At 69.1% G+C, this 55,821-nt stretch carries 52 protein-coding genes, 1 tRNA gene and 1 pseudogene (2 of these 54 cut by a window edge); 33 read left to right on the plus strand and 21 right to left on the minus strand.

The window, feature by feature from the left end:
* The 12 genes from A8M77_RS17300 to A8M77_RS17355 all read right to left on the minus strand — a co-directional run.
* On the minus strand, positions 1 to 898 hold the 5' portion of the coding sequence (locus A8M77_RS17300; protein WP_086922752.1) for an NADH-quinone oxidoreductase subunit D. The gene continues 356 nt to the left of window position 1, outside the view; only the first 898 of its 1,254 coding nucleotides appear in the window; its start codon is at positions 896 to 898; the stop codon falls past the left edge of the window.
* A 1-nt stretch (position 899) separates the two neighbouring features.
* On the minus strand, positions 900 to 1,511 hold the full coding sequence (locus A8M77_RS17305) for an NADH-quinone oxidoreductase subunit C (protein WP_086922753.1): 612 nt from the start codon (positions 1,509 to 1,511) through the stop codon (positions 900 to 902).
* Positions 1,512 to 1,524: 13 nt separating this feature from the next.
* Positions 1,525 to 2,004 (minus strand): NuoB/complex I 20 kDa subunit family protein, encoded by a 480-nt coding sequence (locus A8M77_RS17310; RefSeq protein WP_021008163.1) that lies wholly within the window; start codon positions 2,002 to 2,004, stop codon positions 1,525 to 1,527.
* 15 nt (positions 2,005 to 2,019) lie between these two features.
* The gene (locus A8M77_RS17315) at positions 2,020 to 2,379 is read right to left on the minus strand and encodes an NADH-quinone oxidoreductase subunit A (protein WP_086922754.1); all 360 of its coding nucleotides are present in this window, start codon (positions 2,377 to 2,379) and stop codon (positions 2,020 to 2,022) included.
* Between the two features lie 57 nt (positions 2,380 to 2,436).
* Positions 2,437 to 2,521 (minus strand) — tRNA-Leu (locus tag A8M77_RS17320).
* 122 nt (positions 2,522 to 2,643) lie between these two features.
* Complete coding sequence (gene secG / locus A8M77_RS17325; protein ID WP_086922755.1) at positions 2,644 to 3,072, minus strand: preprotein translocase subunit SecG; 429 nt, start codon at positions 3,070 to 3,072, stop codon at positions 2,644 to 2,646.
* Between the two features lie 38 nt (positions 3,073 to 3,110).
* Positions 3,111 to 3,863 carry a triose-phosphate isomerase gene (gene tpiA, locus A8M77_RS17330; RefSeq protein WP_086922756.1) on the minus strand — a complete coding sequence of 251 codons (753 nt, stop codon included), beginning with the start codon at positions 3,861 to 3,863 and terminating at the stop codon, positions 3,111 to 3,113.
* Between the two features lie 11 nt (positions 3,864 to 3,874).
* A complete protein-coding gene (locus tag A8M77_RS17335; protein ID WP_086922757.1) occupies positions 3,875 to 4,873 on the minus strand; it encodes an NAD(P)H-quinone oxidoreductase in 999 nt (332 codons plus the stop codon).
* 79 nt (positions 4,874 to 4,952) lie between these two features.
* The gene (pnp, locus tag A8M77_RS17340) at positions 4,953 to 7,238 is read right to left on the minus strand and encodes a polyribonucleotide nucleotidyltransferase (RefSeq protein WP_086922758.1); all 2,286 of its coding nucleotides are present in this window, start codon (positions 7,236 to 7,238) and stop codon (positions 4,953 to 4,955) included.
* Positions 7,239 to 7,456: 218 nt separating this feature from the next.
* A complete protein-coding gene (rpsO, locus tag A8M77_RS17345) occupies positions 7,457 to 7,723 on the minus strand; it encodes a 30S ribosomal protein S15 (protein WP_086922759.1) in 267 nt (88 codons plus the stop codon).
* Between the two features lie 129 nt (positions 7,724 to 7,852).
* Complete coding sequence (locus A8M77_RS17350; protein ID WP_086922760.1) at positions 7,853 to 9,019, minus strand: pyridoxal phosphate-dependent aminotransferase; 1,167 nt, start codon at positions 9,017 to 9,019, stop codon at positions 7,853 to 7,855.
* Between the two features lie 22 nt (positions 9,020 to 9,041).
* Entirely contained in the window at positions 9,042 to 10,325 is a 1,284-nt protein-coding gene (locus A8M77_RS17355; protein WP_086922761.1) for a branched-chain amino acid ABC transporter substrate-binding protein, read from the minus strand.
* Positions 10,326 to 10,448: 123 nt separating this feature from the next.
* Between A8M77_RS17355 and A8M77_RS17360 the strand changes: the two genes are divergently transcribed.
* Both A8M77_RS17360 and A8M77_RS17365 read left to right on the plus strand, forming a co-directional pair.
* Positions 10,449 to 10,820, plus strand: coding sequence for an Hsp20/alpha crystallin family protein (locus A8M77_RS17360; protein WP_086922806.1), 372 nt, complete (start codon positions 10,449 to 10,451; stop codon positions 10,818 to 10,820).
* Positions 10,821 to 11,034: 214 nt separating this feature from the next.
* Positions 11,035 to 11,781 (plus strand): alpha/beta hydrolase, encoded by a 747-nt coding sequence (locus tag A8M77_RS17365; RefSeq protein WP_086922762.1) that lies wholly within the window; start codon positions 11,035 to 11,037, stop codon positions 11,779 to 11,781.
* Here the strand turns inward: A8M77_RS17365 and tsaD are convergent.
* Positions 11,726 to 12,778 carry a tRNA (adenosine(37)-N6)-threonylcarbamoyltransferase complex transferase subunit TsaD gene (gene tsaD, locus A8M77_RS17370; RefSeq protein WP_086922763.1) on the minus strand — a complete coding sequence of 351 codons (1,053 nt, stop codon included), beginning with the start codon at positions 12,776 to 12,778 and terminating at the stop codon, positions 11,726 to 11,728. The genes A8M77_RS17365 and tsaD overlap by 56 nt on opposite strands.
* Before the next feature lie 85 nt (positions 12,779 to 12,863).
* Here tsaD and A8M77_RS17375 point away from each other — a divergent pair, with 85 nt between their 5' ends.
* The 4 genes from A8M77_RS17375 to A8M77_RS17390 all read left to right on the plus strand — a co-directional run bounded on the left by A8M77_RS17375 (position 12,864) and on the right by A8M77_RS17390 (position 17,441).
* Positions 12,864 to 14,144, plus strand: coding sequence for a nitrate regulatory protein (locus A8M77_RS17375; RefSeq protein ID WP_086922764.1), 1,281 nt, complete (start codon positions 12,864 to 12,866; stop codon positions 14,142 to 14,144).
* Positions 14,145 to 14,432: 288 nt separating this feature from the next.
* On the plus strand, positions 14,433 to 15,677 hold the full coding sequence (locus A8M77_RS17380) for a CmpA/NrtA family ABC transporter substrate-binding protein (RefSeq protein WP_086922765.1): 1,245 nt from the start codon (positions 14,433 to 14,435) through the stop codon (positions 15,675 to 15,677).
* 10 nt (positions 15,678 to 15,687) lie between these two features.
* Positions 15,688 to 16,638, plus strand: coding sequence for a nitrate ABC transporter permease (ntrB, locus tag A8M77_RS17385; protein ID WP_086922766.1), 951 nt, complete (start codon positions 15,688 to 15,690; stop codon positions 16,636 to 16,638).
* On the plus strand, positions 16,635 to 17,441 hold the full coding sequence (locus A8M77_RS17390; RefSeq protein WP_086922767.1) for an ABC transporter ATP-binding protein: 807 nt from the start codon (positions 16,635 to 16,637) through the stop codon (positions 17,439 to 17,441). Before ntrB ends, A8M77_RS17390 begins: the two co-directional genes overlap by 4 nt.
* 55 nt (positions 17,442 to 17,496) lie before the next feature.
* On the opposite strand, the gene A8M77_RS17395 is transcribed toward A8M77_RS17390, so the two are convergent.
* Positions 17,497 to 18,771 (minus strand): type IV pili methyl-accepting chemotaxis transducer N-terminal domain-containing protein, encoded by a 1,275-nt coding sequence (locus tag A8M77_RS17395; RefSeq protein WP_086922807.1) that lies wholly within the window; start codon positions 18,769 to 18,771, stop codon positions 17,497 to 17,499.
* 244 nt (positions 18,772 to 19,015) lie between these two features.
* Here A8M77_RS17395 and A8M77_RS17400 point away from each other — a divergent pair, with 244 nt between their 5' ends.
* On the plus strand, positions 19,016 to 20,287 hold the full coding sequence (locus tag A8M77_RS17400) for an MFS transporter (protein ID WP_086922768.1): 1,272 nt from the start codon (positions 19,016 to 19,018) through the stop codon (positions 20,285 to 20,287).
* A gap of 35 nt (positions 20,288 to 20,322) precedes the next feature.
* On the opposite strand, the gene A8M77_RS17405 is transcribed toward A8M77_RS17400, so the two are convergent.
* The gene (locus tag A8M77_RS17405) at positions 20,323 to 22,092 is read right to left on the minus strand and encodes a bifunctional protein-serine/threonine kinase/phosphatase (RefSeq protein WP_086922769.1); all 1,770 of its coding nucleotides are present in this window, start codon (positions 22,090 to 22,092) and stop codon (positions 20,323 to 20,325) included.
* Between the two features lie 74 nt (positions 22,093 to 22,166).
* On the opposite strand from A8M77_RS17405, the gene nirB reads away from it, so the two are divergent.
* From nirB to A8M77_RS17465, 12 genes are all read left to right on the plus strand, one after another.
* Complete coding sequence (gene nirB / locus A8M77_RS17410) at positions 22,167 to 24,635, plus strand: nitrite reductase large subunit NirB (RefSeq protein WP_086922770.1); 2,469 nt, start codon at positions 22,167 to 22,169, stop codon at positions 24,633 to 24,635.
* 12 nt (positions 24,636 to 24,647) lie between these two features.
* On the plus strand, positions 24,648 to 25,052 hold the full coding sequence (nirD, locus tag A8M77_RS17415; RefSeq protein ID WP_086922771.1) for a nitrite reductase small subunit NirD: 405 nt from the start codon (positions 24,648 to 24,650) through the stop codon (positions 25,050 to 25,052).
* Between the two features lie 22 nt (positions 25,053 to 25,074).
* Positions 25,075 to 27,927: a nitrate reductase gene (locus tag A8M77_RS17420; RefSeq protein WP_086922772.1), complete on the plus strand. Its 2,853-nt coding sequence runs from the start codon at positions 25,075 to 25,077 to the stop codon at positions 27,925 to 27,927.
* A gap of 80 nt (positions 27,928 to 28,007) precedes the next feature.
* Positions 28,008 to 28,922, plus strand: a complete 915-nt coding sequence (gene ybiB / locus A8M77_RS17425) for a DNA-binding protein YbiB (protein WP_086922773.1) — start codon at positions 28,008 to 28,010, stop codon at positions 28,920 to 28,922.
* A complete protein-coding gene (gene cobA / locus A8M77_RS17430; protein WP_086922774.1) occupies positions 28,919 to 29,707 on the plus strand; it encodes a uroporphyrinogen-III C-methyltransferase in 789 nt (262 codons plus the stop codon). Before ybiB ends, cobA begins: the two co-directional genes overlap by 4 nt.
* Positions 29,708 to 29,765: 58 nt before the next feature.
* On the plus strand, positions 29,766 to 30,896 hold the full coding sequence (locus A8M77_RS17435; RefSeq protein ID WP_086922775.1) for a sterol desaturase family protein: 1,131 nt from the start codon (positions 29,766 to 29,768) through the stop codon (positions 30,894 to 30,896).
* Entirely contained in the window at positions 30,896 to 32,140 is a 1,245-nt protein-coding gene (locus A8M77_RS17440) for an NAD(P)/FAD-dependent oxidoreductase (protein ID WP_086922776.1), read from the plus strand. The genes A8M77_RS17435 and A8M77_RS17440 overlap by 1 nt, the downstream gene beginning before the upstream one ends.
* Before the next feature lie 99 nt (positions 32,141 to 32,239).
* Positions 32,240 to 32,452 carry a 30S ribosomal protein S21 gene (rpsU, locus tag A8M77_RS17445; protein WP_007833691.1) on the plus strand — a complete coding sequence of 71 codons (213 nt, stop codon included), beginning with the start codon at positions 32,240 to 32,242 and terminating at the stop codon, positions 32,450 to 32,452.
* Between the two features lie 114 nt (positions 32,453 to 32,566).
* The gene (locus tag A8M77_RS17450) at positions 32,567 to 33,016 is read left to right on the plus strand and encodes a GatB/YqeY domain-containing protein (protein ID WP_086922777.1); all 450 of its coding nucleotides are present in this window, start codon (positions 32,567 to 32,569) and stop codon (positions 33,014 to 33,016) included.
* Entirely contained in the window at positions 33,013 to 33,543 is a 531-nt protein-coding gene (locus tag A8M77_RS17455) for an NUDIX domain-containing protein (protein WP_086922778.1), read from the plus strand. The genes A8M77_RS17450 and A8M77_RS17455 overlap by 4 nt, the downstream gene beginning before the upstream one ends.
* A 48-nt stretch (positions 33,544 to 33,591) precedes the next feature.
* The gene (locus tag A8M77_RS17460) at positions 33,592 to 34,548 is read left to right on the plus strand and encodes a helix-turn-helix domain-containing protein (RefSeq protein ID WP_086922779.1); all 957 of its coding nucleotides are present in this window, start codon (positions 33,592 to 33,594) and stop codon (positions 34,546 to 34,548) included.
* Between the two features lie 91 nt (positions 34,549 to 34,639).
* On the plus strand, positions 34,640 to 35,368 hold the full coding sequence (locus A8M77_RS17465; RefSeq protein WP_086922780.1) for an alpha/beta hydrolase: 729 nt from the start codon (positions 34,640 to 34,642) through the stop codon (positions 35,366 to 35,368).
* An 11-nt stretch (positions 35,369 to 35,379) separates the two neighbouring features.
* Here A8M77_RS17465 and pmbA read toward each other — a convergent pair whose 3' ends face one another.
* The gene (pmbA, locus tag A8M77_RS17470) at positions 35,380 to 36,750 is read right to left on the minus strand and encodes a metalloprotease PmbA (protein WP_086922781.1); all 1,371 of its coding nucleotides are present in this window, start codon (positions 36,748 to 36,750) and stop codon (positions 35,380 to 35,382) included.
* Positions 36,751 to 36,806: 56 nt separating this feature from the next.
* Between pmbA and yjgA the strand changes: the two genes are divergently transcribed.
* Both yjgA and mog read left to right on the plus strand, forming a co-directional pair.
* Positions 36,807 to 37,463, plus strand: coding sequence for a ribosome biogenesis factor YjgA (gene yjgA, locus A8M77_RS17475; RefSeq protein ID WP_086922782.1), 657 nt, complete (start codon positions 36,807 to 36,809; stop codon positions 37,461 to 37,463).
* A complete protein-coding gene (gene mog / locus A8M77_RS17480) occupies positions 37,460 to 38,053 on the plus strand; it encodes a molybdopterin adenylyltransferase (RefSeq protein ID WP_086922783.1) in 594 nt (197 codons plus the stop codon). The genes yjgA and mog overlap by 4 nt, the downstream gene beginning before the upstream one ends.
* Positions 38,054 to 38,062: 9 nt before the next feature.
* Here the strand turns inward: mog and cysE are convergent, their stop codons facing one another.
* Together cysE and A8M77_RS17490 are read right to left on the minus strand one after the other, a co-directional pair.
* Positions 38,063 to 38,833 carry a serine O-acetyltransferase gene (cysE, locus tag A8M77_RS17485; RefSeq protein WP_086922784.1) on the minus strand — a complete coding sequence of 257 codons (771 nt, stop codon included), beginning with the start codon at positions 38,831 to 38,833 and terminating at the stop codon, positions 38,063 to 38,065.
* A gap of 35 nt (positions 38,834 to 38,868) precedes the next feature.
* Positions 38,869 to 39,633: an RNA methyltransferase gene (locus A8M77_RS17490; protein WP_086922785.1), complete on the minus strand. Its 765-nt coding sequence runs from the start codon at positions 39,631 to 39,633 to the stop codon at positions 38,869 to 38,871.
* Positions 39,634 to 39,755: 122 nt separating this feature from the next.
* Here A8M77_RS17490 and A8M77_RS17495 point away from each other — a divergent pair, with 122 nt between their 5' ends.
* The 3 genes from A8M77_RS17495 to A8M77_RS17505 are packed head-to-tail and all read left to right on the plus strand — an operon-like array spanning position 39,756 to position 44,106.
* The gene (locus A8M77_RS17495; RefSeq protein WP_086922786.1) at positions 39,756 to 40,775 is read left to right on the plus strand and encodes an inositol monophosphatase family protein; all 1,020 of its coding nucleotides are present in this window, start codon (positions 39,756 to 39,758) and stop codon (positions 40,773 to 40,775) included.
* Positions 40,775 to 43,021, plus strand: a complete 2,247-nt coding sequence (locus tag A8M77_RS17500) for an FUSC family protein (protein ID WP_086922787.1) — start codon at positions 40,775 to 40,777, stop codon at positions 43,019 to 43,021. Before A8M77_RS17495 ends, A8M77_RS17500 begins: the two co-directional genes overlap by 1 nt.
* Positions 43,021 to 44,106, plus strand: coding sequence for a mechanosensitive ion channel family protein (locus tag A8M77_RS17505; protein ID WP_086922788.1), 1,086 nt, complete (start codon positions 43,021 to 43,023; stop codon positions 44,104 to 44,106). Before A8M77_RS17500 ends, A8M77_RS17505 begins: the two co-directional genes overlap by 1 nt.
* A gap of 7 nt (positions 44,107 to 44,113) precedes the next feature.
* On the opposite strand, the gene pcaQ is transcribed toward A8M77_RS17505, so the two are convergent.
* Positions 44,114 to 45,034, minus strand: coding sequence for a pca operon transcription factor PcaQ (pcaQ, locus tag A8M77_RS17510; RefSeq protein ID WP_086922789.1), 921 nt, complete (start codon positions 45,032 to 45,034; stop codon positions 44,114 to 44,116).
* Between the two features lie 133 nt (positions 45,035 to 45,167).
* On the opposite strand from pcaQ, the gene A8M77_RS17515 reads away from it, so the two are divergent.
* Entirely contained in the window at positions 45,168 to 46,154 is a 987-nt protein-coding gene (locus A8M77_RS17515; protein WP_086922790.1) for a Bug family tripartite tricarboxylate transporter substrate binding protein, read from the plus strand.
* Between the two features lie 22 nt (positions 46,155 to 46,176).
* Here A8M77_RS17515 and A8M77_RS17520 read toward each other — a convergent pair whose 3' ends face one another.
* Positions 46,177 to 46,473, minus strand: coding sequence for a MarR family winged helix-turn-helix transcriptional regulator (locus A8M77_RS17520; RefSeq protein WP_192871629.1), 297 nt, complete (start codon positions 46,471 to 46,473; stop codon positions 46,177 to 46,179).
* 125 nt (positions 46,474 to 46,598) lie between these two features.
* Here A8M77_RS17520 and A8M77_RS17525 point away from each other — a divergent pair, with 125 nt between their 5' ends.
* Genes A8M77_RS17525 through A8M77_RS17535 form a run of 3 tightly spaced genes read left to right on the plus strand, consistent with a single transcriptional unit; the run spans position 46,599 to position 49,887 of the window.
* On the plus strand, positions 46,599 to 47,582 hold the full coding sequence (locus A8M77_RS17525) for a Bug family tripartite tricarboxylate transporter substrate binding protein (protein ID WP_086922791.1): 984 nt from the start codon (positions 46,599 to 46,601) through the stop codon (positions 47,580 to 47,582).
* A 17-nt stretch (positions 47,583 to 47,599) separates the two neighbouring features.
* Entirely contained in the window at positions 47,600 to 48,565 is a 966-nt protein-coding gene (locus A8M77_RS17530) for a Bug family tripartite tricarboxylate transporter substrate binding protein (protein WP_086922792.1), read from the plus strand.
* Between the two features lie 5 nt (positions 48,566 to 48,570).
* Positions 48,571 to 49,887 (plus strand): sulfatase family protein, encoded by a 1,317-nt coding sequence (locus tag A8M77_RS17535; protein ID WP_086922793.1) that lies wholly within the window; start codon positions 48,571 to 48,573, stop codon positions 49,885 to 49,887.
* 133 nt (positions 49,888 to 50,020) lie between these two features.
* Here A8M77_RS17535 and A8M77_RS17540 read toward each other — a convergent pair whose 3' ends face one another.
* Positions 50,021 to 50,980, minus strand: coding sequence for an AraC family transcriptional regulator (locus tag A8M77_RS17540; protein ID WP_086922794.1), 960 nt, complete (start codon positions 50,978 to 50,980; stop codon positions 50,021 to 50,023).
* A 98-nt stretch (positions 50,981 to 51,078) separates the two neighbouring features.
* On the opposite strand from A8M77_RS17540, the gene A8M77_RS17545 reads away from it, so the two are divergent.
* The 5 genes and pseudogenes from A8M77_RS17545 to mutS form a co-directional block, all read left to right on the plus strand.
* On the plus strand, positions 51,079 to 51,639 hold the full coding sequence (locus A8M77_RS17545) for a PadR family transcriptional regulator (protein WP_086922795.1): 561 nt from the start codon (positions 51,079 to 51,081) through the stop codon (positions 51,637 to 51,639).
* A 5-nt stretch (positions 51,640 to 51,644) separates the two neighbouring features.
* A complete protein-coding gene (locus A8M77_RS17550) occupies positions 51,645 to 52,472 on the plus strand; it encodes a siderophore-interacting protein (protein WP_086922796.1) in 828 nt (275 codons plus the stop codon).
* A 168-nt stretch (positions 52,473 to 52,640) separates the two neighbouring features.
* Entirely contained in the window at positions 52,641 to 53,102 is a 462-nt protein-coding gene (locus tag A8M77_RS17555; RefSeq protein ID WP_143694639.1) for a hypothetical protein, read from the plus strand.
* 47 nt (positions 53,103 to 53,149) lie between these two features.
* Positions 53,150 to 53,299: pseudogene (locus A8M77_RS17560) on the plus strand (XRE family transcriptional regulator); the annotation flags it as partial.
* Between the two features lie 73 nt (positions 53,300 to 53,372).
* Positions 53,373 to 55,821, plus strand: partial view of a DNA mismatch repair protein MutS gene (gene mutS / locus A8M77_RS17565; RefSeq protein WP_086922798.1) — the 5' portion only. 179 nt of this gene lie beyond the right edge of the window; only the first 2,449 of its 2,628 coding nucleotides appear in the window; its start codon is at positions 53,373 to 53,375; the stop codon falls past the right edge of the window.

Raw genomic sequence — 55,821 nt, forward strand, 5'->3', positions numbered from 1 at the left:
AGCATTGCTGGATGATTCGATTGGCCTGGCGCATCTCCTCGACACGGACCAGGTAGCGGTCGTAGCAGTCGCCCGTCCTGCCGATCGGCACATCGAAGTCCATGCGGTCGTAGACGTCGTAGGGCTGCTTCTTGCGCAGGTCCCACTCGACGCCGGAGCCGCGCAGCATCGGGCCAGTGAAGCCGAGGTTGAGCGCACGCTCGGGCGAGACCACGCCGATGCCGACGGTGCGCTGCTTCCAGATGCGGTTGTCGGTGAGCAGCGTCTCGTACTCGTCGACCATCTTGGGAAAGCGCTTGCAGAAGTCGTCGACGAAGTCCAGCAGCGAGCCCTGGCGGTTTTCGTTGAGCTTCTCGATCGCCTTGGCGTTCTTTATCTTGCTGACCTTGTACTGCGGCATCGCGTCCGGCAGGTCGCGGTAGACGCCGCCCGGACGAAAATAGGCCGCGTGCATGCGCGCACCCGAGACCGCCTCGTACATGTCGAACAGGTCCTCGCGCTCGCGGAAGCAGTAGATGAGCATGTTCATCGCACCGCAGTCCAGCCCGTGCGCGCCCAGCCACAGCAGGTGGTTCAAGAGGCGCGTGATCTCGGCAAACATCACGCGGATGTACTGCGCGCGCAGCGGCACTTCCAGGCCGAGCAAGCGCTCGATGGCCAGGCAGTAGGCGTGCTCGTTGCTCATCATCGAGACGTAGTCCAACCGGTCCATGTAGGGCAGCGACTGGATGTAGGTACGCGTCTCGGCCAATTTCTCGGTGGCGCGGTGCAGCAGGCCGATGTGCGGGTCCGCGCGCTGGATCACTTCGCCGTCGAGCTCGAGCACCAAGCGCAACACCCCGTGCGCTGCCGGATGCTGGGGGCCGAAGTTGAGCGTGTAGTTCTTGATTTCCGCCATGTCAGTGCAGGCCGCCGCCGTAGTTGTCTTCGCGAATCACGCGCGGCGTGATCTCGCGCGGCTCGATGGTCACCGGCTGGTAGATCACGCGCTTCTGCTCCGGATCGAAGCGCATCTCGACGTGGCCGGAGACGGGGAAGTCCTTGCGGAACGGGTGGCCGATGAAGCCGTAGTCGGTGAGGATGCGGCGCAGGTCGTCATGACCTTCGAACACGATCCCGTAGAGGTCGAAGGCCTCGCGCTCGAACCAGCCCGCGGAACTCCAGATACCGGTCAGCGAATCGACCACCGGCAGGTCCTCGCTGGGGGCGAAGACCTTGAGACGGACACGCTGATTGAGGCTCACCGACAGCAGATGCGAGACCACGCAGAAGCGCTCGCCTTCCCACTCGCCTTCACGGTAGTCGGAATAGTCCATGCCGCACAGGTCGATCAGCTGCTCGAAGCGGCAGCCGGGCGCATCGCGCAGCAGCCGCGCGCCTTCGAGGTAGTCGGCAGCGGCCACGACCACGGTCACCTCGCCGAGCGCGACGGTGACGCTCTTGGCCTTGGCGCCCAGCGTTTCCTGGATCTGTTTCTGCAGTGCCTCGGGAGAAATCGCAAAGTCGGTCATCGTCTCTCGCTTCTCAGGCACGCGCTATCGTGTTGGTGCGGCGGATCTTCTGCTGCAGCTGGATAATCCCGTACAACAGCGCCTCGGCGGTTGGCGGGCAGCCAGGCACGTAGACATCGACCGGCACGATGCGGTCGCAGCCGCGCACGACCGAATAGCTGTAGTGGTAGTAGCCGCCGCCATTGGCACAGGAGCCCATCGAGAGCACCCAGCGCGGCTCGGGCATCTGGTCGTAGACCTTGCGCAGGGCCGGCGCCATCTTGTTGCACAGCGTGCCGGCCACGATCATCAGATCGGACTGGCGCGGGCTCGGGCGGAACAGCATGCCGAAGCGGTCGATGTCGTAGCGCGCGGCACCCGCGTGCATCATTTCCACAGCACAGCAGGCGAGACCGAAGGTCATCGGCCAGAGCGATCCCGTCTTGGCCCAGTTCACCACCGAATCGTAGGTCGTGGTGACGAAGCCTTCCTTCATGACGCCTTCAATGGCCATTGTTCGGATTCCTTGTCATTCCCAGTCGAGCGCACCCTTTTTCCATTCGTAGACGAAGCCCACGACGAGGATGGCGAGAAAAATCATCATGGCCCAGAAGCCCACCGGACCGATCTGCTTGAGGGCGATCGCCCAAGGGAAGAGGAAGGCGATCTCGAGGTCGAAAAGAATGAAGAGAATCGCCACCAGGTAATAGCGCACGTCGAACTTCATGCGCGCGTCTTCGAAGGCCTCGAAGCCGCATTCGTAGGGCGAATTCTTCTGGGCGTCGGGCCGATTGGGGCCGAGGATGTAACCGAGAACCTGAGGTGCTACGCCAACACCCACTCCGACCAGGATGAACAACAGGACGGGGAGGTAGGTTTCGAGGTTCATCGGGGTCTTTTACCGCTTGTCGCCGACAGGAAGATGAAGCCTCCTGCCGGCGAGATTTGGTGCCGTCGGCGAGACTCGAACTCGCACAGCTTTCGCCACTACCCCCTCAAGATAGCGTGTCTACCAATTTCACCACGACGGCGGTTTTTCTATGTCCGGATGGCATGAGGAACCTGATGCGGTTTTGGCTTTCCGGACAGCTTTAGAGTTTACCCTGAAATGAAGTCGTTTTCGCTGGAGCAGGGTCGAAAACGACTGCTGCGTTCACTTGGTCGGGATCTGCGCAGCGCCCGAAGCAGGCGTCGCCGGTGCGGGCGCACCGCCAGCCGGCGCGGCGGGTGCATTGCCGGTCGGAATATGCGAGGCTGGGCCCGAAGCGGGTGGCGCAGGTGCCGGCGCGGGCGCCGAGGCCCCGATCGCGGCGCGCTCAATCAGGCTGCCGCCGCCCGTGGGGCGGCTGTGGCTGAAGTAGGCCAGCAGCAGCGTGCAGGCAAAGAAGACGGCGGCGAGGACGGCGGTGCTGCGCGAGAGGAAGTTCGCGCTGCCGCTGGCGCCGAACAGGCTGCCGGCGCTGCCGCTGCCGAAAGCCGCGCCCATGTCGGCGCCCTTGCCGTGCTGGATGAGGATCAGGCCGATCATCGCGAGCGCCGACAGCATCTGCACGCCCACGAGGATGTTGAAGACCACGTTCATTTCGTTCTTACTCCGGGATTCGTTGGGGCCGGGCCGCTTCAGCGGGCCGCGGCAATGATCTGCAGGAAGTCGGGGGCCTTGAGGGAGGCGCCGCCGATCAGGCCGCCGTCGATGTCGGGCTGGGCCAGCAGCTCGGCGGCGTTGGCGGCATTCATGCTGCCGCCATAGAGGATGCGGATGCCCGCCGCGTGCTCGTTCGCGGCATGGTGCAGCTGTGCGCGCAGCAGAGCGTGCACGGCCTGCGCCTGGCCAGGCGTCGCCGTCTTGCCGGTGCCGATCGCCCACACCGGCTCGTAGGCCACCACGATCTCGCTGATGCAATGGCCGTTGACATGGATCACGGCAGCGAGTTGGCGCTTGACCACCTCCTCGGTGTGTCCCGCCTCGCGCTCAGCCAGCGTCTCGCCGACACAGACGATCGGCGTGATGCCGTTGGCAAGTGCCGCGGCCGTTTTGGCGGCCACGGCCTCGTCGGTCTCGCCGTGGTACTGACGGCGCTCCGAATGGCCGACGATCGCGTAGCGCACGCCGAAGTCCTTCAGCATCGCGGCCGACTGCTCGCCGGTGAAGGCGCCCTGCGGCTGGGCCGACAGGTCCTGTGCACCCAGCGCGATCGGCGAGCCGGCCACCAGCGCCTGCACCTGCGCCAGGTATGGCGCCGGCACGCACACCGCGACCTCGCATCCCGGCGTGCCGACTCCCTGACACAGCGCGTTGACCAGTGCCTCGTTGGCGGCCAGGCTGCCGTTCATCTTCCAGTTGCCGGCGATGAGTTTCTTCTTCGTCGTCATGTCTTCGTCACTCACCAGGTCAGCACGATCTTGCCGATGTGCTGGTTCGATTCCATCAGGGTATGCGCCTGCGCCGCACCGCTCGGCACGCCACCCGCAGCAAAGACGCTGTGGATGACGGGCTTGACCGCACCGCTCTCGAGCAGCGGCCAGACCTTCTCGCGCAGCGACTTCGCGATTGCACCCTTGAACGCGACCGGCCGCGGCCGCAGCGTCGAGCCGGTGATGGTCAGGCGCCGGCGCAGCACGAGGCCCGCGTTGAAGTCGCTCTTGATCCCGCCCTGAACGGCGATGATGACCAAGCGGCCATCCTCGGCCAGGCACTGGATCTCGCGCGCCACGTAGTCACCGGCCACCATATCGAGGATCACGTCCACGCCCTTGCCGCCCGTCAGCCGCTTCGCCTCCTCGGCGAAGTCGGCCGTCTTGTAGTTGATCGCATGGTCGGCGCCGAGTTTGCGGCAGGCCTCGCACTTGTCATCGCTGCCCGCGGTCGCGATCACGGTCGCGCCGAAGGCCTTGCCCAGCTGGATCGCCGTCACGCCGATGCCGCTGGTGCCGCCCTGGATCAGCAGGGTCTCGCCTTTTTGCAGGCGACCGCGGTCGAACACGTTGCTCCAGACGGTGAAGAAGGTCTCGGGCAGCGAGGCCGCCTCGGCATCGCTCCAGCCCTTGGGCACCGGCAGACACTGAGCCACCGGCGCCACGCAGAACTCGGCATAGCCGCCGCCTGCGATCAGCGCGCACACGCGGTCGCCGACCGCGAAGCCGGCTTCCTTCATGGCCACGGCATCGCCCGAGACGATCTCGCCGGCGACCTCGAGTCCCGGCAGGTCCGAAGCACCGGGCGGCACCGGGTAGTTGCCGGTGCGCTGCAAAACGTCGGGCCGGTTCACGCCGCTGGCGGCCACGCGGATCAGCAGCTCACCCGCGCCGGCGACCGGCGCCGGCCGCTCGGCCTGGCGCAGCACTTCGGGCGCACCGAAGGAAGTGATTTCAATGGCTTTCATGCATCTCTCGGCTGAGACGCCCGTCCTTGCGAACGGGCGCGGGTTGCAATGACGGCGAAGGCGCCACCGCCCTCGCCTCTCAAGCCTGGCGATCGCCGCCGTTGGGCTCTTGCGGACGCGCGTCCTGCTCGACGGCCACGGCCTGTTCGCCAGACGCCTCGACGGGGTTGTCGGCGCGCGGCGCGCGCTCGCCACGGGGCGGGCGGTCGCCACGCTCGCGCCGCTCGCCACGCTCCTCGCGCGGCGGGCGATCGTTGAACTCCATGCCGGCCGGACGCTCGGCCAACGCCTTCATGGACAGCTTGACGCGGCCCTTGTCGTCGGTCTCGAGCACCTTGACCTTCACGATCTGGCCTTCACTCAGGTAGTCCGTGACCTTCTCGACGCGCTCGTGCGCGATCTGGCTGATGTGCAGCAGGCCGTCCTTGCCGGGCAGCAGGTTGATCAGCGCGCCGAAGTCCAGGATCTTGGTGACCGGCCCCTCGTACACCTTGCCGATCTCGACTTCCGCCGTGATCTGCTCGATGCGCTTCTTGGCCTCTTCGGCCTTGGCCGGATCGGTGGAAGCGATCGTGATGGTGCCGTCTTCCTCGATGTTGATCTGCGTGCCGGTCTCTTCCGTCAGCGCGCGGATCACCGAGCCGCCCTTGCCGATCACGTCGCGGATCTTCTCGGGGTTGATCTTCATTGTGAACAGACGCGGCGCGAAGCTGGACACTTCGGCCTTGGCCTCACCCATCGCTTCCTGCATCTTGCCCAGGATGTGCATGCGCGCTTCCTTGGCCTGGGCCAGGGCGACCTGCATGATCTCCTTGGTGATGCCCTGGATCTTGATGTCCATCTGCAGCGCGGTGATGCCGTTGGTCGTGCCGGCCACCTTGAAGTCCATGTCGCCCAGATGGTCCTCGTCGCCGAGGATGTCGGTCAGCACGGCGAAGCGGTTGTCTTCCTTGATCAGGCCCATGGCGATGCCGGCCACGTGGGCCTTCATCGGCACACCCGCGTCCATCATCGAGAGGCAGCCGCCGCAGACGGAGGCCATGGACGAGGAGCCGTTGGACTCGGTGATCTCCGACACCACGCGGATGGTGTAGGGGAACTCTTCCTTTGTCGGCAGGCAGGCCACGAGGGCGCGCTTGGCCAGGCGGCCATGGCCGACCTCACGGCGCTTCGTCGAGCCCATGCGGCCCACTTCGCCGGTCGCGAAGGGAGGCATGTTGTAGTGGAACAGGAAGCGGTCCTCGTACTCGCCCGCCAGCGCGTCGATGCGCTGCGCATCGCGCTCGGTGCCCAGCGTGGTCACGACCAGCGCCTGCGTCTCGCCGCGGGTGAAGAGCGCCGAGCCGTGGGTGCGCGGCAGCACGCTGTTGCGGATCTCGATCGGCCGCACGGTGCGGGTGTCGCGGCCGTCGATGCGTGGCTCGCCCGAGAGGATCTGGCCGCGGACGATCTTCGATTCGATGGCGAACAGCAGATCGCTGACCTTGCCTGCATCGAAGGCCTCGCCGCTTTCCTTGAGCGAGTCGATCACGCTCGCGTTGGCTTCACGCAGGGCCTGCGTGCGGGCCTGCTTGCTGCGGATCTGGTAGGCGGCGCGCAGCTTTTCCTCGGCCAGGCCCCTGACCTTGGCAACGAAGGCTTCGTCCTCGGCCGGCGGCTGCCAGTCCCACACCGGCTTGCCGGCGTCACGCACGAGTTCGTGGATCGCGTTGATCGCGACGCCGGCCTGCTCATGGCCGAACACCACGCCGCCGAGCATGATTTCCTCGCTCAGTTGCAGGGCCTCGGACTCGACCATCAGCACGGCCGCTTCGGTGCCGGCCACGACCAGGTCCATCTGCGATTCCTTGCGCGCGGTCTGGCCCGGGTTGAGCACGTACTGGCCATTGATGTAGCCCACGCGCGCGGCGCCGATCGGGCCGTTGAACGGAATGCCGGAGATCGACAGCGCGGCGCTCACGCCGATCATGGCGGCGATGTCGGCATCGACCTCGGGGTTCAGCGACACGGTGTGGATCACCACGTGCACCTCGTTCAGGAAACCCTCGGGGAACAGCGGACGGATCGGTCGGTCGATCAGGCGCGAGGTCAGGGTCTCGAGCTCGCTGGGCTTGGCTTCGCGCTTGAAGAAGCTGCCGGGGATCTTGCCCGCGGCGTAGGTCTTCTCGATGTAGTCGACCGTCAGAGGGAAGAAGTCCTGGCCGGGCTTGGCGGTCTTGGAAGCGACCACGGTGGCCAGCACCACGGTGCCTTCGATGTCGACAAGCACGGCGCCGCTGGCTTGGCGCGCGATCTCGCCGGTTTCCATGACGACGGTCTTGTCGCCCCATTGGAAGGTCTTGGTGACTTTGTTGAAAAGGCTCATGTCTTGCTCCTGTTTTTGTTGGCGGGTCGGCCTGCGGTCATCGCAGGCTCCGCGGGAGGAGAGCGCCTTCAGAACACGATGCCATTCCAGGGAAGCTCGGCTTCAAGCTTCATTGGAATGACACAGCTTCGCTCTGTACGGCACTCCTGGATTGATTCGCGAAGTAAAAAACGCCTGAGCTAGCGGACTAACCCAGGCGTTTCTTCATGCGAATCGGTTTACTTGCGCAGACCCAGCTTGGCGATCAGCGCCGAGTAACGGTCGATGTCCTTGGACTTGAGATAGTCCAGGAGCTTGCGACGGCGGCTCACCATGCGCAGCAGGCCGCGGCGACCGTGGTGGTCCTTGGCGTGCGTCTTGAAGTGCGGGGTGAGTTCGTTGATGCGGGCGGTCAGCAGTGCAACTTGCACTTCGGGGCTGCCGGTGTCGTTGGCGCCGCGGGCGTTGTCCTTGACAACTTCCGCCTTGATGGAGGCTGCGATCATTGAGTGATTTCCTTGTTCCGGGATGTTTGACTTGCGGTGGGCGCTGGAACTGCACCCGCCGTGCGCCTTGCGGCATGCAAAGCCTTGGGAGTATACATCGGCGGCCTCTTGGGCCCGGATCGGGGGCTTTCAGGCGCGCGATGGGGAAGCCAGCCAACCGCGCAGCCGCTCGACCCCCTGCGACAGGCGCTCGGGGTCCTTCGACGCGAAGCACCAGCGCAGCCAGCCCTGCGCCTCGGGCGCGAAGGCATTGCCCGGCGCCAGGCCCAGGCCGGCCTCGGCCACCAGGCGCTTGGCGAGCGCCAACGAATCGTCAAAGCCCTCCAGGCGGAAGAAAGCATACATGCCGCCGCGCGCCGGCGCGACCTGCACCCCGGGCACCTCGGCCAGCAAGGGCACCAAGCGGTCCCGGCAGGCCTTCAGGTGCGAGACCACCCGCGGCGTGACCTCCCCGCTCACCCCCAGCGCCGCGATGCCCGCGCGCTGGGTGAACACGCTGGTGCAGGAGGTGTTGAACTCGATCAGCTTGCCCATGCCCTCCACCAGCGTAGGCGGCAGCACCAGCCAGCCCAGGCGCCAGCCGGTCATCAGGAAGCTCTTGGAAAAGCTGTGGACCACGACCAGCCGGTCGTCCGGCACCGACACGTCCAGGAAGCTCGGCGCGCAGCCGTTTGGCGTCGGCTCGTAGTACAACCGCTCGTAGACCTCGTCGGCCAGGATCCAGGTGCTGGTGCGGCGGCAGTGATCGAGAATCGCCTGCTGCTCCTCGCGCGTGAGCGTCCAGCCGGTCGGGTTGTTGGGTGCGTTGATGACCAGCAGTTTGGTGGCCGGCGTCACCGCGGCGCGCAATGCGTCCAGGTCGAGCGTCCACTGCCCAGCCCTCGGCACCAACGGCACGCTGCGCACGCGCGCGCCCAGGATGGCCGGCTGCGCCGTCAGGTTGGGCCACACGGGCGTGACCGCCACGACCTCGTCGCCGGCGTCGACCAGCGCCTGCACCGCCAGCATCAGCGCATTCACGCCGCCGGAAGTGACGGCGATGCGCCCCGCGTCGATGGCGGGGTGCAATCCACTCATGTAGCGGGCGATCGCCTCGCGCAATTCGGGCAGCCCGAGGTTGTGGGCATAGAAGGTCTCGCCGCGCTGCAGGGATTCGATGGCCGCCCGACGGATCGGCTCCGGCGTCACTTCGTCGCCCTCGCCGAACCAGAAGGCCAGCACGTCGGCCCGGCCCATGCCGGCATTGGCAACCTCGCGGATCTTGGAGGCTTCGAGGTTCTGGATGGCTTCGCGCATCGCGTTTTCCTTCTCTGGCAAATCAGGGACGTTGCATCTTGCAGTTGGTGGGCATCTCGGCGCGCTCCGCAGGGATGGTCCGCACCACGCGGAAGCCATAACCGGAACCCTCGACGTCGAACTTCACGCCGGGGCTGCCCTGCCGGTCCATCACGCCGACCACCAGGGTCTGCTGGAACTGGTGATCGGCCGCGCGCATGCGGCCGCCCTGGCCCGCCAGGCTGACCTCGGCCTTCTCCAGCGCGCGCGCCACCGCCACCGTGTCGGCACTGCCGGCGCGCTCGATGGCCTGCGCCAGCGCCTCGACCAGGAGCTGCATCCGCATGTGCACATAGTCGTCCGCCGGCTTCGGGAAGCGCTCGCGGAAGGCGCGGTAGAAAGCCTCCGACTCGCGCGTCTGCACGTTCGGCAGCCAGTCGGCCACCGCGACCACGCGGCCGATGCCGGCGTCGCCGATCGCGGCCGGCGCACCGAGCGCATTGCCGTAGAAGGTGTAGAAGCTGCCGTTGAAACCGGCCTCGCGCGCCGCCTTCACCAGCAACGTGAGGTCGTTGCCCCAGTTGCCGGTGACCACGGCCTGCGCGCCGCTCGCCAGGATCTTGGTCGCGTAGGGCGCGAAATCCTTCACCCGCCCCATCGGGTGCAGCTCCTCGCCGACGATCTGCACGTCGGGCCGCAACTGGGCGAGCTGGCGCTTCGACTCGCGCAGCACCGCCTGGCCGAAGCTGTAGTCCTGCCCGATCAGGTAGGCGCGCTTGAGCGAGGCATCGCTCTTCATCACGTCCATCAGCGCCGTCACGCGCATGTCCGCATGTGCGTCGAAGCGGAAATGCCAGAAGCTGCAGCGCTCGTTGGTGAGGACCGGGTCGACAGCCGAGTAGTTGAGGAAGAGCACCCGCCGCGCGGCGTCGCGTTCGTTGTTCTTCTCGATGGCGTCCACCAGCGCAGCGGCGGTGGCCGATGAATTGCCCTGCAGCACGACGCGCGCGCCATCGTCGATCGCGGCACGCAGCGCGGACAGGGCCTCCTCGTTCTGGCCCTTGCTGTCGTAGCGGTCCAGTTGCAGGAAGCGGGCGCCCCCGGGCAGCTTGATGCCGCCACGCGCATTCACCCGTTCCACCGCCCACAACAGGTTGCGGAACACGGCCTCGCCGGTGTTGGCGAAGGGGCCGCTCATGCTCTCGATCAGCGCCAGCCGGATCGGCGCCACGGGCTGCGCGTGCAAGGCTGGCAGGGCCACCGCGCATAGCGTCGAGGCCGCGAATTTCAAGGCCCGGCGACGGCAAATAAAGCTGATTGAACGCATCTTGAAAGCCCTCCCGCCGCGCCTAGATGGGTGGCAAGCGGCACTCTGTTGAAAGGCCGCGCAGTGTAAGGGACGCACATCTCTCGTCCCCATTGTGTTCATTCAGGAGTACCCACCATGTCTTTGTTTTTTGCACCCGCCCTTCGCACTCGCACCTTCGCGCCGCGTACCTTCGACCGCAGCTTCGAGCGCTTCGTCAACGACGCGTTCTCGACCGCGCGCCGCTCGCTCAACGTCGAGCAGGACGACAAGAGCTGGACCGTGACCCTGGACGTCCCCGGCTTCGCCCGTGAAGACCTCAGCATCGGCATCGAAGGCGCCGTGGTCCGCATCGAGAGCAAGGCCGACGCCAAGCGCCAGTTCAAGGCTGCCTACGAGTTGCCGCAGGACATCGACGTCGCCGCCAGCGAGGCCAAGCTCGAGAACGGCGTTCTCACCCTGAAGCTGGGCAAGCTCGTTCCGGTCAGCAACGTGGCGCAGCTGCAGATCAACTGATACCGAGGCGAACGGCGTGTTTCAGAAATGCTGAACACGCAAGAACCGCGACCGGCCGGTAACTTTTTGTTGCCGGCCTTTTTTATTCCTTGTCTCACAATATGTGCCAATAACGTCACATTTAGTGGCGTTCTTCTTACCTTTTTCCAGTTGCTCGCCTGCCGAACCTTGCTGCGGTCTTCCGCATCGGGTCGTGGGCGACTGACGGAGCCACATGAAAACGCACCTGAAGCCTGCCTTCGACGATTCGCGCTCGGACACCTTGCTGGTCTTCCTGCCTGGGGCATTCCTGAAGCCTGAAGAATTCGAGCGCGAGGGCTTCATCAGCGCCGTGCGCGAGCGCGACCTGGCTGCCGATGCCCTGCTGGTCGATGCCGACGTCTCCTACTACTACGACCAGAGCTTCATCGAGCGGCTGCACGATGACGTGCTCCAGCCGCAGCGCGCGCTGGGCTACAAGACCGTCTGGCTGGTGGGCATCTCGATCGGCGGCTTCGGCGCGCTGATCCACGAACTGGCCAGGCCGGGTACCGTCGACGGCATCGTCACGCTGGCGCCCTACCTGGGCCGGCGCCCGCTCGGCGCGGAGATCCACAAGGCCGGCGGCCTGCGTGCCTGGAAGGCGCCGGAGGGTCCGCCGCCGGACGAGGAAGTCGACCGCAAGCTCTGGCCCTGGCTGCAGCAGTACGCCACCGACAAGCCGGCCAAGGAACTGCCACCCCTGTACCTGGGCTTCGGCCTGGCCGACCGTTTCGCGGCCAACCATCGCCTGCTGGCCGACGCCCTGCCGGCCGACCAGGTGTTCACCACCGAGGGCGGGCACGACTGGCCGCAGTGGTCCCAGCTGTGGCGCCGCATGCTGGACGTGCTGCCGCTGCCCTCGCTCGCCGGCAGGAAGAGCGCGGCTAGCCGAACTGCGGCTCCGACGTTCCAAGCGACGCCAGCGGCCATCGCGGCTTGACGTCGAAGGCATAGCGTTCGGTCGCTTCCTGCAGGCCACCCTGCAGGCGCATCGCGGCGGCCATGGCGATCATGGCGCCGTTGTCGGTGCACAGGTGCAGCTCGGGGTAGTGCACCCGCACGCCGCGCTTCGCGCAGGCCGCATCCAGCTGCGTCCGCAACTCGCGGTTGGCGCCGACGCCGCCCGCCACCACCAGCCGCTTCAGACCGCTTTCCTCGATCGCTCGCAGGGACTTCTTCAGCAGCACCTCGACGATTGCCGCCTGGGTGGAGGCCGCCAGGTCGGCCTTGCGCGCCTCCAACTCGACGCCCAGCTTTCGCGTCTGGGTCAGCACCGCCGTCTTGAGTCCGGCAAAGGAGAAGTCGAGGTCGCCGCTGTGCAGCAGCGGTCGCGGCAGCTTGAAGGCGGCCGGATCGCCCGCTTCCGCCAGCTTCGCCAGCCAGGGGCCGCCCGGGTAAGGCAGGCCCATCAGCTTGGCGCTCTTGTCGAAGGCCTCGCCGGCCGCGTCGTCGATGGTCTCGCCCAGCAACTCGTAACGCCCTACTCCGTCCACCCGCATCAGTTGCGTGTGGCCGCCGGACACCAGCAACGCAACGAAGGGAAATTCGGGCGGATCGGTACTCAGGAAGGGCGACAGCAGATGGCCTTCGAGGTGGTGCACGCCCAGCACCGGCTTGCCGAGCGCGGCGGCCAGCGCGCAGGCCACGCCCGCGCCCACCAGGAGCGCCCCCGCCAGGCCCGGGCCGCGCGTGTACGCGACCACGTCGACATCGGCCAGCGCGCGCCCCGCTTCCGCGAGCACCGACTGCGCCAGCGGCAGAACGCGCCGGATGTGGTCGCGACTCGCCAGTTCCGGCACCACGCCGCCATAGGCCTGGTGCATCGCGATCTGGCTGTGCAGCGCGTGCGCGGCCAGGCGCGGCAGGCCGCCCTGGCCCGCCTCGACGAGCGCTACCCCCGTCTCGTCGCAGGACGACTCGATTCCCAATACAAGCATGCGGCGAGTGTAGAAGGCCCGCCGGACCGGGGCACGAATGTTGCTGCATGCCCGTACGGCGGGCCGACGACCCGCTGCCACCACGATGAAATCCGGCCTGAGCTTCCTGATCGCCGCCCTGCGGCGCGAAATCGACGAACTCGACCAGCTCGCCCGTACCAGCGCGCTGGTCGCCACCATCGGGCGCCTGATCCACGCGCTGCAGCGTGAGCGCGGCCTCTCCAACGTGTTCCTCGCCTCGGCCGGCCAGCGCTTCGCGGACCAGCGCACCGAGCAGGCCACGGCCTGCCTGCACGCGGAAGAGGCGGTGCGCGCCTGCTTCGACCGGCTCGAGGCGGATGCGGGCAGCATTGGCAACGGCGCCCGGCTTTTCAGCCGCATCGCCTGGGTCCTGCCCGGCCTGGACGCCCTCCCCGCCCTGCGCCGCCGGATCGGCGCTGGCGAGTTGACGGCCGCGGAGGCGACGGCCGCCTTCGTCAAGCTCGTCAGCGGCCTGCTCGCAGTGGTCTTCGAGGCGGCTGACGGCGCCACCGATCCCGAGATCTCGCGCCTGCTGGTGGCGATGTTCAACTTCATGCAGGGCAAGGAATTCGCCGGCCAGGAGCGCGCCTGCGGCGCCGCCGCCTTCGCCTCGGGTCGCAACGACGCAGACCGCCAGCAGCAGTGGCTGCACCTGATCGAATCGCAGGAGCGCTGCTTTCAGGTCTTCGTCGAGTTCGCCGGCGACGGAATGGCCGGACTCTGGCAGGGCAGCCAGCCGGCCGCCCAGCGGGCCGAGCAGGAGCGGCTGCGGCGCATCGCCTGCGCCGCGCCCGCCGGCGTGGCCCTCGACCCCGAACTCAGCGCCGCCTGGTTCGACTGCTGCAGTCGCCGCATCGACGCCATGCAGTCCATCGAGGAACGCCTGGCGGCTGACCTGCGGTTGATCTGCGAGCGCAGGATCGCGCAGGCCCGAGCCGAGCTCGAGGCGCACGAAGCCTTGCTCTCGCGACTGCCTGCGGACGCAGGTACGCCCTCCGCGGCCTTCTTCGACGAGCCCCCGATGGAGGAGACACCCCCCCGGACGGCGGGCGCGGCCGCGCCTTTCGGCCGGCAACTGGAGCGCTCGATCCTCGAGATGGTCCAGGACCAATCGCATCGTCTGCAGGCCATGAGCGAGGAACTCGACACCGTGCGCGCAGCCCTCAACGAGCGCAAGCTGGTCGAGCGCGCCAAGGGCCTGCTGATGGCGCACCGCGGACTGAGCGAGGAAGAGGCGCACAAGATGCTGCGGCGCACGGCGATGAGCCAAGGGCGGCGGCTGGTCGAGGTCGCCGAATCGGTGCTGGCCATGGCGGAATACCTGCCAGGAGAGCCCAGGCGCTGAGCGCTTCGTTCCCGATTGGTGCGCCGCACGACAAGAGTGCCGGCCATCGAGCGAAAGCCGAATGGAGCGTAACCCTCGCCAAACGGCCATCAATCGCTATGAATTTCATAGCAATACGCACTGGCACGCTGTTTGCATAGACCAGGCAGGCGGCATTCAACGGCGGATGCAGCCTACCGAACCGGACAAAGGCGTCCCCATCCCGCAAGGGCTCGTTCTCGAGCAGCCCCTGCGCGGTGCGGACGCCTTTTTTGTTTTCTTCTTGTCTTTGAAACCGGAGCCCGCCCCATGAACGACCTGCTGAAACCGAAACTGAGCCGACGCCGAGTGCTGCAAGCCGCTGCCGTGGGCGCGATCGGCATCGACCCTGCGCTACGCGCCGCGGTCTGGGCCCAGGGCTCGGACAAGCCCGAGAAGGAGGAAGTCAAGATCGGCTTCATTCCCCTGACCGACTGCGCCAGCGTCGTGATGGCTTCGGTACTGGGCCTCGACAAGAAGTACGGCGTGAAGATCGTGCCCAGCAAGGAGGCGAGCTGGGCCGGCGTGCGCGACAAGCTGGTCAACGGCGAGCTTGACATGGCCCACGTGCTCTACGGCCTGATCTACGGCGTGCACATGGGCACAGCGGGGCCGAAGAAGGACATGGCGATCCTGATGACGCTCAACAACAACGGCCAGGCCATCACCCTGTCGAAGAAGCTGGCCGACAAGGGCGCGGTCGACGGCGCGTCGCTGGGCAAGCTGATGGCCACCGAGAAGGGCGACTACACCTTTGCCCACACCTTCCCCACCGGGACCCACGCGATGTGGCTGTACTACTGGATGGCGGCCAACGGCATCAATCCGCTGAAGGACGCCAAGGTCATCACGGTGCCGCCGCCCCAGATGGTCGCCAACATGCGCGTGGGCAACATGGACGGCTACTGCGTCGGCGAGCCCTGGGGCCAGCGCGCGATCATGGACGGCATCGGCATCACGGCCGTGACCACGCAGGACATCTGGAAGGACCACCCCGAGAAGGTGCTGGGCACCACCGGCGATTTCGTCAAGAAGTACCCCAACACGGCGCGCGCCGTGACGGCCGCCATCCTCGAGGCCGGCAAGTGGATCGACACCGGCCTGCAGAACAAGAACAAGATGGCCGAGACCATCGCCGACAAGAGCTACGTCAACACCAGCGTGGATGCGATCAACCAGCGCATCCTGGGCCGTTACACCAACGGCCTGGGCAAGAACTGGGACGACCCGAACCACATGAAGTTCTACAACGACGGCGCGGCGACCTTCCCCTACCTGTCGGACGGCATGTGGTTCCTGACGCAGCACAAGCGCTGGGGCCTGCTGAAGGACCACCCCGACTACCTCAAGGTCGCCACCGACATCAACCGCATCGACATCTACAAGCAGGCCGCGGCTGCCACCAAGACCTCGGTGCCCAAGGACGTGCTGCGCACCAGCAAGCTGATCGACGGCACGGTGTGGGACGGGAAGAACCCGAAGCAGTACGCCGATTCCTTCAAGCTGCATGTCTGAGGAGCGCATCATGGTCAGTGCCGTCTTTCATTCGCCGCTCGATGCGGCCACGGGGCACGCGGCGGCTCCGGCCGCCACGCGGAACATCGCGGCCCCGGCCCTCGCCCGGACCGCGGCGCCTGCCGCGGTCCCGGCCGCACAGCCCGTCCACAAGGAGCCCGAGGAGCGCCCGCCGCGCGACTTCAGCTGGATCTGGCTGCGCGTGCTGCCGCCGGTTCTGGGGCTGGCGCTCCTGGTGCTGGTCTGGGAGTTGGTCGCGCTCAAGAGCAGCAACGGCTTCCCGTCGCCGGCCGCCGTCTGGCAGCAGGCAGTCACGGTCTTCAGCGATCCCTTCTACAGCAAGGGGCCGAACGACCAGGGCGTGGGCTGGAACGTGCTGTCCTCGCTGCAGCGCGTGGCGCTGGGCTTCGGCCTGGCGGCCGCGGTCGGCATCCCGGCCGGCTTCGCGATCGGGCGCTTCGGCTTCCTGGCGCGCATGTTCAATCCGCTGATCAGCCTGCTGCGCCCGGTCTCGCCGCTCGCCTGGCTGCCGATCGGCTTGTTGGTCTTCAAGGGCGCCAACCCGGCAGCCATCTGGACCATCTTCATCTGCTCGATCTGGCCCATGATCATCAACACCGCCGTGGGCGTGCAGCGCGTGCCCAGCGACTACATGAACGTGGCGCGCGTGCTCAACCTGTCGGAGTGGAAGATCCTCACCAAGATCCTCTTCCCCGCCGTGCTGCCCTACATGCTGACCGGCGTGCGCCTCGCGGTCGGGACCGCCTGGCTGGTGATCGTGGCGGCAGAGATGCTGACCGGCGGCGTGGGCATCGGCTTCTGGGTCTGGGACGAGTGGAACAACCTCAACGTCGCCAACATCATCATCGCCATCTTCGTGATCGGCATCGTGGGCCTGGTGCTCGAGTTCACGCTGATCCGGATCGCCACCGCATTCACATTCGAAGAGGTGAAGGCATGAGTGATCAGAAGTACATCCAGATCGAGGGCGTCGAGCAGCGCTTCAAGACGCCCAAGGGCAGCTTCCTGGCGCTGCGCGACATCGACCTGCACGTTGCCAAGGGCGAGTTCATCACGCTGATCGGGCATTCGGGCTGCGGCAAGTCCACGCTGCTGAACCTGATCGCCGGCCTGAGCACGCCCACGCTGGGTGCGCTGCTGTGCGCCAACCGCGAGATCAAGGGCCCGGGCCCCGAGCGCGCGGTGGTATTCCAGAATCATTCGCTGCTGCCCTGGCTCAGTTGCTACGAGAACGTCTACCTCGCGGTCGAGCGTGTGTTCTCCGCGACCGAGAACAAGGCGCAGTTGAAGGCGCGCACCGAAGCGGCCCTCGCGCTGGTCGGCCTCAGTGCTGCTGCGCAGAAGCGCCCCGGCGAGATCTCCGGCGGCATGAAGCAGCGCGTGGGCATCGCCCGCGCCCTGTCGATGGAACCCAAGGTGCTGCTGATGGACGAGCCCTTCGGCGCCCTCGACGCGCTCACCCGCGCCAAGCTGCAGGATGAACTGCTGGCGATCGTGCAGAAGACGCACAGCACGGTGGTGATGGTCACGCACGACGTCGACGAGGCGGTGCTGCTGTCCGACCGCATCGTCATGCTCACCAACGGCCCGGCCGCCACGATCGGCGAAATCCTCGCCGTGGACCTGCCGCGACCTCGCGACCGGGTCGCACTGGCGGAAGACCCTGTGTATGTGCACGCGCGCAAGGCGGTGATCGACTTCCTCTACACGCGCCAGGCGCACGTGGAGAAGTCGGCAGCCTGAATTGCGCGGTGTTCCTCGAACTGGCCTGTCTTCACCGGCCGCGGATTCGAAGGGTTCAGGACATGATCACTTGCAGGCTGTGTTCGTACGAGGCGGTCAAGCGGTCGAAGGTGTCCGCCAGCACCTCGCTGGCACGCACCAGATCGGCGCGCCCCTCGGCGCGGTCGGCCTGGCGCACGCCGCGCACCAGCCTGAGCCATTCGTCGCGCGCGCCGCTGAGCGCGGCGCGGATCTCGGGCGAGCTCAGCGGCGCGCGCTCCAGTTCCAGCAGCGAGGCCTCGAAGGCGTCCATCGTAGGCGCCAGGCGCAAGTGCCATTCGCCGCCGCCCAGCAGGGACGCGAGCAGCGCGTCCTTGGCCAGGCGCTGCGCGCGCATGCGCTGCCGGCCGCACAGGTTGACGATGCGCAGCGCCCGCCGCCCGCCCGAGGACTCGAGCGCGTCGGTCAGCGCCTCGGCGGCTGCCAGCAAGGCCTCTGCGCTGCCGTCGATGGCGCCCAGGGCAGCCGGCGACAGACGCGCGTTGAGCGCCGCATCCAGCGCTTCCCAGGCCGCACGCACGGCGGCCAGCGCCACCTTGCTCAATTCGTCCAGCGGAAGGGCCGCAAGATGAGCGAGGTTGTCCTGCACCCGCGCGGCCGACTCGGTGCGCAATGCACGGCTGCGGCGCGCCTCGACGCCGGCCAGCACCTGCGCGGCCAGCCGCGCCAGCCGCTGCGAGAGCATGCGAAGCTGCCCGGCGCGGTTGATCGCCTCCGCCCACTGCGCCGCCTCCACCACCGAGCGCGACAGTTCGCCGACGCGCAGGTTGGCGTGCATGGCCGCACCGCGCAGCAGGCCGAAGGCGGCGTCCTCGTCGATGCCGCGTGCCGACATCAGCAGGCCCTTGGCCCGGTCCACCCATTTGCGCTCGTCCAGGTGCGCGAGCGAGCGAGCCAGTGTGTCGCGCAGCGCAGCCTCGCGCCGCCAGCGTGCCTGGGCGCGCGCCAGCAGGGCGCGCAGGGCCGGTGCATCCAGCGCCGCGGCGGGCGACCAGGCATGCACGCCCGCGTCCACCAGTTCCTCGTGCTGGGACGGCGCAAGCGGACCGCACACCAGGCTGACCGGATGGGGCGGTGCTCCGGCCCAGGCCGTTTGCAAGGCGGCGCGCAGCCCGGCGATCGACGCAGGCTGGTGGACCAGCAGTTGCTCAGGCACCAACATCGAGGCCTGCTGCACCAGCGTGTCGCAGGTGGCGGTGCCGATGGCCGCCGCATCGGCCTGCGCCAGCAGGCGCAGCAGCGGCTCGGCGTCGGTCTCTACATGGGGCAGGACAAGCAGCAGACGGATCATGAAAGGCGAATCGCTGGCGGAGGGTGCGCGCGCAGCATAGGCCAAGCCGGGCAGGCACGGGTCTTGCATCGCGGAAGGCGTGGTGTAACGAAGCACCGCTTTGGTGAAGTCCCCGGCCGCAGCGCCGGCACCTCACCGCCTTCAGCGCCGCCGGTTCCCGGCGGACTCCTCCCCATGCCCCTGCCCACCCGCGCGGTCCCGCTCCCGCCGCGCGGCGGCATGTCGCATTGACGAACCCACCGCCATGTCCACCCGCTTCAAGACCTTCCTGAGTTCCGGCCACTCGCCCACGCTCTTCGCAGCCTTCCTGTACTTCACGTTCTCGTGCTGCATCTGGGTGCTCAACGGCGCCATGGCCCCCTTCATCGGCGAGACCTTCCAGCTGACCCCGGCGCAGAAGGGCCTGATGCTGTCGATCCCGATCATCGCGGGCGCGCTGATGCGCTTCCCGCTGGGCATCCTGGCGCAATACATCGGCCGCAAGAACGCCACCCTGGTGGAGATGGGCCTGATCGCGGTGGCGATGCTGTTCGGCTTCTTCATGGTGCACAGCTTCAACGACCTGCTGGCCATGGGCGTGCTGCTGGGCATCGCGGGGGCCAGCTTCGGCGTGGCGCTGTCGCTGGGCTCGGGCTCCTTCCCGCCGCAGAACAAGGGCCTCGCGATGGGCTTGGTGGGCGCCGGCAACGTGGGCACGGCGCTGTCGGTGCTGGTGGCGCCGCCGCTGGCGCAGTGGCTGGGCTGGCAGGCGGTCTACGGCGTGGCGGCGGTGGCGATCCTGGTGCCGATGGTGGTGATGATGGTGTTTGCTCAGGAGCCGCCAGACGTCGACAGCCATGCCAGCCTGCGCGAGCACGTGGCCTGCCTGTTCGAGAAGGACGGCTGGGCCTTCAGCCTGATCTACGGCATCACCTTCGGCGGCTTCATCGGCCTCATCACCTTCCTGCCGTCGTACTACTACGACCAGTTCGGCGTGAGCAAGGTGCAGGCCGGCCAGCTGACCATGCTGGCCGCCTTCATGGGCGCGGCAGTGCGGGTGATGGGCGGCTGGATCTCGGACCGCTGGGGCGGCGTCAACACGCTCACGGTGGTGCTGCTGGTGGCCGCCGTGACGCTGGCGCTGATCGGCTTCAGCGCCGGCTCGCTGGCCGTCACCACGCTGCTGCTGATCGTCTGCTTCGCCGCGCTGGGTGCGGGCAACGGCGCGCTGTTCCAGCTGGTGCCGCTGCGCTGGCCGACCACCACCGCGGTGGCCGGCTCCATGATCGGCGAGATCGGCGCCCTGGGCGGCGGCGTGGTGCCCAACGCGATGGGTCTGTCGAAGCAGTACTTCGGCACCTACCTCTGGGGCTTCGTGCTGTTCTCGGTGCTGGCGCTGGTGATGCTGGGCGTGATGCGCTTCATGCAGATCCGCTGGACGCGCACCTGGGCCGAGAAGGGCGGCCGCGCACGCACCACGCACACGGCGCCGGTGGTCGATCGCGGCCGCGCCCTGCGGCGGGGCATCGGAGGCTGAACGCGATGCAGCCCCGCCGTCCCCTCCCCCTGCGCTCAGCGCGGCAGGAACAGCAGCCAGAACACCAGCAGCGCGTTGAGCAGCAGCGAGATGGCCAGCGCGATCTTCCACAGCGAGGCGGGGTCGCGCCGGATCAAGGGCGTGGCGCCCGGCGCGCCGATGGGACGGGCCGCGCCGCGCTCGAGCGCGAGCAGCATCTCCTCGGCCGTCTCGAAGCGCTGGCGCGGATCGCGCGCCACCGCCTTGCGCACCAGGTGGTCGAGCCAGATCGGCACGTCGGGCCGGATGCGCGACAGCGCCACCGGATCGCGCCGGTAGCGGGCGCCCTGGTAGGGCTCGATCTCGCCGTAGGGCAGGCGTCCGCCCAGCCACTGGTACAACACCACGCCGAGCGCGAACAGATCACTGCCGGCGTCGGGCAAGGCGCCCTCCCACTGCTCGGGGTTCATGTAGCTGGGCGTGCCCGCATGCAGCTCGCGCTGCGCTGCGCCCTCGCGGCCGGACAGCGCCACGCCGAGGTCGAGGATGCGCCAGTGGCCGTCGTCGCCCAGGTGCAGGTTGCCGGGCTTGATGTCCCGGTGCACCACGCCGTGACGGTGCAGCCGGCCGAGTGCCTTGCAGATCTGGACCGCGGCCGCGACAACCTGGGCCACCGGTGGGCGCGCGCCGCCCTGCCGCATCTGCTCGATGGTGCGGCCGCCATGCCAGTCGAACACGGTGTAGAGCGCGCTGGCCTCGTCGGCGCGGGGATGCACGCGCACGAAGCCGGGCTCACCCCGCGAGTTCATCGGATGGCCTTCGCCCTGGCGGGCTGCGGCGCGGGCGCCTTCGGGCGGCCGGGCGGCGCCCACCCGCTGCCCCAGCCAGGCCTCGTGCGCCAGCATGGCACGCTCCTCGGGGTCGCTGGCGCGCGAAGGATGCAGCGTCTTGATCGCCACCAGCGCGCGGGTCTGCACATCGCGGGCCTGGTAGAGCCGGTGCACGCCGGTGTCGGCCACCAGCGCGGTGATCTGGTAGCCGTCCAGCAGCTCCCCCACCTTGAGCGCGGCGGGCGGCGCGAGCCGGCGCGCATCGCCCAGCTCGTCGTGCAGCTGGCGCGCATCCAGCCCCAGCACGCGGATCACCAGCGCAGTCGCGTTGTCGCGGGTGCCTGCGGCGATCGCGGCATCGACCAGCGCATCGCTGGCCTGCTGCGCGTTCGTGGCCAGCGCCAGCTCGGCCACGCGCGCAGGCTTGAGCACGCCGTGCACGCCGTCGGTACTCAGCACGAAGCAGTCGCCCACGCGCAGCTCGCCCTGCATGTAGTCGACGCGCACGTGGTCGTCCAGGCCGACGGCGCGCGTCAGCCGGCTGCGCAGGTCCGGATGGTCCAGTGCATGGTCGACCGTCAGCGGCATGGCAGCGCCCTCCCCCTGGCGCACGCGCCAGGCGCGCGTGTCGCCCACGTGGGCCAGCGTGTAGCTCTGCCCGTGCAGGGCCAGCGCGGTCAGCGTGGTCATCGCGCTGTCCTGGCGGCGGCGCCGGTTGTGGTCGGCCAGCCAGGCGTTCTGGGCGGCGATCAGGCGGTCCATGGCGACCGTCGGCTCCCAGGTGTCGGGCGTGGCGAAGTAGTCGCCCAGGAGGCCGATCACCGTGGTCTGCGCCGCCTCCAGGCCATGGCCGCCGGACGACACGCCGTCGGCGATGGCCGCGATCAGCCCGCGCGACTCCTCCCCGCGCGGCGCATGCACGGCGCCGGCGAAGTCCTCGTTCTGCGGGCGCGGCCCGCGATGGCTGCTGTAGCCGATCTCCACCTCGAAGCTCATGGCGCGCGATTGTCCACGCAGCACGCCATGCCCCCGCTTTGACCCACTTTGATTGAGTCCAGAAAGGTCCACCGATGAAGAAGATGAAACTCGTGATGGTCGGCAACGGCATGGCCGGCGTGCGCACCATCGAGGAGCTGCTCAAGATCGAGCCCGAGCTCTACGACATCACCGTCTTCGGCGCCGAGCCGCATCCCAACTACAACCGCATCCTGCTGTCGCCGGTGCTGGCGGGCGAGCAGACGGTGGACGAGATCATCCTCAACAGCTGGGAGTGGTACGCCGAGAACAACATCACCCTGCACGCCGGCAAGAAGGTGGTGGAGGTCGACCGCGTGAGGCGCATCGTCCGCGCCGAGGACGGCACCGAGGCCGCCTACGACCGCCTGCTGATGTGCACCGGCTCCAACCCCTTCATGCTGCCGGTGCCCGGCAAGGAGCTGAAAGGCGTGATCGCCTACCGCGACATCGCCGACACCGACTACATGATCGAGACCGCGAGGACCCACAAGAACGCGGTGGTGATCGGCGGCGGCCTGCTGGGCCTGGAAGCCGCCAACGGCCTGATGCTGCGCGGCATGAACGTGACCGTGGTGCACGTCATGCCCTGGCTGATGGAGCGCCAGCTCGACGACGTGGCGGGCAAGCTGCTTCAGAAATCGCTGGAGGACCGCGGTCTCAAGTTCGCGATCGGCGCGCACACGCAGGAGCTCGTCGGCGGCGAGGACGGCCGCGTCAAGGCGATCCGCTTCAAGGACGGCACCGAGGTCGCGGCCGACCTGGTGGTGATGGCCGTGGGCATCCGCCCCAACGTGGACCTGGCCCAGAAGATGCGCCTGCACTGCGAGCGCGGCATCGTGGTCAACGACACCATGCAGACCGTGACCGACGCACGCATCTACTCGGTCGGCGAATGCGCCGCGCACCGCGGCGTCGCCTACGGCCTGGTGGCGCCCCTGTTCGAGCAGGCCAAGGTGGCGGCCAACCACCTGGCGCATTTCGGCATCGGCCGCTATTCGGGCTCGCTCACCTCCACCAAGCTCAAGGTCACGGGCATCGACCTCTTCTCCGCCGGCGACTTCATGGGCGGCGAGGGCTGCGAGGAGATCGTGATGAGCGATCCCTTCGGCGGCGTCTACAAGAAGCTGGTGATCAAGGACGACAAGCTGGTCGGCGCCTGCCTCTACGGCGACACGGTGGACGGCAGCTGGTACTTCAAGCTGCTGCGCGACGGCCGCAGCGTGCACGACATCCGCGACAAGCTGATGTTCGGCGAGTCCAACATCGGCGACACCGGCCACGAGGGCCACAGCAAGGCCGCCAGCATGCCCGACGAGGCCGAGGTATGCGGCTGCAACGGCGTGAGCAAGGGCGCCATCTGCAAGGCGATCAAGGACAAGGGCCTGTTCACGCTCGAGGAAGTCAAGAAGCACACCAAGGCCAGCGCCTCCTGCGGCTCCTGCACCGGGCTGGTGGAGCAGATCCTGATGTTCACCGCCGGCGGCGACTACTCCGCCGCGCCGAAGAAGAAAGCGATGTGCGGCTGCACCGACGCCAGCCACCAGGACGTGCGCGACGCGGTCCGCAAGGAGCACTGGCTCACCCATGCGGAGGTCTACCGCGGCATGGGCTGGCGCACGCCCAACGGCTGCTCCAGCTGCCGTCCTGCCATCAACTATTACCTGATCTCGACCTGGCCCAAGGAGGCGAAGGACGATCCGCAGAGCCGCTTCATCAACGAGCGCAGCCACGCCAACATCCAGCGCGACGGCACCTACTCGGTGATCCCGCGCATGTGGGGCGGCCACACCACGGCCGACGAGCTGCGGCGCATCGCGGACGCGGTCGACAAGTACAAGATCCCGACCGTCAAGGTGACCGGCGGCCAGCGCATCGACCTGCTGGGCGTGAAGAAGGAGGACCTGGCCGGCGTCTGGCAGGACATCGGCATGCCCTCGGGCTTCGCCTATGCCAAGTCGCTGCGCACGGTGAAGACCTGCGTGGGCAGCGAGTGGTGCCGCTTCGGCACGCAGGACTCGACCCAGATGGGCAAGGACCTGGAGCGTGCGCTGTGGGCCATGTACTCGCCGCACAAGGTCAAGCTGGCCGTCTCGGGCTGCCCGCGCAACTGCGCCGAGGCCGGCATCAAGGACGTGGGCGTGATCGGCGTCGACTCGGGCTGGGAGCTCTACGTCGGCGGCAACGGCGGCATCAAGACCGAGGTCGCGCAGTTCCTGGTCAAGGTGAAGACGGCCGAGGAAGTGATGGAGTACTCGGGCGCCTTCCTGCAGCTCTACCGCGAGGAGGGCTGGTACCTGGAGCGCACGGTGCACTACATCGGACGCGTGGGCCTGGACTATGTGAAGAAGCGCATCCTGGAAGACGCCGAGGGCCGCCGGACGCTGTGGGAGCGCCTGCAGTTCGCGCTGGACGGCGAGCCCGACCCGTGGTTCCAGTCAAGCCAGGCCGCGGTCGACGTGCGCCAGTTCCAGCCCGTCGCCGATGTGACCGCCGTCGATGCCGCCACCCCGCAAGCAGCCTGAAGGAAAGCAGCCATGAGCGAATGGAAAGCCATCTGCCGCGTCGACGACATCCCCGTGCTCGGCGCGCGGCGCGTCGCCCGGCCCGCAGGCCTCGAAGTGGCGGTGTTCCGCAATGCCGAGGACCAGGTCTTCGCCCTCCTCGACCGCTGCCCGCACAAGGGCGGGCCGCTGTCGCAGGGCATCGTGTTCGGCACCAGCGTGGCCTGCCCGCTGCACAACTGGTCCATCGGCCTGGACGACGGCTGCGCGAAGGCGCCCGACGACGGCTGCACGCCGCGCTTCGCGGTGAAGGTGCTGGACGGGGTGGTGCACCTGGATGCGGACGAGCTCGCCACGCATGCCACCAACCTGGAGCGACCGGTCGCCGGTCCCGCAAGGCGCGTGGTCTTGTCCCCTCTCCCCCTGGGAGAGGGCTAGGGTGAGGGCACCGAGCGTTCCCATGGACACGCCCATTGCCCTCACCCCCACCCTCTCCCAGAGGGAGAGGGAGCCAAGGCAGACGCGCTCGACCTGTCCTTACTGCGGTGTGGGCTGCGGGGTCATCATCGAATCCGATGGCGCGCAGATCACCGGCGTGCGCGGCGACCCCGAGCACCCGGCCAACTTCGGCCGGCTGTGCACCAAGGGCTCGACGCTGCACCTCACGGCCAGCGCCGCCGTCACGCGCCAGACGCGCCTGCTGCGCCCGATGCGGCGCGCCCAGCGCGGCACCGCGCCCGAGGCCCTGGGGTGGGACGAAGCGCTGGACACCGCCGCCGACCGCTTCGCCCGCGTCATACGCGAGCACGGCCCCGACGCGGTCGGCTTCTACGTCTCCGGCCAGTTGCTGACCGAGGACTACTACGTCTTCAACAAGCTGGCCAAGGGCCTGATCGGCACCAACAACATCGACACCAACTCGCGCCTGTGCATGAGCAGCGCGGTGGCCGGCTACAAGAAGACGCTGGGCGCCGATGCGCCGCCGGCGTGCTACGACGACTTCCAGCACGCGCAGTGCCTCTTCATCGCCGGCAGCAACACGGCCTGGGCCCATCCGATCCTGTTCCGCCGCATCGAGGACGCCAAGGCCGCCAACCCGGCGATGAAGATCATCGTGGCCGATCCGCGCCGCACCGACACCTGCGAGATCGCCGACCTGCACCTGGCGCTGCAGCCGGGCACCGACGTGATGCTGTTCCACGGCATGCTGCACCTGATGCTGTGGGAAGGCTGGACCGATGCGGCCTACATCGCGGCCCACACCAGCGGCTTCGACGCCCTCAAGGCCACCGTGCGCGACTGCACGCCCGACCGGGTGGCGCAGGTCTGCGGCATCGCCAGGGAGGACCTGCTGGAGGCGGCGCGGCTCTTCGCCACCTCGGCGGCGACGCTCAGCCTCTACTGCCAGGGCCTGAACCAGTCCTCCTCCGGCACCGCCAAGAACGCGGCGCTGGTCAACCTGCACCTCGCGACCGGCCAGATCGGCAAGCCGGGTGCCGGCCCGTTCTCGCTGACCGGCCAGCCCAACGCGATGGGCGGGCGCGAGGTGGGCGGGCTGGCCAACCTGCTGTCGGCGCATCGCGACCTGGCCAATCCCGCGCATCGCGCCGAGGTGGCCGCGCTCTGGGGCGTGCCCTCGGTGCCGGAGAAGCCCGGCAAGACCGCGGTCGAGATGTTCCAGGCGGCGGCCGACGGCGAGATCCGCGCGCTGTGGATCGCCTGCACCAACCCGGCGCAGTCCATGCCCGACCAGGCCACCGTGCGCCGGGCCCTGCAGCGCTGCGAATTCGTGGTGGTGCAGGAAGCCTTCTCCACCACCGCCACCTGCGACTTCGCCGACCTGCTGCTGCCGGCCACCACCTGGGGCGAGAAGGACGGCACCGTCACCAACAGCGAGCGCCGCGTCTCGCGCGTGCGCAATGCCGTGCCGCGCCCGGCCGAGACGCGCGACGACTGGGTGATCGGGGTCCAGTTCGCGCGGCGCCTCGAAGCCCGGCTCGGGCGCGCCGACACGCTGTTCCCCTATGCCGATGCCGAGTCGGTCTGGAACGAACACCGCGAAAGCACGCGCGGCCGCGACCTCGACATCACCGGCATGAGCTACGCCATGCTCGACGCCGCGCCGCAGCAGTGGCCGCTGCGCGAGGGCGAGAGCAGCGGCCGGGCCCGCCTCTACGAGGACGGCGTGTTCCCCACGCCCGACGGCCGCGCGCGCTTCGCCGACGTGGCCTACAAGCCGGCGGCGGAGGCGCGCGAGGCCCGCTACCCCTTCTCGCTCAACACCGGCCGGCTGCGCGACCAATGGCACGGCATGAGCCGCACCGGCACCCTGGGCCGCCTGTTCGGCCACGTGCCCGAGCCGACGGTGCAGATGCATCCGCAGGACATGGCGCGGCGTCAGCTGAAGGACGGCGACCTGGTGCACGTCACCTCGCGCCGGGGCTCGATCCTGCTGCCGGCGGCGGGCAGCACCGATCTGGGCCTGAGCCAGGCCTTCATCGCCATGCACTGGGGCAGCGAATTCATCAGCGGCAGCTCCAGCACCGGCGAGCTGCTCGCCGGCGTGAATGCGCTGACCACCTCTGCCTTCTGCCCCGACTCGAAGCAGCCCGAGCTCAAGCACGCGGCGGTGAAGATCCTCAAGGCCGAGATGCCCTGGTCGCTGCTGGCCCTCGCATGGCTGCCGCAGGACACGTCCCTGGAGGCGCGCGAGGCCCTGCGCACGCTGATGGCCGCCTTTCCCTTCGCGAGCTGCGTGCCCTTCGGTGCGGCCGGAGCCCTGCAGGAAGGCGTGCCGCAGCGCGGCGGCGTGCTGTTCCGCGCCGCAGCCTACGAGGCGCCGCCCGACGAACTGCTGGTCCGCATCGAGCGGCTGCTGGGCCTCGGCGGCCAGGACAGCCTGCGCTACGTCGATCGCAAGCATGGCCAGCGCCGCACCGCCCGCCTGGTGCGCGAGGGCCAGGATGCCCACCTGGAGGCCTTCCTCCTGGCCGGCGACACCCGCGCCGAGGCCTGGATCAGGACCCTGCTGCAGGAGCGCCTGCCGGCCCAGTCCTATGGACGCCAGCTGCTCAAGCCGGGCTCGGCCGCACCAGCCGGCGTGGCCGCGCGCGGCAAAGTCGTGTGCAGCTGCTTCGGCGTGACGCAGACAGCGATCGTCGACGGCCTCGCCGCTGCATCGGGCACCGAGGACCAGCGCTTGGCCACGCTGCAGGGCGCGCTGAAGTGCGGCACCAACTGCGGCTCCTGCCTGCCCGAGCTCAAGCGCATGGTGCGTGCGGGCACCACGCCGGCCTTGGCGTTGCAGCCATGACGGCCAGTGCACTTGCTGCCGACCGGGGCATAAGCGGCCTCCCGATCAGGCATAAGCCTTGCGGGACAATCCGGGCACCCATGGGAATCAGCCACTACATCAAGGAAATCGGGCGCGGCGCGCGCGGCGCGAAGCCGCTCGACCGCGAGCAGGCCCGCGACCTGTTCAGCCAGGTGCTCGACGGCAGCATCAGCGACCTGGAGATGGGCGCGTTCTGCCTGGCCATGCGCATCAAGGGCGAGACGCCCGAAGAGATGGCCGGCTTCCTCGATGCCACGCATGCGCGCCTGGCGCGCATCCCGTCCGCGGGCCGGCCGGCCGTGGTGCTGCCCAGCTACAACGGCGCGCGCAAGCTGCCGGTGCTCACGCCGCTGCTGGCGCTGCTGCTGGCGCGCGAAGGGCTGCCGGTGCTGGTGCATGGCGCGGCCACCGAATCGGCGCGCGTGCTCTCGTCCAACGTGCTGGCGGCGCTCGACGTGCCGCCGCTGCGCGCGGTCCGGCCCATCGCCGACGGCGAAGTGGCGTTCGCGCCCACCGAGCTGCTCAGCCCCGGCCTCAAGCGGCTGCTCGACGTGCGCCGCGTGGTCGGCCTGCGCAATCCGGGCCACAGCGTGGTCAAGCTGATGCAGCCCTGCGAGGGTGACAGCGTGGTGGTCGGCAGCTACACCCACCCGGCCTATGCCGAATCCATGGCCGCCACCTTCGAGCTGATGGACATGACCGCCCTGCTCTCGCGCGGCCTCGAGGGCGAGAGCGCGGCCGATCCGCGCCGCACTGCCCAGGTCGACGGCTTCGTGCGCGGGCGCCGCATCCCCTTGCAGGCGCAGCAGCCCGGCACCCTGTCCGAGGTGCCCGGCCTGCCGGCCGAGATCGACATCGCCACCACCGCCGACTACACCCGCCGCGTGCTGGCGGGCCAGGCGCCGGTGCCGGAGGCCATCGCACAGCAGGTCCGCCAGGTCCTGCAACTGACCCACGAGCTGGAGCGCGCATGAATCATTTGTCCCATCACGGCAGTTGCACCCTGGTCGGTGCCGGGCCCGGCGACCCTGAACTGCTGACCGTCAAGGCCGTCAGGGCCATCCAGGCCGCCACGGTGCTGCTGGTCGACGACCTGGTGAGCGAAGAGGTGCTGGCCTATGCCCGGCCCGGTGCGCGCATCGTCCACGTGGGCAAGCGCGGCGGCTGCAAGAGCACGCCGCAGGCCTTCATCGAGCGGCTGATGATCACCGCGGTGCGCGAGGGCGAAACGGTGGTCCGCCTCAAGGGCGGCGACCCCTTCATCTTCGGCCGCGGCGGCGAGGAGGTGGAGCACCTGCGCGAGGAAGGCATCGAGGTGCGCGTCATCAACGGCATCACCGCCGGCCTGGCCGCCGTGACGGCCCTGGGCGTGCCGCTCACCCACCGCGATCATGCGCAAGGCGTGGTTTTCGTCACCGGGCATGCCAAGACCGGCCACGCCGCTGCCGAGCACCCGACCGACTGGCGCCAGCTGTCTGCCACGGCGCGCGATGCGCGGCTCACGCTGGTGATCTACATGGGCGTCTCGGGCGTGGCCCATATCCAGGAGCAGCTGCTGCACGGCCTGCCCGGCGAGACGCCGGTGGCGGTGATCCAGCATGCCAGCCTGCCGCAGCAGCGCCACGTCACGACGACCCTGGCGCGCCTGCCGCTCGACCTGGCGGCGGCCGGGCTCGGCAGCCCGGCGGTGATCGTCGTCGGAGACGTGCTGCGCGGCATCGCGGCCGCGGGCTTGCCGGCAACGCGCTTCGGCACCTGAATCGGCTGCCACGGCCCACTAAAATTCCCGCCCAGGACAACAACAGGCGGAGAAGGACATGCGGGAGCTCGAAAAACTCGGCGAATTCGTCGACAGCCACGGCGAGCTGCAGCGCGGCCGTGGCCTGGTCACCGGCACCATCGCCTTCTCGCTGGCGATCCTGTGCTTCCTGGGCGTGCTGGTCTTCCACTTCCCGCAGTACCTGAGCACGCCCGAGCTGCGCCGCAGCTACAACGTCGACGTGATGCGCATGGTGCTGCTGACGGCGATGGTGATCGCGGGCGGGCTGTCGCTGGTAAACATCATCTTCAACCGCTCGCGCTGGCTCTCCTCCTTCGCCTTCCTGCTGGTGGCGGCAGCGGCGCTGCTGGGCGGGCACAAGGTGCCGGTCAACGACTTCGCGGACAACACGCCCTACATCGGGCTGGACTGGTTCATCCTCGACCTGCTGGGCTCCTCGCTGATCTTTATCTTCATCGAGAAGCTGTTCGCCCACCGCAAGGAGCAGCCGGTGTTTCGCGCCGAGTGGCAGACCGACTTCCACCATTTCGTGGTCAACCACATGATCGTGGGCTTCGTGCTGCTGGCCACCAACCTGCTGGTGCACAAGCTCTTCGGCTGGGCCGCCAACGACGGCATCCGCGGCTGGATTGCGGGGCTCAACTTCTGGGTGGGGCTGCTGTTGATCATCCTGGTGGCCGACCTGGTGCAGTACTGGACCCACCGCGCCTACCACGAGGTGCCGCTGCTGTGGCGCCTGCATGCGGTGCACCACAGCGTGAAGAGCATGGACTGGCTGGCCGGCTCGCGCCAGCACATCCTGGAACTGCTGATCACCCGCACCCTGGTGCTGGCGCCCATCTACGTGCTGGGCTTCAGCAAGGAGGTGATCGACGCCTACATCGTGGTGGTGGGCTTCCAGGCCGTGTTCAACCATTGCAACGTGAGCGTGCGGCTCGGGCCGCTGCGCTACGTGATCGTCACGCCCAACTTCCACCACTGGCACCACAGCCAGGACGACGAGGCGATCGACAAGAACTACGCCGCCCACTACGCCTTCCTCGACTACCTGTTCGGCACCGCGGTGAAGAGCACGCGGCTCTGGCCCGAGCGCTACGGCGTGGTGGGTGACTACGTGCCCAACGGCTTCTTCAAGCAGCTGAAGTTTCCCTTCGTGTGGAAGGGCTGATGCAGGGCGCGGACGCGTTCGACGTCGTCGTCATCGGTGCCGGCGCTGCAGGACTTTTCTGCGCGGGGCTGGCAGGCCAGCGGGGCCTCAAGGTGCTGCTGCTCGACCATGCCGAGCGCGTCGCCGAGAAGATCCGCATCTCCGGCGGCGGCCGCGCCAACTTCACCAACCGCGACCTGGACGTGCGCGCGCCGCAGCGTCACTTCATCGGCGGCAACCCGCATTTCTGCCGCTCGGCGCTGGCGCGCTACACGCCGCAGCAGTTCATCGGGTTGGTCGAGCGCCACGGGATCGCCTACCACGAGAAGCACAAGGGGCAGCTGTTCTGCGACGGGCCCTCGCAGCAGATCATCGACATGCTGCTGGCGGAATGCGCAGCCGGGGGCGTGACGCACTGGCAGCCCTGCGGCGTGGACGAGATCGCCTTCGCGTCCGACGAGGGTTACCGCCTCCAGACCCGCCGGGGCGAGGTCCGGGCGCCCCGGGTGGTGGTGGCGACAGGCGGCCTGTCCATTCCCCAGATCGGCGCCAGCGACTTCGGCTACCGGATCGCCACCCAGTTCGGCCTGCGCGTGGTCACGCCCCGGCCCGCCCTCGTGCCCCTGACCTTCGGTGGGGAAGCCTGGGCGCCGTACGCCGACATGGCCGGCCTGGCGCTGCCGGTGCAGATCGCCACGGGCAGCAAGAAGGAGCGAACCGCCTTCCTCGAAGACCTGTTGTTCACGCACCGTGGCCTCTCGGGCCCGGCGGTGCTGCAGATCTCCAGCTACTGGCAGCCCGGCGCCCCGCTCACCATCGACTTCGCGCCCGGCGTGGACACGCAGGCGGCATTGGCCGAAGCCAAGCAGCGCTCCCGCAAGCGCATCGCCAACGAACTGGCCGGCCTGGTGCCGGCGCGGCTGGCCGATGCCTGGGTGGGCCAGGACGCCGCGCTGCAGCGCCCGATCAACGAGGCGGCCGACCGCTCGCTGGCAGCGCTGGCCGAGCGCATCGCCCGCTGGCAGATCACGCCCAGCGGGACGGAGGGCTACAAGAAAGCGGAAGTCACGGCCGGCGGCGTGGACACCCGCGACCTGTCCTCCCAGACCATGGAATCGAAGCAGCCCGGCCTCTACTTCATCGGCGAGGTGGTGGACGTGACCGGCTGGCTGGGCGGTTACAACTTCCAGTGGGCCTGGGCCAGTGCGCATGCCTGTGCGGAAGCCCTGGCGGCCAATGCCGATCACGCTATAATCACGGGCTAACTTTGGCCTTCCCTCAACGGCCCATCCTTTTCGTGTTGAGGAAACCCGGCCCGGGGCCCCGATCTTCCCCAGGCCAAAATTCAAGCAACCGATTTATCAATGACCACCATCCGCGTTAAAGAAAACGAGCCTTTCGACGTCGCCCTGCGCCGCTTCAAGCGCACCATCGAAAAGCTCGGCCTGCTGACCGATCTGCGCGCCCGCGAGTTCTACGAAAAGCCGACCGCCGAGCGCAAGCGCAAGAAGGCCGCAGCAGTCAAGCGCCACTACAAGCGCGTGCGGAGCATGCAGCTGCCCAAGAAGCTGTACTGAGCTGGCACCGCTGAACCGGCCTCCAAGCCGGTAACCAATCAAGAGCCACGAGCCGCGCCAGGGAAATCCTGCCGCGGCTCTTGTCATTTTTCGCCCACCGAGAAAGAGAACGCCATGAGCCTCAAGGACCAGATCACCGAAGACATGAAGACCGCGATGCGCGCCAAGGACTCGGAACGCCTGGCCACCATCCGCCTGCTGATGGCCGCGATGAAGCAGAAAGAGGTCGACGAGCGCGTGGCGCTCGACGACGCCATGATCGTCGGCGTCATCGACAAGATGGTGAAGCAGCGCAAGGACTCGGTCGCCGCCTTCACCCAGGGTGGCCGCGCCGACCTGGCCGACAAGGAAACGGCCGAGATCAAGGTGCTGGAGGTCTACCTGCCGCAGCGCATGGGCGCGGAGGAGATCGCCGCCGAGGTCAAGGCCATCGTCGCCGAACTCGGCGCCAAGGGCCCGGGCGACATGGGCAAGGTGATGGGCGCCGTGAAGACTCGCCTGGCCGGCAAGGCCGACATGGGCCAGGTCAGCGCCGCCGTCAAGGCCGCGCTCTCGGGCGCATGAGCCGCTGGTCCGCTCCCAAGGCGAATACCGCAGCCGAAGGCGAAGGTACCCCTGTGAGCGTGCCGCAGTCACCGGTCCTCAAGGCCTGCGCCTGCCTGGTCGACGACCGGGACCGCCTGCTGGTCTTCTTTCATCCTGGCGATGGCGGCATGCAGCTGCCCAAGGGCACCATCGAGCCGGGCGAAGCGCCGGAGGATGCGGTGCGCCGGGAACTGCTGGAGGAATCGGGCATTGCCTACGAAGGCGTGCTGCAGCCGCTGGGCACGCTGGAGCGCGAATGCGAGGCCGGCATCGAGGGCAATGTGGAGAGGCACGCCCAGCTCTGGCACCTGTTCCTGATGCGCGCCCAGGGCCCACTGCCCGAGCAATTCGAGCATGTGGCCATGGGCAGCCCGGAGGAAGACGGTCTTGTCTTCCGCTTCGTCTGGCTGGCGGCCGACGCGCCGCTGGACGGTTTCACCCCGCCCTACGTCCGCGCGATCGACAAGGTGCGCGCTGCCCTGTCCGCCCCGCTTCCCGGCGCCTAGCCGCTCCTCTATAGTCCGGGCCGGCCCCTCGGGCCTGGAGACCGCGCCATGGACAATCCCGCACGCCGGTGGAGCACGGATGCCGTGCCTCGTTCGCAGCGCCTGGACTACTGGGTCGGCGCGGTCTGCGAGGCCTTTCTCGAGATGGACGTCACCAGCTCGCAGCGAGAGGACTTCGGCGCCAGCCTGCTGCACCAGCCGCTGGGCGCGATCGGGGTCAACCGGGTCCAGGCCAGTGCGCAGCACGTCTACCGCACCCATTCGGCCATCGGCCGCAGCCGGCAGAACTTCTACTACCTCCTCAGCCAGTTCGACCGGCCCTGGGGCGTGGCCCAGCGCGGGCGCGAGGCGGCGCTGGCCCCGGGCGATGCGGTCCTGGTCGATTCGCGCGAGCGCTACGAATTCCATTTCGGCCAGGGCGTGCATTGCGCATCGATGCAGCTGCCCATCGCCTGGGCCGAACGCTGGCTGCCCGCGGGCTCCGACAGCGTGGCGCGGCGCATTCCGGGCGACCAGGGCTGGGGCCTGGCGCTGCGGGGGCTGCTGGCCAACCTGTCCCCGGAGTTCGCCGCGGCGCCCGGACTACCGCCGATGCTGATCACCGACCAGCTGGGCGTGCTGCTCAGCCTGGCCATGCCCGGCGCGGACGCGCGGTCCGATGCGGGCGACGCCGGCACCCGCCAGCGTGCCATGGAATTGCTGCGCCAGCGCCTCGGCGAACCCGGCCTGGTCGCCCAGGATGTGGCTGACGCGCTGGGCCTGTCCCTGCGCAGCCTGCACCGCGCCTTCGTGCCGGGCGAGAGCTTCGCCCGCTCGCTGCGCCGGCTGCGCATGGAAGAGGCCGCCCGTTTGCTGGCCTCCGGCCGCTTCGCCCGCCTCGACGTGGCCGAGATCGGGCGCCGCTGCGGCTACCTGGACGCCTCGCACTTCGTGCGTCATTTCCGTGCCGCGTACGGCCTGACGCCGGGCCTCTATCGCCGATCGATCGCTGGCGCGGCGGGCTGACGCGCAACGGCCACGTGCGTGGCACGCAACGGCCAGCAACCCGGACGTGCCCCCGCTACCTTGCAGCCCTGACAACCTAGCGGAGACTGACATGGCGGACACCTACGTTCTCGTCCACGGCGCATGGCACACGGGCGAACTGCTGGAGCCCGTGGCCGAGACCATCCGCGCCCAGGGGCACGCCGTCCACTGCCCGACGCTGGCCGGCAACCGCAATGGGGATTCACGCGCGACCACCGGCCTGAGCGATGCCGTGCAGTCGCTGGCCGATTTCATCCGCGAGCGCGACCTGCGCGACGTGCGGCTGGTCGGCCACAGCTATGGCGGCATGGTGATCTCGGGCGCGATGAACCTGGTGCCGGAGCGCGTACGCCGGCTGGTGTACTGGAATGCCTTCGTGCCGCTGGCCGGGCAGTCCCTGGTCGACCTGGTGCCACCCCATTACAAGGCCCTGTTCGACGGCATCGCGGCGCAGAACGACGGCGCGATCACGCTGCCCTTCCCGATCTGGCGCGACGCCTTCATCAACGATGCTGACCTGGCCACGGCCGAGCGTGCATACGGGCTGCTCAACCCGCACCCCTACCGGACCTTTACCGAGCCCGTGGCCCTGCGCACCGAGCTGGCGGAGCTCCAGGTGGGCAAGTCCTACCTGAACTGCCAGCAGGACATCGCCCTGCCCCACAGCCTGCCCTGGCATCCGCGCCTGTCGGAGCGGCTGGGCCTGTACCGGCTGGTCGAGTGCCCCGGCAGCCACGAACTGTGCTTCACCGATCCCGCGCTGCTCGCGCGCAAGATGATCGAGGCCGGGCGGGACTAGAGAAGAGCAGGCTAGCTGCCCGCCACCTTCATCCGGTTGACCAGCACCGAGCCGGTCGTCTTGGCGCCATAGTTGTAGGCATCGGCGCCGATGGCGTCGATGCCCATGAACATGGTCTTGAGGTTGCCGGCGATGGTGATCTCCTGCACCGGAAAGGCGATCTGGCCGTTCTCGACCCAGAAGCCGCTGGCGCCGCGCGAGTAGTCGCCGGTCACGTAGTTGACGCCCTGCCCCATCAGCTCGATCACGAAGAGGCCGGTGCCCAGCTTGGCGAGCATGGCGTCGAGGTCGTCGCCCGGCTTTGTCCGGCGCGAGCGCAGGGTGAGGTTGTGCGAGCCGCCGGCATTGCCGGTGGTCTTCATGCCCAGCTTGCGCGCCGAGTAGGTGCTCAGGAAGTAGCCCTCCAGCCGGCCGGCGTCGACAACCTTGCGCTTGCGCGTGGCAACGCCCTCGTCGTCGAAGGCGGAGCTGCCCTTGCCGCGCGGGATGTGCGGGTCTTCCGCCACGTCGAGGTGCGAGGCCAGCACCGGCTTGCCCAGTGAGTCCAACAGGAAACTGCTCTTGCGGTAGAGCGCGCCGCCGCTGGTCGCCTGCACCAGTGCGCCCAGCAGCCCCGCCGCCAGCGGCGACTCGAACAGCACCGGGCATTCGGTGGTCTTGATCTTGCGCGCCTTGAGACGGCTGAGCGCCCGCTCGGCCGCGTAGCGGCCGACGGCCTTCGGGCTGGCCAGTTCATCGGCCGAGCGCATCGAGCTGTACCAGGCGTCGCGCTGCATGTCGTCGCCCTTGCCGGCGATGGGCGCCACCGAGATCGAATGGCGCGAGCTCGCATAGCCGCCACGGAAGCCGCGCGTGTGGGCGCTGAAGAAGTGGCTCTGCTGGGCCGAGACGCCGGCGCCCTCGCTGTTGGTGATCCGCTTGTCGGTCGACAGCGCCGCGGCCTCGCATTCCAGCGCCAGGGCGGCGGCCCGTTCGCTCGTGATGTCCCAGGGATGGAACAGGTCCAGGTCGGGCTGCTCGGTGGCGATGTCGGCCTCGTCGGGCAGGCCGCTGACCGGGTCCTCGGCCGTGAAGCGCGCGATGTCGTAGGCCGCCTGCACGGTCTGGGCGATGGCCGCCTCGGAGAAGTCGGAGGTGCTGGCATTGCCCCGGCGGTGGCCCACGTAGACCGTGACGCCGAGCGACTTGTCGCGGTTGCGCTCCACGTTCTCCAGCTCGCCCTTGCGCACCGAGACGCTCAGGCCGCAGCCCTCGGAGGCCTCGGCGCCGGCATCCGTGGCGCCGAGCTTCCTGGCATGCGCCAGGGCGGTGTCGACCAGGTTTTCGAAGAAGGGACGGCTGTAGGCGAAGCCGGTGTCGGCGCGCGAGGAGGATGTGCTCATGTGGAGGACTATGATACTTGCGCCCCTCATTCCGAGGGGGCGACAACGAGTCCCCCATGCCCCGCAAACCCAAGAAAGGCTACTTCGTCCGCGGCACCTTCGTGGCCGAAGGCAGCGAACTCGACCTTGAGCTCAAGCGCGAGCTCAAGGGCAGCGACACGGCCAGCAAGACCGACCTCAAGCGCGAGAGCGCCGAACTCCAGGCCCTCGGCGAAGCCCTGATGGGCCTGCGCGCCGGCCTGTTCGACAAACTGGGGCTCGGCGAGAAGCTGACCGAGGCGATCGACGAGGCCAAGCGCATCACCAACTTCGAGGGCAAGCGCCGCCAGATGCAATTCATCGGCAAGCTGATGCGCGGCCTCGATGCGGCCACGCTCGATGCCATCCGCGCCGCCCTCGACGAGCAGGACCGCGGCCCCGCCATCGAGGCGGCGATCCTGCACGATGCCGAGCGCTGGCGCGACCGGCTGATCGCCGACGACGACGCGCTGGGCGGTTGGATCGAGACCCACCCCGGCACCGATGCCCAGCAGTTGCGCGCGCTGGTGCGCCAGGCCCGCAAGGACTTCAAGGACGGCCCGCGGGGCGAGGCGCAGCGCCAGGGCAAGGCTTACCGCGAGCTGTTCCAGCTGCTGCGCGCGCAGCTCGAGGTGCACGGCACCGACGACCACGCCGCCGAGGCGGCGGCCCAGGCCCGCGAGGAAGACTCATGACGGCTTCGAATTTCGACCCGGTGCGCATCGGCATCGTTTCCGTGAGCGACCGCGCATCGAGCGGCGTCTACGAGGACAAGGGCCTGCCAGCGCTGCAGGACTGGCTGCAGCGGGCGCTGCGCAACCCCATCGCTTTCGAGCCGCGGTTGATCCCCGACGAGCGGGAACACATCAGCGCCGCCCTGATCGAGCTGGTGGACGCCGGTTGTTCACTCGTGCTGACCACCGGCGGCACCGGCCCCGCCCTGCGCGACGTGACGCCCGAGGCCACGCTGGCCGTCGCGCACAAGGAAATGCCGGGCTTCGGCGAGCAGATGCGGCAGATCAGCCTGCGCTTCGTGCCGACGGCGATCCTGTCGCGCCAGGTGGCGGTGATCCGCGACAAGAGCCTGATCATCAACCTGCCCGGGCAGCCCAAGTCCATCGCCGAGACGCTGGAGGGGCTGAAGAACCCCGACGGCACGCAGGTCGTGCCGGGCATCTTCGCGGCGGTGCCCTACTGCATCGACCTGATCGGCGGGCCCTACCTGGAAACGGACGAGACCGTGTGCAAGGCCTTCAGGCCGAAGTCCGCGATCCGGGCCCGCTGAGCCGGCCCGTCACTTTCCGACCAGCTCGGTCAGCCGCTGCTTCTCGAAGCACTGCGTGGTCGCGGCGTCTTCCGGCACGCAGTCTTTCCTGGCCTGCGCCGACAGCGTCTCGATCGCCTGCCACAGCATCGCGATCTGGTGCTCCTGGTTGGACGCGTTGTCGATCAGCCCGCGCATGGCCAGCGAGAGCGGATCGTCCTGCTGGGTGATCCCGTAGGCCGCGAACTTCCCGCCCGCCTCGTTCGCATCTGCACCGGTCGCAGCCTTGCCCGGAATGATGCGCGCCGGAATGCCGACGGCCGTCGCCCCGGCCGGCACCGGCTTGATCACCACGGCATTGCTGCCGATCTTGGCGCCGTCGCCGACCACGAAGCCGCCCAGCACCTTGGCACCGGCACTGACCACCACGTCCTTGCCCAGCGTCGGATGCCGCTTCGTGCCCTTGTAGAGCGAGGTGCCGCCCAGCGTCACGCCCTGGTAGATCGTGCACCCGTCGCCGATCTCGGCCGTCTCGCCCACCACCACGCCCATCGCATGGTCGAAGAACACCCGATCGCCGATGACGGCCCCCGGGTGGATCTCGATGCCGGTGAGCCAGCGCGACACGTAGGAGACGAAGCGGCCGACCCATTTCAGGCCATGGCCCCAGCACCAGTGCGCGAGCCGGTGCAGCACGATCGCATGCAGGCCGGGGTACAGGGTCAGCACTTCCCAGCGCGACCGGGCCGCCGGATCGCGGTCGAGGATGCACTGGATGTCGGAGCGCAGGCGCGAGAACATCGATGTTCCGGTGATGACGATATGGGCTGCGCAGTCTAAGGGCTGCCCTCATCGCGTACCCGCGATGGGGTCTTGTAGGCCCCGCCCTGCGCCGCGTCGGCCATGGCCTTGGCGATGCCGCGCAGGATGTGGATCTCCTCGGGCGTGGGCTGCGCGCGGTTGAAGAGCTGCGCCAGCCGCGGCATGAGCTTCTTGGGCGCCTCCGGGTCCAGGAAGCCGACCTGCACCAGCGAGCGCTCCCAGTGCTCGAGCATCCCCGCCACGGCCCTCGCGTCGGCCGGTTGCACCGGCGCGGTGACTTCGCGCACCGCGAAGCCGCCCAGCGCCAGTCGCCATTCGTAGGCGATCACCTGGATCGCAGCGCCCAGGTTGAGCGAACCGAAATCCGGGTCGGTGGGAATGCTGAGCGCCGCGTGGCAGCGGTACACGTCCTCGTTGCGCATGCCGAAACGCTCCGAGCCGAACAGGAAGGCGACGTGCTGCTCCTGCTGCTGCGCCAGCGGCCCCAGGTGCTCGCGCGGGCTGCGCGTGGGCGGCCCGAAGTCGCGCGGCACCATCGCGGTGGCGCACAGGTGGGTGACGCCGTCCAGCGCTTCGTCCAGCGTGTCGACGATGCGCGCCTTGGCCAGCACGTCCAGTGCCCCGCTGGCGCGCTGGATGGTCTCCTCGCGCCGCAGCACGTTGGCCCAGCGCGGTGCCACCAGCACCAGGTCGTCGAAGCCCATGGTCCGCATGGCGCGCGCGGCGGCGCCGACGTTGCCGGCATGGCTGGTCTGGATCAGGATGAAGCGGGTGCGCATGGGAGGGCCAAGGAGCGGAGGGCCGGGCGGCAGGGCCTCGACCCGGTAAAATCCATGATTCTCGCCGCCCGCATCGCCGGGCAGCCTCCACGGGCCCCGCCCGCCGTTCTTCCCCCCATCCGATGCCGTCTCCCAACCTGCACCCCATGCTCAACGTGGCCGTCAAGGCCGCCCGCGCCGCCGGCGCCATCATCAACCGGGCCGCGCTCGACATCGAGGCGGTGCGCGTCTCGCAGAAGCAGGTCAACGACTTCGTGACCGAAGTCGACCACGCGAGCGAGCAGGCGATCATCGACACCCTGCTCGGCGCCTACCCGGGACACGGCATCCTTGCCGAGGAATCCGGCACCCAGCACGGCGCCAGGGACTCGGACTACGTCTGGATCATCGATCCGCTGGACGGCACCACCAACTTCATCCACGGCTTCCCGGTCTACTGCGTCTCGATCGCGCTCGCGATCAAGGGCAAGATCGAGCACGCCGTCATCTACGACCCGACCCGCAACGACCTGTTCACCGCCACGCGAGGCCGCGGCGCATTCATGAACGAACGGCGGATCCGCGTGAGCAAGCGCGTGCGGCTCGCCGAGTGCCTGATCTCCACCGGCTTCCCCTTCCGCAGCGGCGACAACTTCAAGCAGTACCTGGCCATCATGGCCGACCTGATGCCGCGCGCGGCCGGGCTGCGCCGGCCCGGCGCCGCGGCACTGGACCTGGCCTACGTCGCGGCCGGTTTCAGCGATGCCTTCTTCGAGACCGGGCTCAACATCTGGGACGTGGCGGCCGGCTCGCTGCTGGTCACCGAGGCCGGCGGCCTGGTCGGCAACTTCACCGGCGAGCCCGACTTCCTCGAGCAGCGCGAATGCCTGGCGGGCGCGCCGCGGATCTACGGCCAGCTGGTGCCGCTGCTGGCCAAGTACTCCAAATTCGCCAGCGTGGACGACAAGCTGGCCGCCAGCGAGCGCGTGCGGGCGGTCGATCCGTCCGCGGGCGGCGTCTATGCGCGCAGCACCGTGCACCTGTCGGAGAACGCCGAGTCTGCGCGCGAGGGCGAAGCGGCACCGGCCCCGCGCAAGCTCACCCGCCTGCGCCGCGAAACCTCCCCTGTCGCGCCCGCACCGGGCGACACCCCCGCCGAGTGATGCGGGCGCAGCGCGGGGCCACTGCCACCGCCACCGAACGGGGTCGCGACGCACTGCGGGTGGCGCTGTCCTTCTACGTCGCCAACGGCCTGTCGGTCGCCTTCGGCCTGCTGCTGATCTCCGGCGGCGTGCACCTGGCGCTGGGCACCGCGGCCGCCTCGGCCGCCGGCGTCGGGGTGATCGTGAGCGCCCCGCCCGATCTGCCCGGCCCGCGGCGCGGCAAGTTCTGGCAGATGGTGCCTTCGTCCCTGGTCGGGCTGCCGCTCTTCTTCCTGGTGCAGCTGCTGCATTCGGCCCCGCTGCGGCTCGGCCTGCTGCTGGTGCCCGCCACCTTCCTGGCCTTCGTGGCCATGGCCTGGGGCAAGCGCGGCATCCCGATCGCCATCGCGATCATGTTCTCGATGATCTTCTCGATGGCCACGCCGGCGCCCACCGGCATGCACGAGGCCGTCGAGCGCACGCTGCATTTCGGGCTGGGCGCAGCGCTCTACGTGCTCTACGCGCTGCTGGCCAACCACGCGCTCAACGGCCGCTACCGGGTGCAGGCGATGGCGGACCTGCTGCTGTCCCTGTCCGCGCTGATGCGCACCGAGGCGCGCCAGTTCACGCCGCGGGACGACGCGGGCGACGTGCGCGAGGTCCCCGCGCCGCTGCTGGGCCAGCTGCTGGGCGCGCAGGCGGCGCTGGCCGACCAGCTGCAGGCCACGCGCGACATCGTGCTGGAATCGCCGCGCACGCCGCGCCGCCAGCGCCTCGCCGGCATGCTGGTGACGGTGCTGGAGCTGCGCGACATGCTGCTGGCCTCCGAGCTGGACCTGGATGCGCTCAAGTCCCATCCCGGCCATGCGGCGGCGCTGTGCGAGATGCAGCGCATCCTCGAGGAGCTCGCCGACGAAACCGCCGCCCTGGCCGACGCGATGCTGCTGGGCCGGCAGCCCGACCCCGTGCGCGACCGCCGCGCCGAGCTGGCGGCCATCCACCTGGACGACGATCCTGCCCATCCCTCTGCTGCAGCCCGCGGCCCGACGCCCGCCATGCTCGCGCGCGGGCTGGCCAGCCGCATCGGCCACATCAACGACGAGGTGCTGCGGCTGGTGGGACTGGCGCGCGGCGAGCAGGAGCCCAACCTCGCGGTGGTGCGCGCCAACTGGCAGATGTTCGTGAGCCCTACCGAATGGTCGCTCATGCCCTTCCTCACGCTCTGGCGCTGGGATGCGCCGCCACTGCGCCATGCGATCCGCGCCGCGCTCGCCATCGCCACCGGCTATGCGATCGCGGTCCTGCTGCCGTGGGGTTCGCACGACTACTGGATCCTGCTGACCATCGTGGTGGTGCTGCGCGGCAGCCTCTCGCAGACGCTGGAGCGGCGCAACAGTCGCGTGGCCGGCACGCTGCTGGGCTGCGTTGTCGCGGTAGCACTGCTGTCGGCGCATCCGGGCGCGCTGGCGGCGCTGGTCGCCATGACCCTGGCGCAGGCCGTCGCGCATGGCTTCGCCGTGCGCAAGTACCTGGTCACCTCGGTCGCCGCCACCGTGCTGGGCCTGCTGCAGGCGCACCAGCTCAACGTCGGCATGAGCCCCACCTTCGGGCTTTTCGAGCGCGTGGCCGACACGCTGATCGGCGCCGGCGTGGCCTGGGCCTTCTGCTACGTGCTGCCCTCGTGGGAGCGCAGCCAGATCCCCTCGCTGGTGGCCCGCTGCCTGACCGCGCAGGCACGCCATGCGCGGCTCGCGCTCGGTCTGGGCCAGCTGCGTGCGGTGCAGAGCAGCCCGGAACTCGAATGGCGCCTGGCGCGCCGCGAGGCCTTCGACAGCCTCTCGGCACTGGTGCAGGCCGCGCAGCGATCGCTGTCGGAGCCGCGTGCGGTGCAGCCGCCGATGGAACCGCTGGAGCACCTGCAGGCGCACAGCTACCAGCTGCTGGCCCAACTGAGCGCCGTCAAGTCGATGCTGGTGCTGCGGCGCGACCGGCTCACGCCGGCCGAGATCGAGGGCCCGCTGCAGCGCGCCGCGGCGCGCATCGAGGCCAACATCGGCAGCACCCCCACCACCGGCCCGACGATGCCCGGGAGCGCCGCCGCCACCACGGTGGCCGAATCGATCCCGCTGCCCGACCCCTTCGACAACGACGTCAGCCCCTGGCTGCTGCGGCGGCTCGACATGGCGATCGGCATCTCGGCACAGCTGCGCGACGACGCGGCGCGCATTCTTCAAACTTCCCCGCAAGAGATACCCAAGACTGCCTGATGAACAAGGACATGCTGTTCGCCCATCCGTGGTTCGGGCCCTGCCTGGCCGCCCTGATCGCCGTGCCGCTGGCGCTGCTCATCCACCGCGTCGGCGGCATGGTGCTGCGGCGCCTGGCGCGCCCGATGCCGGTGCTGCACACCATGCTGGCCAAGATCCAGGTGCCGGCGCGCTTCGTGCTGCCGCTGATCGCGCTGCAGATGGTGTGGCAGGCCGCGCCGGACGACCTGCGCTTCATCGCCGGCGTGCGCCATCTCAACGGCCTGCTGCTGATCGCCGCCGCGACCTGGCTCGCGGTGCGGGCCGTCAATGGCATCGCCGATGGCGTGCTGGCCCAGAACCCGCACGACGTGGCCGACAACCTGCATGCGCGCCGCGTGCTCACGCAGACGCGCGTGCTGGCGCGCACCGCCGACAGCGTGCTGCTGGTGGCCGGCGCCTCGATGATGCTGATGACCTTCCCGGGTGCGCGCCAGGTCGGCGCCAGCCTGCTGGCCTCGGCCGGCGTGATCGGCATCGTGGCCGGCCTGGCCGCCAAGCCGGTGTTCAGCAACCTGATCGCCGGCCTGCAGATCGCGCTGGCGCAGCCGATCCGCATCGACGACGTGCTGGTCATCGAGGGCGAATGGGGCCGCGTCGAGGAGATCACCGGAACCTTCGTCGTGCTGCGCATCTGGGACGACCGGCGGCTGATCCTGCCGCTGTCCTACTTCATCGAGAAGCCGTTCCAGAACTGGACCCGCAGCAGCTCGCAGCTGCTGGGCTCGGTGTTCATCTACGCCGACTACGGCATGCCGCTGGCGCCCCTGCGCGCGGAGGTGGAGCGCATCGTGAAGTCGGCGCCCGAGTGGGACGGCCGCTTCTTCAACCTGCGCGTGACTGACGCCACCGAGCGCACGATGCAGATCCGCGTGCTGTGCACCGCGGCCTCGTCCTCGCTGGCCTTCGACCTGCGCTGCACGGTGCGCGAGGGGCTGATCGACTTCATGCAGCGCGAGTACCCGCAGTGCCTGCCGCGGCTGCGCATCGAGAGCGAGACGACGCCGGCCGCCCCCGCGATGCCCGCGGAACCCGCCGCGGCCTGAGCGCGTTTCAGCCGCCGCGCCGGCGCACCGCCTCGTGGATCGCCTCGATCAGGAGGCGCGCGCCTTCCCCCACCTCGCCGCCGCGCCGCATCGTCAGGCCCACCGGCCCTTCGGTGCTCGCGGTGTCGATGGCCAGCCGGCGCAGTTCGCCCCGCGCGAGAAAGCCTTCCACCGCGCCCTGGGGCGCGAACCACACCGCGTCGGCGCACTGCAGCAGGCCCACGGCGAAGCTGGTGTCAGTCGCCTCCACCAGGCAGCGCGGCAGTGCCATGCCCTGCGCGACCAGGAAGGCATCGGCCGTGTGACGGATCGAGGTGCCCGAGACCGGCATCACCATCGGATAGGCGGCCAGGGCATCCAGCTTCGGGCGGCGCTGCGCCGCGAGCGGATGGCCAGGCCGCGCCACCAGCAGCAGCGGCTCGCTGTAGAGCTGCTCGAAGGCCAGGTCGGCCATCGCCGAGGCTTGCGCGAGGCGGCCGAGCACGAGGTCGATCTCGCCCTGGCGCAGTTGCGTCATCAGCTGCGCATTGGTGCCGCTGGCCACGCGCACGCGCAGGGCGGGCGCCCGGGCGTGCAGCGCCGCGACGGCCACCGGCAGCAGGTGGGCTGCCATGTTCGGCAGCGCACCCACCGCCACCTGCAGCTGGTCGAGCTCTGGCTGCTCCAGCGCCAGGCCGAGGCCCTCGCGCAGACCACGCAGCGCCGCCACAGAATGGCGCACCAGCACCTCGGCGGCCGGCGTCAGCTCCACCCCGCGGCGTCGGCGCAGCAGCAATTGGCGGCCGACGATGTCCTCCAGCTCGGCGATGGTCTTGGAAACGGCCGGCTGCGTAAGGGCAAGTGCCTTGGCCGCGCGCACCAGGTTGCGCTCCTGCGCCACCATGACCAGACACTGCAGGTGACGCAGCTTGAGCCGCGCAAAGTTCATGGCTGACAACGTGCGCTCCCTCTGGCGTGCATGCTGGAAATATAACCATCTGGAATAGCTGGCAGAAGAGCTTTCAGTTGTGCCGCGGGAAGCGCGCTCCTAGAGTCGCCACTGAACCCGGAGACAAGACACCATGACCCACCCCACCTTATTCGGCGCGCTGCGCCGCCTCGGCCTCGTGGCCGCCTGCGCCGTGCTGGCCCTCTGCCCTGTCGCCCATGCCGACACAGCCTACCCCGCCAAGCCGGTGAAGTTCATCACCAACTTCCCGGCCGGCGGCCCGCTGGACATCCTCGGCCGCGCGCTGGGCGACGTGCTGCAGAAGGAGTTCAAGCAGCCCTTCGTGGTCGACAACCGGCCTGGTGCCGGCGGCAACATCGGTGCCGACCTGGTGGCCAAGAGCGCGGCGGACGGCTACACGGTGCTGCTGTCGATCGACACCACATTCACCATCAACCCGCACCTCTACGCCACGATGCCCTTCGCGGCCAGGGACCTGAAGCCGCTGATGATCTTCAGCTCCTCGGGCCTGACCTTCGGCGTCGGCCCCTCGGTGGGCGCGAAGACGCTGCCCGAGTTCGTCGCCGCGGGCAAGGCGCAGCCCTTCACCTTCGCCTCGGCCGGCAACGGCAGCCCCGGCCACATCGCGGCCGAGATCTTCGCGAACGCCACCGGCGCGAAGATCACGCACGTGCCCTACAAGGGCAACGCACCGGCCGTGATGGCAATGCTCTCGGGCGAGGTGCAGGCCGGCATCGTCGCCACGCCCGGCCTGTTGCCGCAGTTGCAGGCGGGCAAGCTGCGGCCGCTGGCCGTGACCGGCCGCCAGCGCTCGCCGCTGCTGCCGCAGGTGCCGACGGTGGGCGAGCTGGGCCTGAAGGACCTGGAGTTCGAGGTGCTGTACCTCGCGATGGTCCCCGCCGCCACGCCCGAGCCCGTGATGCAGACGCTGCGCACCGCCCTGGCGTCGGCGCTGGCGCAGCCCGAGATCCGGTCGCGCCTCACCACGCTGGACATGGTGGCAGTCGGCGAGACCGGCAGCGCCGCGACGCAGCACCTGGCCACCAGCCACGCGCGCTACGGCAAGATCGTCAAGGCCACGGGCATGAAGGTCGATTGAGGCCAGCCGTGCCCGCAGCGCTTCAACGGCTTCCGCCGCCGCGCCGACCGCGGTCGGCCTTGGGCAGCACGGCTTCGCTCGCGAGTTGCTCGGCACGTGCCTGCAGCCGGCGCAGCGCCTCGTCCAGGCGGGCCGCCTCACCGGCATCGAGCGCTTCCATGAGGTCGGCGTTGATGCGCGTCACGAGCGGGAACAGCGCGTCGTACAGCGCCTGCCCGCGTTCGGACAGCTGCAGCAGCACCTGGCGGCGATCGCCCGCGGGATGCGCGCGCAGCAGCAGTTGCTTCTCCACCAGCGGTCGAGGCGGGGAGGATGTCATCTGGGGGTTAGTCCGGGGGATGGTTGATTTGATCAATCGAATGACGCGACTCTAAAGTGGATCGGGCCGAGGGCCAGCCAGCCCCGGTATCCCCACAGCACGACGACATCCGGAGACCTTGCTTCATGACCGACCCCATCCTCGACCGCCGCGGCGCCCTCGCCCTGCTCGGCGGCATCGCGCTCGCCCCGCTCGCGCACGCGCAGGCCTTCACCCCGGGCCAGCCGATCAAGGTGCTGATCGGCGTGCCGGCCGGCGGCACGCAGGACGTGCTGACGCGCGCCATCGCGCATGAGGTGCGCGACTCGCTGGGCCCGCTGGTGGTCGACAACCGCTCCGGCGCGGCCGGCCGCATCGCGGTCGAGGCGGTGAAGAACGCGGCGCCCGACGGCCGCACCCTGCTCCTGGGCACGGCCAGCATGATGACCATGTTCCCGAGCGCCTACCGCAACCTGTCCTACGACCCGATCAAGGACTTCGTGCCGATCGTCAACGCCGCGCGCTTCGAGCTGGCGCTCACGGTCCACAAGGACGTGCCGGCCAACACGCTGGCGGAATTCATCACCTGGGCCAGGGGCCAGGGCGACAAGCTCAGCTTCGCCTCCTACGGCGCCGGCACGCCCTCGCACTTTCTCGGCGAGATGCTCAACCGCGCCGCGGGGCTGAAGATGACGCACGTCGCCTACCGCGGCTCCACACCCGCCCGGCAGGACCTGATGGGCGGCACCGTCCCGGTGTATTTCGACACCGTCGGCGGCGCGCAGCAGATGCTGACCACCGGCCGGGCGAAGGTGCTGGCCACCAGCGGCGACAAGCGCTCGCCGCTGATGCCCAGCCTGCCCACCTTCGTCGAGGCCGGCTACAAGGACGTGATCGCGACCGCCTGGTTCGCCTACTACGCACCGCAGAAGACGCCCCAGCCCATCGTCGACAAGCTGCGTGCCGAGTTCACGCGCGCCGTCCAGTCGCGCGAGGTGCGCCAGCAGTTGCTGCAGAACGGCATGTACCCGGTCGGCGACGGCCCCGAGCCACTCGTGAAGACCATGCGCGAGGACACGGCGCGCTGGGGCGGCATCATGCGGGCCGTGAACTTCCAGGCCAACGACTGAATGGAGCTCCTTCTTTCATGCTGATCCCGACCCTTCGCCGCTCGCTCGGCCTGATCGCCGCAACACTGCTGGCCGGCGCCGCCTTTGCCCAACCGCTGGACGGGCCGCTGCGCATCATCGTGGGCTATGCGCCCGGCGGCGCCACCGACCGAGTGGCCCGCATCGTGGGCGACAAGCTCGGGCCCAAGCTCGGCGTGCCGGTCGTCGTCGACAACAAGACCGGCGCCGGCGGCCGCCTCGCGGCCCAGCAGGCCAAGGCCGTGCCGGCCGGGCAGAACGTGCTCATGGTGGCCAACCCGGCCGTGATGGTCGTGGCGCCCCTGGTCTTCAAGGACAACGGCTACGACCCCGAGCGCGATTTCGTGCCGGTCTCGCACGTCAACGACTACGAGTTCGCGCTGTCGGTGTCGACCGCGGTACCCGTGCGCGAGCTGCCGCACCTGCTGGCCTGGATGCGCGCCAATCCCGACAAGGCCAACGTCGGCGTGCCCGCCACCGGCAGCCTGCCGCACTTCTTCGGCCTCATGGTCGGCGAGAAGGCCAAGGTGCAGACGCAGGTGATCGGCTACCGAGGCTCCGCCCCGCTGCTGACGGACCTGATCGGCGGCCAGGTGCCGATCGCGGTCGACACTCTGGACGTGGTGATCCCGCAGTACCAGGCCGGCAAGGTGCGCATCCTGGCGATGTCGGGCTCGAAACGCTCGCCCTTCGCGCCTGACGTGCCGACCTTCAAGGAGGCCGGGCTCGACCTGACGGCCCTGGGCTGGAACGCCTTCTTCGCGCCGGCGAGCATGCCGCGCGACAAGGTCGCGCGCCTCGCGCAGGCCATCCGCGAAGTGATGCAGGACCCCGAGACCCAGCGGCGCTTCAAGGAATCCATGATGACCCCGGTGGTCAGCACGCCGGAGCAGACCGCCGCCATGCTCAAGGCCTACCGCGCGCAGTGGGCGCCGGTGGTCCAGAAATCCGGCTACCAGCCCTGAAACCCATGCAACGCCCCAACATCATCTTCATCGTCGCCGACGACCTCGGCTTCGCCGACCTCGGCTGCTACGGCGGCCGCGACGCCGCCTTCGGCCCGGTCTCGCCGGTGCTCGACCGGCTGGCCGCCAACGGCATCCGCTTCACGCAGGGCTACGCGAACTCGCCCGTGTGCTCGCCCACCCGCTTCGCGCTCATGACGGCGCGCTACCAGTACCGCCTGCGTGGCGCGGCCGAGGAGCCCATCAACAGCAAGAGCCGCGGCAGCACCACCCTGGGCCTGCCGCCGGAGCACCCCACCCTGCCCTCGCTGCTGCGCGATGCCGGCTACCGCACCGCGCTGATCGGCAAGTGGCACCTGGGCTTCCCGCCGGCCTTCGGACCGCTGCGCTCGGGCTACGAGGAATTCCTCGGGCCGATGTCGGGCGGCGTCGACTACTTCACGCACTGCGACTCGAGCGGCCGGCACGACCTCTGGTCGGGCGAGGAAGACCGGCAGGAGGAGGGCTACCTCACCGACCTGCTCTCGCGCCGCGCGGTCGACTACGTGGAGCGCATGGCCGTGCAGGACGCGCCCTTCTTCCTGAGCCTGCACTACACCGCCCCGCACTGGCCCTGGGAAACGCGCGAGGATGGGGACCGCGCGCCGGCGGTGAAGAACAACCTCTTCGACCTTGCCGGCGGCAACATCCACATCTATCGCCGCATGATCCATCACATGGACGAGGGCATCGGCTGGATCATGGCGGCGCTCGAAAAGCAGGGCCTGGCCGACAACACGCTGGTGGTCTTCACCAGCGACAACGGCGGCGAGCGCTTCTCCGACAACTGGCCGCTGGTGGGCGGCAAGATGGACCTCACCGAGGGCGGCATCCGCGTGCCCTGGATCGCGCACTGGCCGGCCGTGATCCGCGCGGGCGGCGAGAGCGCGCAGCACTGCATGACCATGGACTGGTCCGCCACCATGCTCGACGCCGCGGGCGCGCAGGCCGATCCGGACCATCCGCTCGACGGCCGTTCGCTGATGCCGGTGCTGCGAGATGCGTCGGCGGGCTTCCACCGCCCGCTGCACTGGCGCATGAACCACCGCGGCCAGCGCGCGCTGCGCGACGGCGACTGGAAGTACCTGCAGGTCGACGGCAACGAGTACCTGTTCAACATCCCCGCCGAAGAGCGCGAGCGGGCCAACCAGGCCGAGCGCGAGCCCGAGCGCCTGGCCGCGATGCGCGAAGCCTGGCAGCTGTGGAACGACAGCATGCCGCCGATCCCGCAGGATGCGACCGTGAGCCTGGGCTACTCGGTCAAGAACATGCCCCAGAGATAGTTCCCCCCAGGCTCCCCCACTTCGTGTGGTCCGCCAACCCCCTCTCCGGGGGCAGCACCATCGGCCCGGCGAAGCCGGTTCCGCGGTGTTCCCCGAAAAGGCAGGTGGTGCACGTCATCGATGCAGTGTCATCTCAAAGCGGGCGCACCGGCATGCACAGCGTGCAGCTGAAGGCGCCTGTCGCCTCGTCCATCACGAAGTCGCGCCCGTAGATTTCGAGCGGCGGGCCGTCGGCGGCCTGCCAGCCGCTGTCCGGCAGCCACTCGCACAGGCGCATCCAGGCCTGGTGGATCTCGGCCGGCGGGCCACTGAATTCGCAGCAGGCGTGGCGGCCGCCGGCGATGGTCTGCACGCCGATCTCGCCGCCGGGCCTGAAGCCCTCGTCCACCTCGACGCAGGCGTCGTAGCGGCATTTTTCCGGCGGTGTGACGTCGGGGTTGTCGTGGCTGAGGCCGTACATCGTGCGGCGCGGCGCCATCAGCCCCTGTTCGCCGCACCAGGCAGCGAAGCGCTGCCACAGGCGCGGGATGTTCGACTCGCCATAGGGCCCGACGTGACGCATATAGGCCACGCGCACCGGCGGCACGGTCTTGAGTTCCACTTTCATGTCGCTGTCTCCTGGATAAGGCACATGGCCCCGCGGCCATGAGCGCTCATCCTGTCGGAAAGCCGCCAGCACGGCTTGATGCGACTTGCTGTCGGCTTGATGAATCTTGCTGAGCGCGACACGGTGGCGCTCGGCCCAGCCGCGGAATGCACCGCGCCGCCACTGCGTCGGCGTGCTGCCGAAATGCGCGCTGAAGGCGCGCGTGAACACCGGCGCCGAGCCGAAGCCGACGTCCAGTGCAATGGCCAATACCGGCTCAGGCGGCAGGCCGAGCAGGCGCGCGGCCGCCACCTCCAGCCGACGGCGGCGCACGCGATCGGCCAGTGTCTCGCCCGTCATCGCCTGGAACACGCGATGGAAATGCCACGCGGAGAAATGCGCCACCCCGGCCAGCGTGGCGAGGTCCAGCGGGTCGCCGAGGTGCGCATCGATGTGGTCGATGACGCGGTTGATCCGGGCGACGTAGGTCTGGCGCGGACCAGTCATCGGCCGCTCCCACCAGCCCACCCGACAGGTTCGCGCTTGACATCGACTCTATTTAGATATATCTTTTTTATATCCGATATACTCAAGAAAGCTTCTCCATGCACGCTCTTCATCATCCGCGCTTCTTGCACGGCCACCCCCGCGGCGACCATGGCGACGGCATCGGCGGCGGTCGCGGCGCCCGCGGTGGCGGCCGGATCTTCGGTCACGGCGGCCTGCGCTTCGTCTTGCTCCAACTGATCGCGAAGAAGCCCAGCCACGGCTACGAGCTGATCAAGCTCATCGAGGAACGCCTGGGCGGACGCTACAGCCCCAGCCCCGGCATCGTCTATCCCACCCTCACCCTGCTCGAGGAACTGGGCCATGTGAGCGTCGACACCGCCGAGGGCGGCAGCCGCAAGCGCTACACCATCACCGCCGCCGGGCGCGAGTTCCTCGCCGCCAACCGCGAAACCACCGACGAGATGATGGCCCGCATGGACGGCGGCGTCGACGGCGCCGGCCCGCGCGCCGGCCGCCCGCCGCAGGTGGTGCGCGCCATCGAGAACCTGAAGCTTGCGATGCGCCTGCGCCTCGCCCGCGAACCCCTCACCGAACAACAAGCCCACGAATTCGCCGCGGTGCTCGACCGCGCCGCCCAGCAACTGGAACGGATCTGATCCACATGACCGACCTGTCTTCACCCGCCCTTCCCGACCGCCTGCCGCGCCGCGTGCGCCACGAACTGCGCTTCCGCCGGCTCGAGGTGCGCGCCGTCGAGCGCGTCACCCCGCACCTGGTGCGCATCACGCTCGGCGGAGACGAGCTCGAAGGCTTCACCAGCCCCGGCTTCGACGACCACGCCAAGCTCTTCTTCCCCGACGAGCAGACAGGTGCGCTGGTGCTGCCCACGGCCGGCCCCGATGGCCCCGTGTGGCCTGCCGGCGGCAAACCCGCCATGCGCGACTACACGCCGCTGCGCCACGATGCCGCGGCCGGCACGCTGAAGTTCGAATTCGCCCTGCACGAGGCCGGCCCCGCCACCCGCTGGGCCGAGCGCGCCCGCGTGGGCGACGTCCTGGGCGTGGGCGGACCGCGCGGCTCCTTCATCGTGCCGACGGATTTCGACTGGCACCTGCTGATCGGCGACGACACCGCGCTGCCCGCCATCTCGCGCCGCCTGGCCGAGTTGCCGGAGGGCGCGCGCGTGCTGGTCCTGGCGGAGATCGACGGCGAGGCCGACCGCATTCCGCTGCCGACGCGGGCCAGCCTGGATCTGCATTGGGTGCACCGCGGCGACACGGCGTCCGGCGGCAATCCGCTGCTGGAAAGGCTGCGCACGCTCACCTTGCCGGCCGGCGACTTCCATGCCTGGATCGCCTGCGAATCGGCCGCCGCCAAGGCCTTGCGTGCCCACCTGGTGGGGGAGCGCAGCGCCAACCCGAAATGGACCCGTGCCTCCGGCTACTGGCGCCGCGGCACTGCCGCCACGCACGACACCCACGAGGACTGACGCCCGCGCGCAACTGGCCGAACGCGCTATGCCGCGCCAAGGTTTGACACCCCCCCACCTCACCACCAAAATAAAAGTTTGAATACTTATTGACTAGTGATGGCGGGGGGCTCTGCGATGGAATTGGGGTTTGCGCATTGGCCACTGCTGGCCTTGGTGGCCGGCGTGTTGGTGCTGTTCCTGGTGATGTGGATCACCTGGAGCCGCGTCGCCCAGCGGCGCGAGGCCGGACGCCGGATCGCCGCGGCGCGGGTGCGCTCGGGCCATGTGCCGTTGGAGATCCCGACGGTGCGCGGCAATCTGACCCACGCCAGTGACGCAGCCCCAGATACCCTGCCCGAGTGGTTCATCCAGGGCAAGGGCGAACACTCCGTCGTCGACGAGCAGCCGCGCATCCGCGTGCGCTATGTCGATCCGCACGGTCGCAAGGCGGAGTGCACGATGCAGGTTTCGCACCTGGACATCCAGAAAAAGATACTGACCGGGCATGGCGAGATGCCGGGCGACATGTACCGCATCCCGCTGCATGCGATCACCGGGGCACGCATCGCGGAATCGGGCCAGCGCTTCAACATCGACACCTGGGTGGACGCCGTGCGTGTCGCGCGGCGGCGGCGCGGGCAGGTGTGAACCTGCTGGCTGCCGCGCCCAACGTTTCCCTCCTTTGAATCACGGACCTGAAGCAGGCCGAGGCGGCCGAAATCCTGATGGTGTCGCGGCCGCGTGTGTCCGACGTGGTCAGCAGGAAGACCGCCAAGTTCACCATTGATACGCTGGTCGAGATGCTGAGCCGGATCGGGAAGCCCGTCCGGATCGCCGTCGGCTGATTCACCAAGCCGCGTTCTTTATGATGCGGGGCCGCCCGTTCCGCAGGCCGCGCATTCGCTCTCCCGTCTCCTGATGACCCTCCCCCCGACAGCCCCCCACACGCCCATGATGGCTCAGTACCTGAGCCTGAAAGCGAACCACCCCGACACCCTGCTGTTCTACCGGATGGGTGACTTCTACGAGCTGTTCTACGCCGACGCCGAGAAGGCCGCGCGCCTGCTGGACATCACGCTCACACAGCGCGGCCAGTCGGCCGGGCAGCCGGTGATCATGTGCGGCGTGCCTTTCCACTCGGTGGACACCTACCTGGCACGGCTGATCAAGCTCGGTGAATCGGTGGCCATCTGCGAGCAGGTCGGCGAGGTCGGCGCAGCCAAGGGACCGGTGGAGCGCAAGGTGGTGCGCGTGGTCACGCCCGGCACGCTGACCGATGTCGAGTTGCTGCACGACAAGAGCGATTCGCTGCTCCTGGCCGTGCATGCCGGCACGCGCAATTTCTGCGGCCTGGCCTGGCTCAGTGTCACCGGCGCCGAGTTGCGCCTGGCCGAATGCCCGGCCGATGCGCTGGAAGCCTGGATCGCCCGCATCGCGCCCAGCGAGCTGCTCTACAGCGCGGAGGTCACGCCCGGCTTCGAGCAGCGCCTGAAGGCCGCGCGCAACGGCGCCGCCTTCACCCTGTCGGTGCGGCCGGCCTGGCAGTTCGACGGCGGCCTGGGCGAGCGCAAACTGTGCGAACAGATGGGCAGCAACAGCCTCGCGGCATGGGGCGCCGAGGCGCTCGCGAACGCGCACGCCGCCGCCGCCGCGCTGCTGGGCTACGCGGAACACACCCAGGGCCGTGCGCTCTCGCACATGCAGCGGCTCGCGGTCGAACGTGATGGCGAGCTGATCGAGCTGCCGCCCAACACGCGCCGCAACCTGGAACTGGTGCAGACCCTGCGCGGCGAGGACGCGCCCACCCTCTTCTCCCTGCTCGACACCTGCATGACCGGCATGGGCAGCCGCGCACTCAAGCGCTGGCTGCTCGCGCCGCGCCGCGACCGCGGCGACGCGCAGGCACGGCTGGAAGCCATCGCCGCGCTGCAGGCCACGCCACCCGGCGCCACCATGGCGCCCTGGCGGGCGCTGCGCGAGCGCCTGAAGAACACCAGCGACGTCGAGCGCATCGCCGCGCGCATCGCGCTGCGCCAGGTGCGGCCGCGCGAGCTGGTCGCGCTGCGGATGGCGCTGGCCAAGGCCGAGGAACTGGCGCCCGCCCTGTCCACCGCGGATTCGGCGCTGCTCGCCCGGATGGCCGGCCACCTCGCGCCGCCGCCGGGCTGCGTCGAACTGCTGGTGGCAGCCATTCACCCCGAACCCTCTGCGCTGGTGCGCGACGGCGGCGTGATCGCGAACGGCCACGATGCCGAGCTCGACGAGCTGCGCGCCATCAGCGAGAACAGCGACGCCTTCCTGCTGCAGATGGAGGCCAGCGAGCGCGAACGCACCGGCATCTCCAACCTGCGGGTGCAATTCAACCGCGTGCACGGCTTCTACATCGAGGTCACGCAAAGCGCCCTGTCGAAGGTGCCGGACAACTACCGCCGCCGCCAGACGCTGAAGAACGCCGAGCGCTTCATCACACCCGAGCTCAAGGCCTTCGAGGACAAGGCGCTGTCCGCACAGGACCGCGCGCTGGCGCGCGAGAAGTGGCTCTACGAGCAACTGCTCGATGCCTTGCAGGCCTCGGTCCCCGCGCTCACCCGCCTGGCCGGCGCGCTGGCCGCGCTCGATGCGCTCTGCGCCCTGGCCGAGCGCTCCCACACCCTGCATTGGCGCGCCCCCCGCTTCGTCGGCCACCCCTGCATCGAGATCGAGAAGGGCCGCCACCCGGTGGTGGAGGCACGGCTGGCCGAGAAATCATCGGGCGCCTTCATCGCCAACGACACGCGCCTGGGCCCCCAGCAGCGCATGCAGGTGATCACCGGCCCCAACATGGGCGGCAAGTCCACCTACATGCGGCAGGTGGCGATCATCGTGCTGCTGGCCTCCATCGGCTCGCACGTGCCGGCCGACGCCTGCCGGCTCGGGCCCATCGATGCCATCCACACCCGCATCGGCGCGGCGGACGACCTGGCCAATGCGCAGTCCACCTTCATGCTGGAAATGACCGAGGCGGCGCAGATCCTGCACGGCGCCACGGCCCACTCGCTCGTGCTGATGGACGAGATCGGCCGCGGCACCAGCACCTTCGACGGCCTGGCGCTGGCCGCGGGCATCGCCGCCCAGCTGCACGACCGCACGCGCGCCTTCACCCTGTTCGCGACCCACTACTTCGAGCTGACCGAATTCCCGGCCGACCACCACGGCGCGGTCAACATGCACGTGAGTGCGACCGAGGCCGGCCGCGACATCGTGTTCCTGCACGAGATGCAGCCCGGGCCGGCCAGCAAGAGCTACGGCATCCAGGTCGCGCGCCTGGCCGGCATGCCGGCCGCGGTGGTCAACCACGCGCGGCAGGCGCTGGAGGCGCTGGAAGGCC

Source organism: Variovorax sp. JS1663 (genome assembly GCF_002157355.1).
Lineage (GTDB): Bacteria > Pseudomonadota > Gammaproteobacteria > Burkholderiales > Burkholderiaceae_C > Variovorax.

Coding starts and splice junctions, on each gene's coding strand:
- A8M77_RS17305 (WP_086922753.1), bottom strand. CDS start 1,511: ATGACCGACTTTGCGATTTCTCCCGAGGCACTGCAGAAACAGATCCAG.
- A8M77_RS17310 (WP_021008163.1), bottom strand. CDS start 2,004: ATGGCCATTGAAGGCGTCATGAAGGAAGGCTTCGTCACCACGACCTAC.
- A8M77_RS17315 (WP_086922754.1), bottom strand. CDS start 2,379: ATGAACCTCGAAACCTACCTCCCCGTCCTGTTGTTCATCCTGGTCGGA.
- secG (WP_086922755.1), bottom strand. CDS start 3,072: ATGAACGTGGTCTTCAACATCCTCGTGGGCGTGCAGATGCTGTCGGCG.
- tpiA (WP_086922756.1), bottom strand. CDS start 3,863: ATGACGACGAAGAAGAAACTCATCGCCGGCAACTGGAAGATGAACGGC.
- A8M77_RS17335 (WP_086922757.1), bottom strand. CDS start 4,873: ATGAAAGCCATTGAAATCACTTCCTTCGGTGCGCCCGAAGTGCTGCGC.
- pnp (WP_086922758.1), bottom strand. CDS start 7,238: ATGAGCCTTTTCAACAAAGTCACCAAGACCTTCCAATGGGGCGACAAG.
- rpsO (WP_086922759.1), bottom strand. CDS start 7,723: ATGATCGCAGCCTCCATCAAGGCGGAAGTTGTCAAGGACAACGCCCGC.
- A8M77_RS17350 (WP_086922760.1), bottom strand. CDS start 9,019: ATGCGCGAAGCCATCCAGAACCTCGAAGCCTCCAAGATCCGCGAGGTT.
- A8M77_RS17355 (WP_086922761.1), bottom strand. CDS start 10,325: ATGCGTTCAATCAGCTTTATTTGCCGTCGCCGGGCCTTGAAATTCGCG.
- A8M77_RS17365 (WP_086922762.1), top strand. CDS start 11,035: ATGAAAACGCACCTGAAGCCTGCCTTCGACGATTCGCGCTCGGACACC.
- tsaD (WP_086922763.1), bottom strand. CDS start 12,778: ATGCTTGTATTGGGAATCGAGTCGTCCTGCGACGAGACGGGGGTAGCG.
- A8M77_RS17375 (WP_086922764.1), top strand. CDS start 12,864: ATGAAATCCGGCCTGAGCTTCCTGATCGCCGCCCTGCGGCGCGAAATC.
- A8M77_RS17380 (WP_086922765.1), top strand. CDS start 14,433: ATGAACGACCTGCTGAAACCGAAACTGAGCCGACGCCGAGTGCTGCAA.
- ntrB (WP_086922766.1), top strand. CDS start 15,688: ATGGTCAGTGCCGTCTTTCATTCGCCGCTCGATGCGGCCACGGGGCAC.
- A8M77_RS17390 (WP_086922767.1), top strand. CDS start 16,635: ATGAGTGATCAGAAGTACATCCAGATCGAGGGCGTCGAGCAGCGCTTC.
- A8M77_RS17395 (WP_086922807.1), bottom strand. CDS start 18,771: ATGATCCGTCTGCTGCTTGTCCTGCCCCATGTAGAGACCGACGCCGAG.
- A8M77_RS17400 (WP_086922768.1), top strand. CDS start 19,016: ATGTCCACCCGCTTCAAGACCTTCCTGAGTTCCGGCCACTCGCCCACG.
- A8M77_RS17405 (WP_086922769.1), bottom strand. CDS start 22,092: ATGAGCTTCGAGGTGGAGATCGGCTACAGCAGCCATCGCGGGCCGCGC.
- nirB (WP_086922770.1), top strand. CDS start 22,167: ATGAAGAAGATGAAACTCGTGATGGTCGGCAACGGCATGGCCGGCGTG.
- nirD (WP_086922771.1), top strand. CDS start 24,648: ATGAGCGAATGGAAAGCCATCTGCCGCGTCGACGACATCCCCGTGCTC.
- A8M77_RS17420 (WP_086922772.1), top strand. CDS start 25,075: ATGGACACGCCCATTGCCCTCACCCCCACCCTCTCCCAGAGGGAGAGG.
- ybiB (WP_086922773.1), top strand. CDS start 28,008: ATGGGAATCAGCCACTACATCAAGGAAATCGGGCGCGGCGCGCGCGGC.
- cobA (WP_086922774.1), top strand. CDS start 28,919: ATGAATCATTTGTCCCATCACGGCAGTTGCACCCTGGTCGGTGCCGGG.
- A8M77_RS17435 (WP_086922775.1), top strand. CDS start 29,766: ATGCGGGAGCTCGAAAAACTCGGCGAATTCGTCGACAGCCACGGCGAG.
- A8M77_RS17440 (WP_086922776.1), top strand. CDS start 30,896: ATGCAGGGCGCGGACGCGTTCGACGTCGTCGTCATCGGTGCCGGCGCT.
- rpsU (WP_007833691.1), top strand. CDS start 32,240: ATGACCACCATCCGCGTTAAAGAAAACGAGCCTTTCGACGTCGCCCTG.
- A8M77_RS17450 (WP_086922777.1), top strand. CDS start 32,567: ATGAGCCTCAAGGACCAGATCACCGAAGACATGAAGACCGCGATGCGC.
- A8M77_RS17455 (WP_086922778.1), top strand. CDS start 33,013: ATGAGCCGCTGGTCCGCTCCCAAGGCGAATACCGCAGCCGAAGGCGAA.
- A8M77_RS17460 (WP_086922779.1), top strand. CDS start 33,592: ATGGACAATCCCGCACGCCGGTGGAGCACGGATGCCGTGCCTCGTTCG.
- A8M77_RS17465 (WP_086922780.1), top strand. CDS start 34,640: ATGGCGGACACCTACGTTCTCGTCCACGGCGCATGGCACACGGGCGAA.
- pmbA (WP_086922781.1), bottom strand. CDS start 36,750: ATGAGCACATCCTCCTCGCGCGCCGACACCGGCTTCGCCTACAGCCGT.
- yjgA (WP_086922782.1), top strand. CDS start 36,807: ATGCCCCGCAAACCCAAGAAAGGCTACTTCGTCCGCGGCACCTTCGTG.
- mog (WP_086922783.1), top strand. CDS start 37,460: ATGACGGCTTCGAATTTCGACCCGGTGCGCATCGGCATCGTTTCCGTG.
- cysE (WP_086922784.1), bottom strand. CDS start 38,833: ATGTTCTCGCGCCTGCGCTCCGACATCCAGTGCATCCTCGACCGCGAT.
- A8M77_RS17490 (WP_086922785.1), bottom strand. CDS start 39,633: ATGCGCACCCGCTTCATCCTGATCCAGACCAGCCATGCCGGCAACGTC.
- A8M77_RS17495 (WP_086922786.1), top strand. CDS start 39,756: ATGCCGTCTCCCAACCTGCACCCCATGCTCAACGTGGCCGTCAAGGCC.
- A8M77_RS17500 (WP_086922787.1), top strand. CDS start 40,775: ATGCGGGCGCAGCGCGGGGCCACTGCCACCGCCACCGAACGGGGTCGC.
- A8M77_RS17505 (WP_086922788.1), top strand. CDS start 43,021: ATGAACAAGGACATGCTGTTCGCCCATCCGTGGTTCGGGCCCTGCCTG.
- pcaQ (WP_086922789.1), bottom strand. CDS start 45,034: ATGAACTTTGCGCGGCTCAAGCTGCGTCACCTGCAGTGTCTGGTCATG.
- A8M77_RS17515 (WP_086922790.1), top strand. CDS start 45,168: ATGACCCACCCCACCTTATTCGGCGCGCTGCGCCGCCTCGGCCTCGTG.
- A8M77_RS17520 (WP_192871629.1), bottom strand. CDS start 46,473: ATGACATCCTCCCCGCCTCGACCGCTGGTGGAGAAGCAACTGCTGCTG.
- A8M77_RS17525 (WP_086922791.1), top strand. CDS start 46,599: ATGACCGACCCCATCCTCGACCGCCGCGGCGCCCTCGCCCTGCTCGGC.
- A8M77_RS17530 (WP_086922792.1), top strand. CDS start 47,600: ATGCTGATCCCGACCCTTCGCCGCTCGCTCGGCCTGATCGCCGCAACA.
- A8M77_RS17535 (WP_086922793.1), top strand. CDS start 48,571: ATGCAACGCCCCAACATCATCTTCATCGTCGCCGACGACCTCGGCTTC.
- A8M77_RS17540 (WP_086922794.1), bottom strand. CDS start 50,980: ATGACTGGTCCGCGCCAGACCTACGTCGCCCGGATCAACCGCGTCATC.
- A8M77_RS17545 (WP_086922795.1), top strand. CDS start 51,079: ATGCACGCTCTTCATCATCCGCGCTTCTTGCACGGCCACCCCCGCGGC.
- A8M77_RS17550 (WP_086922796.1), top strand. CDS start 51,645: ATGACCGACCTGTCTTCACCCGCCCTTCCCGACCGCCTGCCGCGCCGC.